Source organism: Staphylococcus simulans (assembly GCF_003043455.1).
Classification (GTDB): domain Bacteria; phylum Bacillota; class Bacilli; order Staphylococcales; family Staphylococcaceae; genus Staphylococcus; species Staphylococcus simulans_A.
The window spans coordinates 1-57,671 of record NZ_PZGG01000006.1 but is presented as its reverse complement, the minus strand read 5'-3'; the positions used below and the strand labels follow the sequence as shown (position 1 = coordinate 57,671).

The window sequence follows — 57,671 nt, the reverse complement described above, 5'->3', positions numbered from 1 at the left end:
TCTGTATCAATACCCATCAACATGACTTCGTATGTTGCGCACACATCTTGTGCTTGGTCATACAGTGTCATGAATGCATGAAGACGTTTCGCATCGTGATCAACAAGTTGAACTGTTACTGTTAAGTCTTCGTCTTTATTGACTTCTTTTTGATACGTTTCATGGTTTTCTAATGTGAAGACTGTGTAATGACGTCGCTCGATTTCAGCTTCGCTTAAACCTAAGTAAGCGAGATACTCATCTGTCGCATTACTGAAGACGCGGTTGTATTCTGCGTCGTTCATATGGTTATTATGATCGAGCCATTCGTCTTTCACTGTCACTTGATACGTAAAGCGTTGTGTCATCAATTTATACCCCCTGTGATTGAGGTTGACGTTTCTTCATACCTGGTGTTTCAGTTGGCCAATATTCTTGCGCAAGTTTTTTCACTTTCACTAAGAATTCGTTACGTTTTTGGTCAAGCTCTGACATTGTGTAACCTTGTGAGCTTGTTTCGCATCCTTCTACCACTGCGTTGTATAAATCAGTTGTCAGTTCTGGCGCAACTAATTTTGTCCAAGGTTTCTTAAGTGCTGGACCGAATTGTTTCAACATGTGGCGCATACCGCCGTTACCACCAGCTAAGTGGAATGTCATGAATGGGCCGTATTGTGCGTAACGTAAGCCTGCTGCGTGAGTGAAGGCTTTATCTACTTCTTCAGTAGTCGCAATGCCTTCGTTTACGATGTGTAATGATTCACGCCATAAAGCTTCCATAAGACGGTCCGCAATGTGTCCTTCGATTTCGTTACGGACATGTAAGACATCCATACCGATACCTTCATAAAGTTCTTCAGCTTTCACAACTGTGTCTTCTGCTGTTTCTTTACCTGGCACAATCTCAACTAACGGTAAGATATAAACAGGGTGGAAAGGATGTGCTACAACTAAACGTTCTGGATGTTTTAAACCATCTTGTAGTTCGGTCGGCATAATACCTGAAGTACTTGAACCGATAATTGCGTCAGGACGAGCGTAAGTGTCGATTTCTTTTAAGACACTTGCTTTGATTGCTTCAACTTCTGGTACATTTTCTTGAATTAAGTCTGCGTCTTTCACAGCTTCATCTAAATGTGGTGTGAAAGTCAGATTATCTAAAGATGCATCTTCTGCTAATCCCATTTCTTCAGCGTATGGCCAATTTTGTTTGATTTGAGCCATCATTGCTTCTTGTGCGCCTTCGCCTGGATCAGTTGCGATCACTTCGTGACCGTGTGCAAGCATGCGAGTGATCCAGCCACTGCCGATAACGCCTGTTCCTACTACTGCAAATTTCATTTTAATTGTCTCCTTTTGGCTGAGTTAAGTTGTATTTTTCACGCGCTTCTTGCGGTGTCATAGGTTCCATATCTATACCTTTTAAGATTTCTACTGCTTTTTCTACTAGTTCTTCGTTTGTCGCTTTAACACCTTTAGATAAATAGATGTTATCTTCTAAGCCGACACGTACGTTGCCGCCACGTTTCGCAGCTTCTTCTACTGTTGGCAACTGCATTTTACCGATACCGAATGCTGACCAATGAGCATTTTCTGGTAAACGTGTTTTGAAGTATTCAATTGTTTCCGCATCGTTATCTGCACCCCATGGAATACCTAGGCAGAATTGATACATAGGTTCGCCTTCGATTAAACCTTCAGAAACTAATTGGTTCGCAAAACGGATATGACCGCTATCGAAACATTCTAATTCAGGTTTGACACCTGCGTCTTTAATTAATTGTGCTTGGCGGCGTAACCAATCTGTCGGGCTGATATAAACCATATCTCCGAAGTTGACACTGCCGCAGTCTAGTGTACAAATTTCTGGTAATAATTCTCCAACTGGCTCGTGACGTTCATCTGGTGTTTGGATATCTGAACCTTCTCCAGCTTGGTAAGGGTTCTGCATATCTGGGATGAAGTCGCCACCGCCGCCTGCAGTAATATTAATCACAATATCTTCATCTGCTTCACGGATTAAACGAACTGCTTCTCTATATAATTCAACATCATGACTCACGCCACCTGTTTCTGGATCTCTTGCGTGAATATGTGCTACTGTTGCGCCTGCACGTGCACATTTAATTGCGGCATCCGCAATCTCTTCAGGTGTTACGGGTACATGTTTATTTTTTTCTGTTGTGTCGCCAGCGCCTGTAATCGCTGCTGTTAACATCACTTTTTTCATGGACTATTTATCCCTCCGAGTTTCAGTAATTTTTTTCAACGGTTGTTAGTGTACCAACTAGACGGTTTTATTTCAACCCCTTTGTTCAAGAAAAATAAAAAAAGAGAGACTCTTTTTTGTAAGAGCCTCTCATGACAAGGGTTGTGCCTATATTTATTTATTGCTTAATTCTTTTAAACGATCCAAGACAGCTTCTCGCATGTCTTCATCGATAGATGTTAAACCGAAAATTTCAGATAGCCATAGGCCATCTACAGCTAAACGATAGATTGTCGCATCTACTGCATCTAAACCATCAGATTCAATATGATTTTGCCAATCTTGATAAGTTTCTTGTAGGGGACCGAGTAAATTACGGTCATTGCCTTGTGCTGCTAGAATGGCAGAAGTCACAGCTTTGTTTTCTTTACGATGCTCACGCGTCGCCTCGATAAAGGCATGGAGCCATTTGCTTTCTGTTTCATCATCAATATAATGATTAACATTTTCTTTATATAATTCATTCGCATGGTCCACTAGACCTTGAATTAAGGCTTGTTTGGTATTGAAGTGATAGAGGAGTCCGCCTTTACTCACTTCTGCACGTTGTGCCACGGCATCAAGTGTTAAGGCACTGACACCTTGTTCATTCACAATATCGGCTGCTGCTCGTAATAACATCTCTCGCTTTTGATTCTTAGCCATTATTTCACCACTTTCTATATAGCTTGGTAGTTTTAACGCTTCACTATTAATTTTAGCGTAAAACTTCTGAGAAACAAGTTTAACCCTGAGTAATTGCTTCAAATAGGGGGTTACACCTATATGGACGCTTATTTTATACCCTGATACCTATATGTATAAATAAAAAAACCAAGCTCTATATTCAGAACTTGGCATCTATCTAAAAGATTAATTGAATGACTGCGATAATAATTAATATACTGATAATCCATTTTTGAACAACACTTGGCAATTTCTTACCAATCATTAAACCAATCGGTGCGAAGATAATACTACCAATGACTAAAGGAATCGCATCTGCAATAGGAATAAAGCCTTGGAAGAGTTTAATCACAAAGGAACCGATAGATGAGATAAATGCGATTACGATACTGTTTGCGACAACAGTATTCATCGGTAATTTAAAGAAAACGAGCAAGACTGGAATAATCATAAATGAGCCGCCTGCACCAACAATGCCGGAAATGGCCCCGATGCCTATTCCGAATAAAATGAGTAACACTCGGTTTAAGTGTGGTTTGTCTTCTTGTGGTTTAACTTTAATGAATAATAAAACCAACGCAAGAATTGCGACCACGATATAAACAATATTTACTGCAGTCGTACTGAACCATTGTGTAAAGAAGGCACCGACTGTACTTCCGATTAGAGTACTGGCACCCATATAGAGTACGAGTTTTAATGAAAATTCTGGATTGCTTTTCGCTTTAATCGAACCGCTGAGTGTACTGAAGAATACTTGGCTGGATGCGAGTCCTGAAGCGAGATAAGGTGTATAAGTGTGAAGGCCTAAAAGACTTGGAATGATAAGAATAGCCGGATAGATAATGATTGCGCCGCCTATACCGACCATTCCTGAAATTAAACCGCCAAATACCCCGATAAGGAGCATCGTAATTAAAGTCACGATATCCATTATTTACTTTTCACAAGCAAGTTGATTGCTTCTTCTATTAAGGCTTGTGAATCTTCGTTATTATCGTCAGCTGCTTTAACACACTCCACTAAATTTTCACTGACAATGACTGCCATTAAACGTTGGATTGCACTTTTAGATGAGCTTAATTGTGTGATGACATCTTTACAGTCTCTATCTTCTTCCATCATTTTAACAACGCCATTTAATTGTCCTTGTAGGCGTTTTATACGATTAACCATTTTTTGATCATAATTCATTCTGTATACCCCCATTACTGTCTTTGAGTAGTTTTATTGTAGTTGGAAAAAGAAATTTTGTCAAATACCCCATAGGGCATTTGACATTTATCCTAAAAGGATTTAAGATACCCCTATAGGTATTTTTGAAAGGGAGGCTACACGGGAGTATATGAAAACACAACACATTAATGAATTCAGTAATAAAGATTTTGAACGTTTAGCAAAAAATGGACAATTGATAGATGTCAGAACACCTGAAGAATATGCAGATGGACATATTAAAGGTGCAGAATTATATCCAGTCGATCAAATAGAACAGTTCGATAAGAAGAAAGATAAAACGTACTATGTTTACTGCAGAAGTGGTAAACGCAGTCTAAAAGCGTCAGAATATCTAGATAAACAAGGTTACGACGTTGTGAATTTAGATGGCGGTTATGTTGCTTATAGTGAAGGCGACGATAATACAGAAGTTAAAGAAAGTACAGAAACGAAAGTAAAAGATAACCGTAAACAATTAAACTATAGCGGCTTACAATGTCCTGGACCCATCATGAATTTAAGTAAAGAAATGAAACAACTGAAACCAGGCGATCAAGTTGAAGCCACAGTTACTGACCCAGGTTTCTACAGTGACATTCAAAGCTGGGTGAAACAAACAGGCAATACCCTAGTACGTATTAATCAAGATGATGAAAAAGTCACAGCAATCATTCAAAAAGAAGAACCAAAAGCAATGGAAGTCTCACATTCCGCAAACGGAACAACAATCGTATTATTCAGCGGCGAGCTTGATAAAGCATTAGCTGCGTTGATTATCGCAAATGGTGCGAAAGCAGCAGGACGTGACGTTTCAATCTTCTTCACATTCTGGGGATTAAATGCGTTGAAGAAAGAAAATCCAGCGAACGTGAAGAAAAAAGGTATCGCAAAAATGTTCGATATGATGTTGCCGAAATCACCAGTGAAAATGCCGCTATCTAAAATGAATATGTTCGGCTTAGGCAACTTAATGATGCGTTATGTCATGAAAAAGAAAAATGTAGATTCACTTCCAACATTGTTAGATAAAGCAATCGAACAAGATATTAAATTGATTGCCTGCACAATGAGTATGGATGTTATGGGCATTGAAAAAGAAGAATTACGTGACGAAGTGTCTTATGGCGGTGTAGGCAGCTATATCGGTGACACACAAAACGCAAGCCATAACTTATTTATCTAAAGAGAGACAAAACACAAATAAGTAAAGGAGTTTTAGAATGTTTTTCAAACAATTTTATGATAATAAATTATCACAAGCCTCTTATTTAATTGGTTGTCAACGTACAGGAGAAGCAATGATTGTTGACCCAGTACGTGACTTATCTAAATATATTGAAGTCGCAGATGATGAAGGTTTCACAATTACGAAAGCAGCTGAAACACACATTCACGCTGACTTCGCATCAGGTATCCGTGACGCAGCTGAACGCTTAAACGCACAAATCTATGTTTCAGCTGAAGGCGGAGAACAATTCGGCTACAAAAATATGCCTGAAAACACAACATTTGTGAAAGGGCATGACCATATTGATGTCGGTAATATTGATATTGAAGTATTATTCACACCAGGTCATACACCAGAAAGTATCAGTTTCTTACTCACTGATAAAGGTGGCGGCTCTTCAGTACCGATGGGTCTCTTTACAGGTGACTTCATCTTCGTAGGCGATATCGGTCGTCCAGACTTATTAGAAAAAGCAGCACAAGTTGAAGGTACAACTGAAAAAGGTGCCAAACAAATGTATGATTCTATTCAATCAGTGAGTGAATTACCAGACTATATCCAAATCTGGCCAGGTCATGGTGCAGGCAGTCCTTGTGGTAAATCACTAGGTGCTGTCCCAACATCTACACTAGGATATGAACGTGTAAATAACTGGGCATTCAATGTGAATGGTAAAGAAGCATTCGTGAAACAACTCACTTCAGAACAACCAGATCCACCACATCATTTCGGTCACATGAAATATATCAACCAAATGGGAACAGACTTATATACACCATATGATGTATATCCAAGTCTAGATTCAAACCGTCTCGCATTCGATGTACGTTCACGCTCAGCGTACCATGGTGGTCATGAATACGGCACAATCAATATTCCATTCGATAAAGGATTCATTAACCAAATCGGTTGGTATCTTGATTACGACAAAGACATCGACTTAATCGGTGACCGTGACTTAGTACAACAAGCAGCTTACCAACTTCAATTAATCGGTTATGACCGTGTCGCAGGCTATCGTTTACCGAAATACGATGTCATGACACCGTCTATCCACAGTGCAGATATGACAGGCAAAGAAGAAAATGTATTAGATGTACGTACCAATGATGAATGGGATGCAGGTCACCTTGACCAAGCAAAACACATCAAACACGGTAAATTACTAGACGCAGATGTACCATTTGATAAAGACGCACCAATCTATGTACATTGCCAATCAGGTGTACGTAGTTCAATCGCAGTCGGCATCCTAGAAAATAAAGGATTCACAAATGTGATAAACGTAAGAGAAGGTTATCAAGCAATTCCAGATTCTCTTAAAAAATAAGTAATCATTAACTAGGTGAAATCCAGTTCAACCGAGCACTCATTTAAGGGTGTTCGGTTTTTTTATATTTTGAGATGTCTAAGTAGTGGTTATGTGTGAATCAAGCAATATAAAAAGAAGAGCTGTCGTTAAGTGATAGCTCTCCTTTTACGTATATTGAAATATATTTTAACCATTATAAGAATCACAAGTAGAGGTTAGAATGTTGGTCCTTTGGTTATTTCGATACGCCAATCATTTCCTGTGCCAATATGATAGAGTTCAGAGAATGAATTTTGGTTGACCGCAACGCCTATATTAACGAGTGAGTTAATGTAAACTAAGGGTTCGCCAATTTTGACGTCCGCAAAAGAACGTACGAATTTCATGATGTTTTGATAAACTTTGTTTTCACGGTTATAAATGGTCACAATCAAGTTATCTCCATGGTGGATATCATTTTCTTTAAAGTAAGAAAGTGGAATGTTGGTCCATAGAGAGCCGAAGCGGATATCTAAGACATCTATATATCCGATTAAGGTATCGCCTTCTTGTCTAGAATCATTGATTGGAAGTTGTTTGATTGAATCTAAATCAATAGACTGACCTAAATCTTCAAATTCAATTTGACCGGCAGCTAAACGGGCACCATTGTAGGCATAAATGTCACGACCATGGAAGGTATGACTTTCTTCAGAATGCGGTAAACGGCTTTTGACTTCATCTATCGCAATCACTGATTCAATGCCTTCATAATGCAGAATATGGGTCAGTGAACCGTTATCTGGTGTAATGATGTAGTGACCTGTTTTCGTTAAACAGGCAATACTTCTGCGATCACTGCCGACACCAGGATCAACGACAGACACAAAGACTGTACCTTTCGGCCAGTATTTAACAGTTTGGTAGAGACGATAGGAAGCCACCCAAATGTCATAAGGTGGAATGTCATGTGTTAAATCACTGATGAAGATATTGTCACTGACCATACGTGCAACACCTTTCATTGCGCTGACTGCACCGTCTTCTATACCAAAATCTGATTGTAAAATTAAGTTGTTACTCATCTTTATTCTCTCCTCTAATGTGTGATTCCTCAGATGATGGACCTATTATTTTAAAAAATCTGAAAACTCTAAACGTATGCCTATATTATGCCCTTTTCATATGAAAGTCAATATCCTTTTAAAATACTAGGAATTCAATACAAAAAGACAACCAAGCCCCTGATGAGACTCGGTTGTGTTTTTAGTATTTATTATTGTATTTGCGATGTAACATAAGCTTTGAAGTTTTCAGCTTCCTGTTGTTTGAAATCAGTTAACTTAAATGTGCCAATTTCAAATGTCAGACTTAATGTATCGTCTGTGAGTTCAATCGCTTTAATTTCATTGTATGCGATGTTGCGATAATAGAACTCTCCAGCCATATCTACGTTTAAAATTAAACGTTCATTTGTGGCGATGTAAGCTGCTTCAAAGATTTTAATTTCACCGTTCATTGGATAACCCATTTTACCTAATACTGAAGCTTGTTGTAACTCGGTTGGAAATAGGTCATTTGGGTTCACTTTATCTAATATCATAAATAAGCTACCTCTTCGTTTATATATTGCCTAGGAAATAATCGGCTTAGTCTTCAGTGTCTAAATCAATACTGTTAATGTCGATACCCATTGCTTTTGCGACACCTTTACCATACTCAGGATCTGCTTTATAGCAATGACGGATATGACGTTCTTTTACTTCTAATGTTACGCCTTCCATTTCATTAGCTGTGTTTTGGAAGATACGTTCTTGTTGTTCAGGTGTTTGTAGTCTGAACAATTTACCTGGTTGTTCGAAGTAGTTATCGTCATCTTCGCGGTAGTCGTATTCATAAGCTGGACCATCTACGACATCCATTGGTGGACGTTTGTAACCTGGTTGGCTTTCCATTGCGCCATTGCTGTTAGGATAGTAATGTGTTTTACCGCCTTGGTTGCCGTCTAAGAAACGACCTTGACCATCACGTGCGAATGGACATAAGTTTTCAACACCTACACCTTTAGGTTGGTTAACTGGGATTTGCCAGTGGTTGACACCTAAACGGTAACGTTGAGCATCTCCATAAGAGAATAAACGACCTTGTAACATTTTGTCTGGTGAGAAGTCGATACCAGGCACAATGTTAGTTGGTGCGAACGCTGCTTGTTCAACATCCATGAAGTAGTTGTCAGGATTGCGGTTTAATTCGAACTCACCGACTTCAATTAATGGATATTCATCTTTAAACCAAACTTTAGTTAGGTCGAATGGATTGTCTTTATGATTACGTGCTTGTTCTTCTGTCATCACTTGGATGTACATTTTCCATTTAGGGAAGTTGCCTTCTTCGATTGCTTCGAATAAGTCACGTTGAGATGATTCACGATCTTTCGCAATCACTTGTTCTGCTTCTTCTGGTGAGAAGTTTTCAATACCTTGTTGTGTACGGAAGTGGAATTTCACCCATACACGTTCGTTATCTTTATTTAATAAAGAATACGTATGTGAACCGAAACCGTGCATGTGTCTATAGCCACGAGGAATACCACGGTCAGACATTAAGATTGTCACTTGATGTAATGCTTCAGGTAATGAAGTCCAGAAGTCCCAGTTATTTTGTGCACTACGCATGTTTGTACGTGGGTCACGTTTAACTGCGTGGTTTAAACTTGGGAATAATTTAGGGTCTCTGAAGAAGAAAACAGGTGTATTGTTACCTACAAGGTCCCAGTTACCTTCATCTGTATAGAATTTTAATGCGAAACCACGGATATCACGTTCAGCATCAGCTGCACCGCGTTCACCAGCTACTGTAGAGAAACGCGCAAACATAGGTGTTTGTTTGCCGACTTCTGCGAAGATACTCGCATCTGTGTATTGTGTAATATCGTTAGTTACTGTAAATGTTCCAAATGCACCTGAACCTTTAGCATGCATACGACGCTCAGGAATAACTTCTCTGTCGAAGTGTGCTAATAATTCTAAGAAATATACATCCTGCATTAGTAATGGGCCACGTGGACCAGCTGTTGCTGAATTCTCACGATCTCCTACGGGGTGGCCGAAAAGCCCCGTTAATTTTGATTTGTCTTTACTCATATTCATCTCTCCTTATTTAGAATAATTCTAATCTATCTAAAATGATTGTAGCATGACGCATAAAAAACTGTTAAAGAATAGCACTCGTTCTTTGAAAAAATTAATAACTGTTCTTGAAGAATTTGTGAACTCTTTATAAAAGTCGTTTCAATGAATTAAAACGGAGTACAATATAACTGTAAGCATTAAATCAAGGAGGGTTTTAAAATGACTTATAATTTTGAAGACCAAGGTAACAAACCAGTAGTAGATAATATCGAAGGTATGACATTAGAAAATGAAAACTACCGTACTACAATTTGGACAGGTTCAAAAATTCAAGTTACATTAATGACAATTCAACCAGGAGATGACATCGGTTTAGAAATCCACCATGGTATTGAACAATTCCTACGTGTTGAACAAGGTAAAGGTTTATGCCAAATGGGTCCTACAGAAGACAATTTGAATTTCGAAAAAGAAGTCAACCCTGACGATGCGATTATCGTTCCTGCAGATACATGGCATAACGTCACAAACAAAGGTGACGAACCATTGAAACTTTACTCAATCTATGGTGGTCCAGACCATAAATTTGGTACTGTACACAAAACACACCAAGATGCAGAAAATGATCCGAACGAACATTAATACAACACATCATCATATATGAGAAAAACGACATTTCTTGAAAGAGGAGTGTCGTTTTTTAATTTGAATTTCGAGAATGAAAGAGAGTTTGATAGTATAAAGATAAATCTATTGTTATGTATTGAGGAGCTGCTGAAATGAAACAGAAAGTATTAAATCTCATGGGCACACGAATTACCTTACAGATTGAACATCCTAAAGCGGAAGTACTATTAAACCACGCTGAAGAGATGTTGATAGACTATGAAAAACGATTTAGCGCAAATGATAATAAATCAGATTTAATGTATGTGAATCAGAGTGCGGGCATCAAATCTGTAGAAGTAGACGAAGATTTATTTGAATTGATTGCGCAAGCACATGCGGTCAGTCTGTCTTCTGATTCTAAGTTCAATCTCACGATTGGACCATTAGTTAAATTATGGAAAATCGGCTTTAAAGATGCACAATTACCCAATGAATCTGACATTCAAGAGCGTTTACAAAAGATTCAACCAGAAAATGTGGTGTTAGACCATGAAGCACATACAGTTTATTTAAAAGTGCCGGGCATGGAAATTGATTTAGGTGCTATTGCGAAAGGTTACTTTGCGGATCGATTAAAAGATTACTTTGTCTCACAAGGTGTCCAAACAGGCATTATTGATTTAGGGGGCAATGTTTTAACTATTGGTCGCCCTATAGACAAAGATAAGTGGACAGTGGGGATTCAACAACCCGATTCTGAACGTGGAGGATTAGTAGGTGTAGTGGAAATCGCAGGTCAATCTGTGGTGACTTCTGGTATCTATGAACGTTACTTCTATAAAGATGACAAACTGTATCATCACATTTTAGATTCAAAAACGGGCTATCCAGTAGAAGGAGACATAGCTAGTATTACAATTGTTTCGGAACAATCTATTGATGGAGAGATTTGGACAACCGTATGTTTTGCGATGTCGATTAATCAAGCGATTGCTGTGTTGAATGAAATTCCTGGTATTGAAGCGGTGATTATCAGTAAAAATGGGGAAGTCTTTACAACACAACGCATGACACATCTTACGTTGATTTGATTTCACGTAGATATTAAATTATACCGAAATGTAAAAGGAAAGTTGAATATAAGTTAATAAACATATAGCAGTGTATTACTCATGTACATTATAATGAACACAAGAAAATAATTGTGAGGTAATTATAAACATGAAATATTGTACAAACTGTGGGAAACCTTTAGCACCAGATGAACACTTTTGCACCAATTGCGGTAAAGAAAACAGAGATTATCATGAATTTTCACGTTCTGAAATTCTACATGAGCGTACATCAGTTTCACCTTGGAAAGTCATTGGTTGGAGTCTGTTAGGGTTGCTTATTTTAGCTTTAATCATAGGCGGTGCGTATCTTGCCTTTTATTTCTATAGTGGAGGTTCAGGAAATAATCAACAAAGTGCAAATAGTACTGAACAAACTTCTCATAGTCGTGTGCCAGAAACAGATAAAGTTTCAGTCAATGTGAATTCAACGGAGTTCAGTCAAAATTTTATGAAATCACCGAATACACATGGCTATAAAGGCTTTGAAATTGGTCAATCTAAATCAGATGTACAAAGCACATTTGGTAAACCAGAAGGTACAAAAGATATTCGCGGAAACAATGTAGAGCTATATGGCGATATGGGTGTCAGCTATGATAATGACAATAAAGTTGATCATGTCTTTGTAGTACCATCTCATATGTCTGAAGCAGAGTTTACAAGTTTCCATAATGCTCCTGATATAGACCATGGAAGTATTTGGTATTACGATACATTAAAAGATAATGGATTCAGTATTAAGGTATATACAAATGACAATATGATCGAAGCTATTGAAAATATTCCGCAAATCTAATGAATCATAATTATTAATTTAACCGGGGGTGGGTGGATTGAGTCATTTAGTACAAAATACCTTATCAGCTTGGGCGCTCATTGAAACATTGCAGCCAGGTGAAGTTGAGGGTATTGATGATTATTTAGATAAGAAACTTTTTGAAGCACAGTATAAACAAAAAGTGATGCATAACTTTGAAGTATTTAAGCCTATATGGAAAGAAGATGAGTATAAATTAAAACAGTACGCTGCTAAACAAGGGCAATTACAATATCAAATGTATCGTCATTGTTTTAAGTTCGCGGAAATTGAGAAAACATTGCGCCAAATGTTTAAAGAGGAAGAGGTTTATAACGAAAGCCAAAAGGATTGTTATGGCTACACTTTCATGGTTGATACACAAGGCAATGTCTTAACAGACACTATTTATGTTCCAATGCTCATGAGCGCAATGAAGGGTATTAAAAAGAATCAAAATGCTGATATAGAATCAGAATATGAACATAATATGGAACGTTTTAGATTAGAATGTGAAGGTATTTTAGGTGATAATTCGTTAACAGAAGCACGTTTGAATAAAATGGATAAATTATATACGAAGTATTTTGAACGCTATGAAACGCAGTACTCTAGATTTTTTAAACATGCAGTCGCAATCAGATATGTTACGCCAGAAGAAGAAATGGATGAATTCAACAGCTTTTTCTTAAGCGATATTGAAGCAGCTAAAGATTCTCCAAACGCAACATTAACACAGTACATAGAAGGCGTTGCTGATACAGAGAAGACTGAAATAGATGAAAATAGAGCGTTGATTGAAGAAATACTACAGCCTAAATATTATCCTGACGGTAGATGGCCTTCTCTAGTAGAACACCGCCTTTCATTGATGCAACAAGTTGCGGTGAATCGTATCACAGGTGGTACTAGTAAAGTGAATTCAGTGAATGGACCACCAGGAACTGGGAAAACAACTTTACTTAAAGATATTTTTGCACATAATATTGTGGAAAGAGCGAAAGAGATGGTAAAGCTTTCAAGTCCCTATAAAGCATTTGATAAGCGAAAGATACATGAAACAGACAGCTTTGTGACGCACTTTCTTAATGAAAATATTGCTCGGTTTAAAATGGTTGTGGCTTCAAGTAACAATGGTGCAGTAGAAAATATTACCAAAGATTTACCGAAAATAGATGAGGTAATTCGTACAGATGGCGATTCTAAATTTCCGGAATATGAACGTACTTATCAAGAAGAAGCTGAGAAACTAGCAGGATTTGCGGATATTGCTGGAAAAATCATCGAGGAACCTGCTTGGGGAATGTTCTCAGTGGCGCTTGGCAAAAAGAAAAATATCGATCTTGCGAATAAGTATGCGGTCGTCAGTAAAGCAGAGAGTTTAACAAGTTATTTGAGTGTACAAAATGAAAGCACTGACTATAAAGATTGGAAAGAAGCTAAAAAAGCATTTAAACAAACACTAGATAAAATTACTGAGCTAAAAAAAGAAATTGAAAAAGGAGTTCAGTTAAATGTGCAATACCAAAATGCTGAATCCAAAGTTCGTCAATTAGAGAAAGAAAGTGTTCAAAACACTAAAATTGTTGAAAAGTTAAATGAAGAACTTAGTCGATTAAAAACTTTAAAAGTGGAAGTTGATAAAGAATTAGAAGAAAGTTCGGATGAAATTAAATTGCTAAATCATACGATGGACCAAGAGAAAAACAAAGGGCTTTTTGGTAAAGTGGCACAATTGTTCAATGGCGACAATCAAACCTCTTCTAACCGTGATTTAAGTGAAAGAGCAGCGAAATTGATGGAGGAGAGAGATCAGCTTAAAGCAAAGCGTAAAGATATTAAAGAAAAAGAAACAGAGTTCGAAAAACATAAACGTGATGCAGAAGGTCGTCTTAAGGAAGATGAGAAAACGATAGAAAAATTAAAAGCTGACTTACAGAAATTGAACGAATTCAAAACACAATATGATAACGTTCAATTTTCGGATGATGCATTCTGGACAAAAGCTAATTATGATGAGAGACAAGAAAAAGTATTGAATACATCAGATGAACTCCAATTTTACAGAGGTCTCTTGTTTATACAAGCAATGGTACTGCATAAAATATTGTTAATCTTGAACTATAAATCTGTACAGTCAGGGCTATGGGACTTTGTGAAACGTCATGAATATATTAAAGATAAGTATGAAAAAGTAGAGAATGCTTGGAATATATTACATTTAGTTTATCCAGTAGTGAGTACAACGTTTGCGAGTTTTAGAAATATGTATCGTGATATGTCTAAAGACTTTATTGATTATTTATATATCGATGAAGCAGGACAAGCTGTGCCACAGGCAGCAGTCGGTGCATTACAGCGTTCTCGAAATGTTGTTGCGGTAGGAGATCCGATACAAATTGAACCTGTGGTTACGCTAGATCCGTATCTTATTAATTCTGTACGTAAAGCTTATAATGTGCCAGAACGACTCGTAAGTGTAGAAGCTTCTGTTCAAAGTCTAGCAGATAACGCGAATGCCTATGGTTATTGGAAAGGTACAGATGCTGATGAAAAAGAATGGATTGGTATTCCTTTATGGGTACACAGAAGATGTTTAAATCCAATGTTTGATATCAGTAATATTATCGCTTATGAAGAAAAGATGGTACTGCCACCTTATATTAAGAAGAAACCAGGACAAGCTGCATGGTTGGATGTTAAAGGTAAGGCGGGTCCAAAACAATATGTTAAAGAACAAGGTGAAGCGGTTGTTAAACATTTACTTGAAGATTGGAAACATGCAAAAGCAAGTGGAGAAGAAACTCCAAGTGTGTTTGTGATTTCGCCCTTTACTAAAGTAAAAAGTGAAATCCAAAAAGCAGTAAGTAACCGTTTGAAAGATAGCTTTGATATGACTTGGAAAGAAGCGAGAAGTTGGGCTAATAAATCTATCGGTACGGTGCATACGTTCCAAGGAAAAGAAGCGGATAAGGTATATTTTGTGACAGGGACGGACGAAACACAAAACGGCGCAATTCAATGGTCATGTCAAAAACCTAATTTAATTAATGTAGCAGTAACACGTGCGAAGAAAGCATTTGTTATTGTAGGCGACAAAGAAAGAATCAGTAAACTCGAAAATTATGATGTTGTCGCAAATAATGTAGATTAAACTTACTTTGTTATTACAGCAAATATGAAAGTAATATAGATTGAATATTTAGTAATGCTCCTCTATTGCTTGATTTAATATGTAGCGATAGAGGAGTGTTGTTATATCAAGAGATAGGAGCGTTATCTATTATTTCTATATACTTATTTTAGTAAGGAATATGCAAATAAATATAGGTGGAAATTTTAAAAATGTGAAAGCTATGTAAAACTTATTTAAATACCTCTTTGTTAACTATTTCACAAAGTTTCTTTCTATGTTATACTTTCAGTGAATCAAAGGTAAATATAAAAAATGAATCACTTGATACGCTTTAACTTCTCATATGCTAGGTATGAGAAAAAATTTTGCGGTATCATGTGAAAATATTCACAAAGGAGAAGAGGGTATGACAAAGTCATTATTTGAAAAGGTTAAATTAGCTTCAGGAGCTGAATTAGATAATAGGATTACAATGGCACCTATGACCATCCAATCAGCTTACTTTGATGGATCAGTAACGGCAGAAATGATTGATTACTATAAACACCGCTCTGGTAAAGTGGGTGCGATTATTGTAGAAAGTTGTTTCGTAATGGACAATGGCCGTGGCTTCCCAGGTGCTATCGGTATAGATACAGATGAAAAGATTCCAGGTTTAAAACGTTTAGCAGATGCGATTCATGAAAATGGATCTAAAGCAATTTTACAGTTATATCATGCAGGGAGAATGGCTGACCCTAAATTAAATGGTGGTGCGACTCCAATTTCAGCAAGTCCGGTTGCGGCGCTTCGTCCTAATGCGGCAGTACCGCGTGAAATGACACCGCTGCAAGTTGAAGATATGATTCACCAATTTGGTGAAGCGACAAGAAGAGCAATTGAAGCGGGCTATGATGGTGTTGAAATTCATGGTGCGAACACTTACCTCTTACAACAATTCTTCTCACCTCACAGTAACCGTAGAACAGATGAGTGGGGCGGAAGCAGACAAAAACGTACGAATTTCCCAATGGCTGTCTTGAAAGAAGTACAAAAAGCAGCAAAAGATAATGGTGCTGAAAACTTCATTATTGGTTATCGTTTCTCACCAGAAGAATTAGAAGAACCAGGTATCCGTTTTGACGATACAATGTATCTTTTAAATACTTTAGCAGAAGCACATCCAGATTACTTCCATATTTCTGCGAATAGTTATAAACGTACATCTATTGTAGATACAGCGGATAAAGAACCATTAATTTCAAAATATTTAAAACTTCAAAGCGATACGTTAGCTGACATTCCAATTATGGGTGTAGGTAGTATTGGTCAACGTGAAGATGCTGAAGAAGCATTAGAACTTGGTTATGACTTAGTCAGCGTAGGTAAAGCTTATTTAGTTGAACCGCATTGGGCTGAAAAGATTGAAAAGAATGAAAAAGTTGAAGATTTCGTAGATATTCATGATCAACGTTTATTACACATTCCATCTCCATTATGGAAAGTGATGGACTTCATGATTGTCGATAAAGAAGAAGAACAACGTAAATATGAACGCTTAAAAGCGTTACAAAATAAAAAGGTTAAATATAACCCAGGTACGTATGAAGTCTTCGCACAAGGACACAATGCGAACTTACCAATGAAAGTTGTGTTCTCTGAAGATGAAATCGTGTCTATTGAAGTAGATGACAGTAATGAATCAGAAGGTATCGCGAACCCAGCGTTTGAACGTTTACCAAATGAAATCATTAATGGTCAAACGTTGAACGTAGATGTGATTTCTGGTGCGACAGTGACGTGTGAAGCGGTTATTGAAGGTGTGGCAGAAGCGATTAAACAAGCAGGCGAAAACCCAGACATCTTACGTGCGCGTCCAAAACCAGTTGTAGAATGGTCAGACGAAACTATCGAAGAAACAACAGATGTTGTAGTCATCGGTACAGGTGGTGCTGGTTTAAGTGCAGCAGCTTCAGTCTTAGAACAAGGCAAAGAAGTGATTATGCTTGAGAAATTCGCAGCTATTGGCGGTAACACAATCCGTACAGGTGGCCAAGTGAACGCACCTGAACCTTCATGGCAAAATACATTCCCATCATTACATGGTGAACAAGAAACTCTAGAAGCGTTAATGAACCATGATGAAAATGATATTGAAGAAGAATACCTTGAAGACTTCCGTACATTGAAACAACAAATTAAAGAATATTTAGAAACACAAAAAGAAGGACAAGATTACTTGTTCGACTCTATTGAATTACATCGTATCCAAACGTACCTTGGCGGACGTCGTGCGGATAGAAACGGTAAAGTCATCACAGGTCAATATGACTTAGTTAAGACATTAACAGACAATGTCTTAGAATCTGTGAAATGGTTAACTGAAAAAGGTGTACACTTCGATAGAACCATTGTAGATATGCCTGTAGGCGCTTTATGGAGACGTGGACATAAACCTATGAAAGCTCAAGGTTTAGAGTTCATCGAATCATTAAGTGACTATGTACGTAAGAACCATGGTCAAATCATGACTGAAACAACAGCGGATCGTCTGATTAAAGAAGACGGTAAAATTGTCGGTGTAGAAGCAACGAAACATAATGGCGCGAAAGTTAGAATCCATACACGTTATGGTGTGGTTATCGCCGCAGGCGGATTCGGTGCGAATACACAAATGATTCAACAATATAACACATATTGGGATAACATTCCTGATGATATTAAAACAACAAACTCACCAGCAATCACAGGTGACGGTATTAAGTTAGGTGTGCAAGTAGGTGCTGACTTAGTCGGTATGGGCTTCTCACAAATGATGCCGATTTCTGACCCTAAAACAGGTGCATTATTCACAGGCTTAATTGTGACACCATCTAACTTCGTCTTCGTCAACAAAGACGGTGACCGTTTCGTCAATGAATTTGAAAGCCGTGATGTCTTATCTAAAGCGGCATTAGACCAAAAAGATGGCTTGTTCTACATCATTGCGGATGAAAATATTAAAGAACTTGCGATGAACACATCTCAAGAAAAAATTGATAAAGAAATTGAAGAGAAAGTACTTTATAAAGCAGATACGCTTGAAGATTTAGCAAGACAATTAAATATGGACCCAGATCACTTTGTGAAAACAATTGAACGTTATAACGACTTCGTGGATAAAGGTCATGATGATGACTTCAGTAAGAACGCATTCGATCTTAAGATTGAACGTGCACCGTTCTACGCTACACCACGTAAACCAGCAGTTCACCATACAATGGGCGGTCTGAAAATCGATACAACTGCACAAGTCATTGATATCGATAACAACCCAATCAAAGGTTTATACGCAGCAGGTGAAGTTGCGGGCGGTATCCACGCAGGTAACCGTTTAGGCGGTAACGCACTTGCGGACATCTTCACTTATGGTCGTATTGCAGGTCAAAGTATTATTAAAAATCACTAAATGAGGAGGAAAAAGTAATGGCACAAAATAAGAAACAACATCAAGCATTTAAACCAGGTACACAGCTCATCGTTGCGATTATCTTATCCATCCTCACGTATTGGTTATTCGCGCAATCCTTCTTGAACATCGCACCGCATGTTCAAAAAGATTACAACATTGATATGACTGTCGTGAATATCGCAGTAAGTTTAACTTCACTGTTCACAGGTATCTTCATTGTTGTAGCAGGTGGCTTAGCGGATAAGCTAGGTCGTGTGAAAATGACGCGTGTCGGAATTATCTTGAGTATTGTCGGATCTATTTCCGTCATTATCTCAAGTATTCCTGCACTGTTGATTATCGGCCGTGTCTTACAAGGTTTATCAGCCGCATGTTTAATGCCGGCAACAATTGCGATTATTAATCAGTTCTACCATGATGAAGAACGTCAAAAAGCGTTAAGTTTCTGGTCATTCGGATCATATGGCGGAACAGGTATCGCGTCATTCTTCGCAGGACTTGTCGCAACATTCTTTGGATGGAAATGGATTTTCGTATTATCAATCATCCTATCATTCGTCGCACTCTACTTATTTAGAGGCGTTCCAGAATCAAAAGAGCTTGGCGCTAAAAATATGAAGTTCGACGTTGTAGGGATTACGATATTCTTAATTATGATGTTAAGTATCAACGTAGTTACAACACAAGGAACAAGATTAGGTTGGTTGAACCCGATTACATTAACACTCGATGCGATTTTCGTAATTTCAGTCTTTGTCTTCTACTTCTATGAAAGACAAAAACATCAACCGTTTATCGACTTCAGTGTATTCTCTAATAAAACATATATCGGTACAGTCTCAGCGAACTTCTTGTTAAACACAGTTATCGGATCACTCGCATTATTTAATATCTATGCACAAGCAGGATTAGGTTTCTCAGGATTAAAAGCAGGTTTCGTTACAATCACTTACTTAATCGGAAGCTTATCTATGATTCGTATTGGTGAACGTTACTTACAACGTAAAGGACCAAGATTCCCAATGCTTGCAGGACCGATTTCTATCGCAGTAGGTATACTGCTTATCTCAACAGTGTTCTTACCAGACGTAGTTTATATCATCGTATCAGTCATCGGATTCTTATTCATCGGACTTGGACTTGGTTTCTTCGCGACACCAGTTCTTGATACAGCTTTAACAAGTGTTCCAGCTGAAAAAGTAGGGGTTGCCTCAGGTATCATCAAAATGTCATCAACACTCGGTGCCGCATTTGGTATCGCAATCCTGACAACAGTCTACTCATCACTCGCACCAAACCATACACCAGAATTCTCAGCAGGTATTGCCTTCGTTGTAGGTGCAGCCGTAATGCTTAGCGCATTCGTCGCATCCTTCGTGACAATACCGAAAGGAAAAATGGAGAAACAATAAAATAATATGACACAAGAACTGCTAATCTATACAGGTTAGCGGTTCTTTTTTAATGCGAATAACATAAAGTATTTTATACAGCTGTCATACTTACTTCAGACAAGCGTGAGACTGCCTTGTGAAATAATCAATAAGTGTTTGATAACACACAAAATCATTCCTTAACAAATTCTTAAAAAAGATTGTTTAATGGACATCTCTTGTCCTCATTATTTGCCATAATGAAATGAATTGAACGAAATTTATTTATATCTTTAATAATGCTGATACACAAAGAAGGGGAGATTTTAATGACAAACAATGAACAAGATAATTTAAGACAATCTATTGAGAGATTAAAAGACTTTTGGAGTAATCATGAAGACTATGATATTAGAGAAAAAGCAAGAAAATATATTGAGTTATATCAGTCTAATGGAAATAGTGATCACTTCAGTTGGGTACACCCGGAAGATGCACCTTATATAAAGGAAAATGGATGTAATGCTGTGCGTTGGGGCATTCCTAATCAAATTATAGGAGATATCGAAAAAGCTAAGTTTGTAATCGGTTTGCTTAATCCTGGTACACAAATTAGTACAAAAGCTGGGAATCAATGTGAAAATATTACGGAATACGTTAAAGCAGAACAAGCAGAAGAAAATAATACAGGAGTAAATAATGTTCACTTTGAATCTAAAGAATATAGTGAAAATCCTAACTTCTATTTAGAGCATGTGATTTCAAATGAAAACATCATGTCACAAGAGTTAAAAAAGTTATACAAAATTTTTAAACAAGACTCTAGTGCGTTCTTTAGTACAAATAATAATGGAGAGATTGTTTACGATAAAAAGATGATAGAGAAAGTTGCATATTATCTTTTTGCTTATTATTCCAAAGCTTTTTCGGAAGAAGGTAAGTATAAAAGTGCTATACAAAACGCTATAGGCTATTATTATAACTTGTTTGAAAAAATGGAAAGATCTAAAGTTATCGTCAATGAAAAGAGTTTGAATTATGATGTTGAACATGCATTTAATCGGGCAGTTGAGAGTATGTTAATTTGTAATGTCGAGGTATTTCCTTATCGTTCAAATGGAAGTGGGGATATAAAAATAAAGGGTGGAGAGAATAAAAAAGATTTAAGTGTTCTTATTAGCAATAGTTATATATCGGATTTGGTGATAGAAAAATTGATGCATGACAAAAGTACAGTAGCAATCTTTAGAAGCTTCTCTACTCTTTGGGAAAGGCCTCTAAAAAATGGTATGGAGAAGAGAAATCTGCTATTAGAAGACTATAAAGATACTTCAATTTTTCGCTTGAAAAATGATCAAAATGCAGGTTTTTCTAAAGGTAATATTATAATATATGGTAGTTCATCTAAGGAATCTCAAAATAAGGTCGATACAGTAGTTGAAGCCCTTTTGAAAGAGTTGAAAATGCAACCATTTGTGGATGAGTTAAATGAGATTATCGAAGGAAATAGCTAGAAGTATTGAGTGAGTTTTATTATCACTGAACTCGACTGACATAAACGGTTGTCGATTGATGTGACCTATATTACATGTATAAGTCAGAATATAATATATTATTTTAGAAGTAATGAAAAGCTGCATGACCTCATTTCAAGGTCATGCAGCTTTAATAGTTGTATAAAATTAATCTCCGTAGCCAGAGTCGATTTCTTCGCCATCTTCATCATATTTGATGACGTATTTGTCTGGTTCAATGATGTAAGATCCAGCAAGGTCTCCGTCTTTATCTGTGTATGAGAATCCCCAGTCGTCTCCATTCTTTTCTGGTTCTTTATATGTGTATGTGTCTGTATCAAGTGTGCTGCCTTCGAATGATTCTACAACGTCGATGACGTTGTCTCGTGTGACTTTTTCGTCTGAGCTTTCATCATCATCGTCGTCTTTGCTCATTTCTTTTTCTAATGCTTTATCGATTTGTTTATCGATGGCATCGTCATCGAAAGAAAGTTTTACTGTTTCTGGACTTTCTGAATCTCCTTCGAATTTCACTACTTGTTTGTCTGATGTGAAGTTCTTACCTTCTACATCAGCTACTGCGTATACTTCAACTTTCTCATCTGGCGGATATGGGCCATACTCTGTTGAAGAGTCGAAGTCATGTGGCTTGTTGTTGATGTAAAGTGTTGTATCTTCTTCGTCAATACTGTAGTTATCTAATTCGACGTTAAATTTGATTTGATCAAAGTTTGAGTGAGCAAGGCTTGAGTGCTGTGAAGCATAGATTTGTAGTTGTCCTTTATAGTCTTTATCATTAACTTTCTTTGTAGCTTTTAACTCATAAAGACCAAGTGGGAATGAGCCAATATGACCATTACTATCTACTTTATGTTTCTTGCCTTCGTATTCGTATGTGATTGTGCCACCATCTGAAATATCATCCATACCAATAGAGTAGTTTGGAATATCGAATTTATAATCATCAAAGAAGAGCCATTTCTTTCCATCTTGGTCGATGTTCATAATTGTTTCGCTATCATATTTAACAGTATCGCTATACTTATGATTACGTTTCATGCTTTCGCCTTTTTCTTTGACTTCATTACCTACGGTTTTATAAAGTTTACCGCCTTCTAAGATATCAAGAAATGCTTGGGCTTCATCTTTGCTTAATTTTTTACCGTCTGACGTAACATACTTTTTAACTTTATTTGGGTCTTTATCTTTAATCGCATCTGCGACTTGATCTGCTTGATGTGTGACACTCGTTTGTTGCTTACCAACAAAAAAGAGTATCAGTAAAATAATAATGATTGCGGCAATAATACCGATAATCACCCATATCTTTTTAGATTGTGGTTGGCGTGGTTCTGAGTGATAGTTTTGATTAGAGCGCTTAGGTGTTTGATTCGTGGGTGTTCCGCATTGTGGGCAAACTTTCTGTCCCTCTTTAAGTTTGTGTCCGCAATTACGACAGAACTTCACTAGAAACCACCTCCAAATCTAAACAGGTCTTCAAGCATACTTCCAAAGATATCTACAAATGTATTTCGAAGCATTTCACCGTAGATTGATAGTACGATAAATTGAACGACAATATAGATGATAATACCGAAGAACACTGGAATACGTAATGTATGGTAACTAGAGTATTTCGTGATGAGATAAACAGCTGATGCATAGAAGCTGACAATTCCTAGTAATAATAAGAATGACCCGATTGAATAAATTTCGCCTCTTAGTAACAGTAATCCTAAAATGAAGAAAATGAATGAGAAAGTATTAATGAATACAAAGTCAGACAGAATCTTTGCAAAACTGATGTTGTCTTTAACTACCAGACGTGTCACCCCAGCAAGTAATCCATAAGAAATAATTAAGAATAACAGAATACCGAAGAATGATTTTGTGACAATACCTGATTTCGTAACACCATAACCAATGTAGTTGACTTCACTTGGAACGAAGATGGCTAAAACAATCAGTGTCAAAATTAAGAATACTGCAGCGAGTATGCCGATAAATTTAAGTGAGAAAGGTTTAGTACCCGCAATCACACTGTCATGTGATTTAAAGAGTTGTGAAAAGAAACTCGTTCCTTCGTGTTTGATTTCATTCGCTTGTTGATTGAATTTTTCTTTGTCGAAACTAGGTTGTTGATTAGAGTGTGTTGGTTCATTTTCATTGTGATTATGTAATGCTTGAGATGATTCTAATTCAGTAGAATTGTGTGAGGAAACAGCTGATACTTTAGTTAAATCGATTCCGCATTCTCCGCAGAAACGATCGCCTTGTTCAACAGGTGCTCCACATTTTGGACATTTCATGTTAATCCCCCTTAACTTTTAATTAAATATAAAAAATAATACACAATATTTTGTGTGATTAATGTCATAGTAGCACACTCATTTTTCAATATCTATAACACAATTAAAGTTATTGAAATAATTTTCAAAAAAGACAAAAAATGTACTATAAATTCAAATAACAAGATGTATAATTGAAGTACATTATCAAGTTGTGAAAACTGTAAAGGTGATAGTTTGTACTCAAAATAACGGCATCTATGTCATCTGAATATAGAAAGGAGTTTAATTTTGAAGTACTGTACAAATTGTGGAAAGAAATTAGAACCTGATGAACTATTCTGTACAAACTGCGGCGCAAAAGTGCCACGAAAAGACAGGCGTGATGCAGCACAATCAAAACCTACAAACGAAACACACAGTATACAGTCATCTAAAAAGAAATTATCAAAAGGTTGGATTATCGTGATTAGTCTTATTATCCTCGTTTTGGTTGCTGCGTTGATTTTCGCCATCTCTCACTTTATGAGTATCCGTGAAGATAACGACAAAAAAGCCGCACAAAACGATACAACACAAGAACAAGCAACAACATCAAAACAAGAAACAAAAACAGTTAAAGTTGAAGTAAACTCAGATGACTTCAGCGCTAATTTTATGAACGCAGATAACTCTTCAGGTTATAAAGGATTCCATATTGGAGATACTAAGAAAACAATTGAAAACAAATATGGAGAGCCGGAAGAAAGTCTAGATATTAACGGTCATGACGCAAACAAATACGGAAATATTGCCGTAAGTTATGACAATGACAACAAAGCAGATCATGTCTTCGTTGTCCCTTCTAACGTCACAACAAGAGAGTTCACCGACTTCCATAACGTACCAAACGAAAAACGTGGCGACACTTGGTACTACGATAAAAACAAAGACAATGACTACACCATCAAAGTCTATACAAATGGACAATACATTAAAGCTATTGAAAACATTGATCAAATATAAATAAAAGGAGTTTAGAGTGCTATTCAAGCAAGGCTAAACTCCTTTCTATATTAAACAAATAGTTCAATATAGTTTAGAGGATTTAAAATAGTGTGAATATGGAGGTAGAAAAAATTGAAAGATAAAGACACTTTATTGAGAAGTTTAAATATTCTTGTGGAATCTTTAGGAAATAAAAAGAAAAATATTCAGGATTTAACTGCTATAAATATACTTTTAATAGGGTTTTTATTGATGCTGTTTTTATTAAGTACTTTTTTAGTGCCTCTCTCTCCTATAATTGACATTTTAGTGCTTTTTGTTATAGCGTTTGGAATAAATTTTGGAAATATTATTCAAGGTAAAAATGAGTTGTTTATCCCTGGAAAACCAATCGAAGTAAAATTTGTATCTTTAATAAATGATGTCCAAAACCTACTGTTATATACTTATGGAAAACTGATATTAGTAGTAATTATTATGACAGTTTTAACGACAATACTTATGCTGATTTTAAAACCGATAACTCAAAAAAGATTTTTTATCACGATATTTAATATTAACTTGTTGGCTTTAATAATTGTTATTGTAGCTGTCTATAAAGTTGTATTGGGCCCTCTTTTATTAGGATTAGTTTTGTTGTCTATTATATTGATTTTTCAGCCAGTTGGGACAGGAAAATATTATAAAATTTTAAAAAGACTATATTATCTGTTGATAACAAATTCAGGATTTAAAGTGAGACCAACACCTTTGAAAATAACGCTGCTAATTTTAGTAATCTTAACGATTGTAACAATCTGTCATATATACTTGCCAATGGTGTCAAAAGTAATACCTATAACACTTTCATTATCAATAATAATATTGGTTGGTAGTGAAAGCCTAAAAAAAGAAGTGCATAAATTAACAGTTAAATTATTATTTTACCTGCTAATTATTCCGGTTATTATCTTTAGTAAATCCACTGAATCAATATCAATTGAAAGTATACTTTTGGCAACAATTGCAATATATTTTAGTATTGAACGTATAATTACAATCGCTAAGAAAATAGAAAATGAATTACGAGAGCATAATGTTCATTTTAATATGAACGAGTATGAAGATGAATACGAAAAAGAAAGGCTTATAAAAGAGTTGGTTCCAGTAGCACATCTTGAACATGTAGCACTAAAAGAAGATGAATTTGTTAGCCAACTTGTAAAATATTTTCATGTAAGAGATGAGGCTGCCGTTAATAAGTTAATAGATATGTACAAAAAAAATAATGTTTATAGTCATTACGATGACTTAATTACATCTTTCTTATTTATTTTAAATTATTCTGATGTTGGCAAGAAAGAGCAATATAAATTTTTGAAAGGTAATTTGAAATTTAAAAATCAAAATCTAGTTCTTATAGACATTATTGAAAAATACTTTTTCTTATGGGATGAATTTGAAATAAATAAAAATTATAAAGAGATGTTTGAAGTGTTAGAAAGTTATTATGCCTTGCTTTCGGAGGAAACTTTAGAAAAGTTAGAAAAAGTAAAAAAAGAAGCTTCAGAAGAAAAGAAATCTAAACTCAATTCAGTTGAATAACAATATCATTGAATAATTCGTACACATCATACTATAAAGTCCTCTAAAATAGGAAGTTTTTATAGTATGATTGAAGTAAATAAAGGATGGATGAGTTTTGGATAGAGTGGAGGGAGACTATGTCATACCAGAGTGAACATGCTTTAGAAGAAGTAATGCAGCAACTTAACAACTTAGGTTATGAACGTGTAAAGATTCATAACACAGAACAGTTAGAAAATAACTTTCGCCAGATTCTGAATGAACGTAATACTGATCGGTTAATGGTGGATATTTCGGATAAGTCTGTGTTTGATAGTGCGATGAAATTACGAGATAAATATGAATTAGTCAGAGACGACAGTACTATCGCTTATTTGGAGTTTTTCAATAAAGAAAAATGGTGTCAAAATAAGTTTCAAGTGACAAACCAAGTTACTGTTAAGGATAAACATAAAAGTCGTTATGATGTGACGATTCTAATTAACGGTTTACCATTGGTTCAAATTGAATTGAAGCGAAGCGGTGTCGCAATTACTGAAGCCTTTAACCAAGTTGAGCGTTATCAACGCTATAACTATACGGGATTATTTAAGTACATACAAATTTTAGTTATCAGTAACAAGCTACAAACACGCTATCTTGCGAATAGTGATAAACAGTTATTGAAGAGTCATATGTTCTATTGGACAGATAAAGAGAATGAACGTATTACACACTTACGAGATTTCATTGATGATTTCTTAGAACCATGTCAAATCGCTAAAATGATTAGTCGTTATATGGTTATCAATCAAACTGAAGGTATCTTGATGGCCTTGCGGCCATACCAAGTTTATGCCGTGGAAGAAATTTTAAACCAAGCAACTGAAACAAATAATAATGGTTATATTTGGCATACAACCGGAAGTGGTAAAACACTGACATCATTTAAAGTCAGTCAGTTACTAGCGGAGAAAGATGATATTAAGAAAGTGATCTTCCTAGTTGACCGTCAAGATTTAGACAGTCAAACCATATCAGAATTTAATAAATTCGATAAAGGTTCTGTAGATACGACAGAAAATACGAGAACCTTATTAAAACAACTCGGCTCAGACGAAAATAAACTCATTGTAACGACAATGCAGAAAATGGCTAAAGCTGTTAACTCTGGTAATAAAATAATGGACCGTTATGAGACAGATAAAGTCATCTTCATTATCGATGAATGTCATCGTTCACAATTTGGAAGTATGCATGGTGATGTGAAGAAACACTTTAAAAATGCACAATACTTCGGCTTTACAGGCACACCACGCTTTGAAGTCAATAAAAGCCAAGATGGCCGCAGTACAGCTGATATCTTTGGTCGTTGCTTACATCATTACTTAATTAAAGATGCTATTAGAGATAATAACGTACTTGGTTTCTCAGTAGACTATGTTAAAGTTGCGCACCTTAAAAAACATATGAATGATGGAGAAGTTAAAGATATTGATAGACCAGAATATTATGGCTATAAAGAGCGTCATGAAATCATAGTAGATGATATTATCGAAAACTATAAAAAGAAAACATACGGCGGTAAATACACATCAATCTTCACAGTAGATAGTATTGAAAGAGCAATGGAATACTTCCGTGTCTTTAAAGAGAAGGAAGAAGCGGGAGAACACAACCTGAAAGTATCATCTATCTTTACAAGTTCTGATCCAAATGAGGACACGAAAGAAAAAGAAAATCATGTTTATGTGCGTGACGAATTAGAATATGTCATGAAAGACTATAACCAAAAGTTCGGTACTAACTTTGATACTTACAACTACGCAGGCTATTTCTCAGATGTTTCTAAACGTATGAAGAAAGTGATTCCAGGCGAAAAGATAGATATCTTAATTGTAGTTAATATCTTCTTAACTGGTTTTGACAGTAAGTTATTAAATACACTATACGTTGATAGAAACTTATATCATCACGGCTTAATTCAAGCATTCTCAAGAACAAACCGTGTTGAAAAAGAAACAAAACCATATGGGAATATCGTATGCTATCGTAACTTAAAAGCGAACACCGACAAAGCAATAGAAATATTCTCTAAAACAGATAATACAGATGTAGTGTTAAGCCCGCCTTACCACGTGTTATTACAACGTTTCCAAAAAGCGTTAGCTGCAGTTTATGATATAGCTCCACTAGCAGAAACGATTCAACAATTAGAACGTGATGAAGACAAAGAAAAATTTGTTAAGGCATTTAGAGACTTAACATTCCTATTAGTCAAAATTAAACCATTCCCAGAATTCGAGTTTACATTAGATGAAATCGGTATTGATCATCAAGAATATGAGGATTACCTCGGTCAATATAAAGAAATCTATCGACAAGTACAACTACGAAAACAACAAAGGGAAGAAAACGCTGGAGAGAAAGCGTCTATTTTAGAAGATATCGATTTCTCAATTGAATTGATGCGTAATGATGTCATAAATGTGGATTACATTTTGGACTTACTTGCACGTATTAATTTGAAAGATAAAAAAGCACAACAAGAAGATACAGATGAAATACGTAAGTTACTCGATAAAGCAGATGATGAACACTTAAGATTAAAATCTGACTTAATTCGTGAATTCTTAGATGATGTCATCCCAACATTAAGCGTAGACGCTGATATCAGAGAAATGTACTATCGTTTTGAAGAACGTAAGAAAAGAGAAGAAATCAAATCGTTCGCAGTTGCTAAAGCGTTCTCCGCTAAACTGTTAGAGCGCTTCATCAATGAATACGAATATAGCGGACAAATCAATAAATCAGAAATAGATAAAGAAACAAAAGGCAGCTTGTTATTACGAAATAAAACGGTGAACCAAATCGCGACATTTATTAAAAACACAGTCAATAAATTTACAAGCATAAGCTAGATATCAAAAGCAGACCTGAAAATAAGAGGTCTGCTTTTTCACGTAATAAAAATATATTAAAAGAGAAAGATAGCAAGAGCCGGATAGATAATAAAAAGATTAAACAAGTTTAAAAAAGTACTCGCATAAAAGTAGTTATTAATTCTATCATCTCTATTAAAACGAACACTTAATACAAGCGAAGCAGCTAACAAAGCTAAAGTATATGTGAGAAATAATGTGATAATATTTGGACCCCATTCAGAAATATGATCAGTAAAAACAGAGATGCTAATCAAACCAATCAAAAGAAGATAATTCAATATATTGATAATCCACAAAATAGCTTTCAAATACACACGACCTTTCATGATGTAATAAAAACAAGTAGAACTTCACACACTCAAATTAGAAAATATTATTAATATAAATATAGCATATAAAAAGAAAATCAGTTAAAACTTAGGTGAATTGTAAAGAACTATGATGATTTTAAAGAATGGACTTTTTAAGGTAAAATGAGAACAAATGTTTGTACTTCAGCTTTACTATATGACTTAAATGAGCTATATTTGATGTAGTAATCAAAAAATACATAACAGTGAGGTGGATGTCATTAATTTTATAGAGGATTATCGAAGTGGTTCATTGTTAAATCGATTAAAGACAGTTGATAAGACAGAAGGTATCTATCACGAAGTTTATGATCAAAGTATGATGAATGAAGACTTAGGTTACTATTTTACAGAACCTCACCAACCTACAACCTTATATTTAAAGGAAGATAATAATGCGACCTATGTCTATGAAAATCAGATTGTAGTGAATATGGTGAATGCTGAATGTGTGTTAATCAGTCACAAGCATTCAGGTGCGTTACTACCTTATAACTATACGCAGATAGAGATAGATAGAAATAAGATTTATCCAGCGTATTTTGTTTATTGGTTTAATGAATCACCGGAATCATTAAAACAATTGAATCTATTTAGACAAGGCGGCAGTTTAGTTAAGAAAATTACTGCCAAACAACTTCAACAGATGAAAATCACTTTACCACCTTACAATAAACAAAAAGTAATAGGTGACATCGCAGAAAAAAGAAGACGACTTAAATATTTAAAACAAAAACGTGAAAAGCTTATGGATTGTTATTTAAAAGAAACATTACTCAGGGGGAATCATTAATGTCAACGACTGAAAAACAACGTCAACAAACAGCGGAATTACAAAAGAAACTATGGGATATTGCGAATGACTTACGCGGTAATATGGATGCGAGTGAATTCAGAAACTATATCCTTGGTTTAATTTTCTATCGTTTCTTGTCTGAGAAGACTGAAGAACAAGTAGATATTTTGCTTAGAGAAGATGAAATTACATACGAAGAGGCATGGGAAAACGATGAATATCGTGAAGTACTTATAGACGCTCTAACAGATCGTATCGGTTTCTTTGTGAAACCTGAATTCTTATTCAGTAAGTTTGTGAAAGATGCGCGCAACAATCAATTTGAATTAGATAAACTAGCTGAAGCGATTCAAGAAGTTGAAAAATCTACTCAAGGTGAAGATAGTCATGATGATTTTATTAACTTATTCGATGACATGGATTTAAGATCTTCAAGACTAGGTAGAACATTTAAAGAAAAATCAGATTTAATCGCAAAAGTAGTAAAAAATATTGCGGAATTACCATTTATGCATGATGACATTGAAATTGACATGTTAGGTGATGCATACGAGTATTTAATTGGACAATTTGCGGCGACTGCGGGTAAGAAAGCAGGAGAATTCTATACGCCACAACAAGTGTCTAAAATTTTAGCTAAGGTTGTGACAACAGGTAAGACTGACTTACGTAGTGTATATGATCCAACATGTGGATCAGGTTCATTATTATTACGTGTTGGACGTGAAGCTAATGTGCGTAATTATTATGGGCAAGAGTTCAATAGTACGACGTTTAACTTAGCACGAATGAATATGTTACTACATGATGTGAACTATACACGTTTCCAAATTGAAAATGGAGATACATTAGAAAATCCAGCTGCTAATGAAGAGAAGTTTGAAGCGGTTGTGGCAAATCCACCATATAGTGCTAAATGGAGTGCGGATAAAAAGTTCTTAGATGATGAACGTTTCAGTAGCTATGGTAAATTAGCACCTAAATCTAAAGCAGACTTTGCGTTTATTCAACATATGATTTATCACTTAGATGATAAAGGTACAATGGCTGTTGTCTTACCGCATGGTGTGTTATTCCGTGGTGCAGCTGAAGGTACAATTCGTCGTTACTTAATTGAAGAGAAAAATTATTTAGATGCGGTGATTGGTCTGCCAGCTAACTTATTCTTCGGTACAAGTATTCCAACAGCGATTTTAGTATTCAAGAAATGTTGTAAATCAGATGATGATGTATTATTTATCGACGCTTCTCAATCATTTGAAAAAGGCAAAAACCAAAACCATCTTTCAGACGAAGACGTAGAAAAAATCGTCGACACATACAGAAACAGAGAAGAAATAGACAAATTTAGTCACAAGGCCACACTAGAAGAAATTGAAGAAAATGACTATAACCTAAACATTCCACGTTACGTCGACACATTCGAAGAAGAAGAACCTGTAGATTTAGATCAAGTCCAAAAAGACATCGCAGACATCGATAAAGAAATAGCCCTACTCGAAGAAGAAATCAACGGCTACTTACAAGAATTGGGAGTGTATAAACATGAGTAAGAAAAACGAACACAAACCAAACGTTCCTGAATTACGCTTTCCAGAGTTTAGTGGGGAGTGGGAAGAAAAACGCTTAGGTGACTATGCATATATAAAAGGAAGATTAGGATGGAAAGGTTTGAAGCAAGAGGAATATGTTGAAAACGGATATGCTCATTTAATAGCAAGTAAACATATAAAAAATGGGTATATAATGTGGTCGTCAACGGACCAAATTAATGAGTTTCGTTATAAAGAATCTTTAGAAATTGGACTTGAAGAAAATGATATTATATTTTCCAAAGACGGTTCCTTAGGTAACCCTGCAATAATTAAAGAGATGCCTAAACCTGCAACAATTAATTCTACAATGATGTTAGTTAGACTGGATAAAGAATTAGTTAGTCCATATTTCTTTTATCAAATATTACTCAGTAATCAGTTTCAGAGATTAATACATCTTAAAGTTTCAGGAAGTTCAATTCCACACCTTTTCCAAGCAGATATGAAACAATTCCAATTTTTTTCTCCTTCCTTGAGAGAGCAGAAAAAGATTGGAGAGTTTTTCAGTAAGATAGATCGACAAATTGAACTAGAAGAAAAGAAATTAGCATTGTTAGAAGAACAGAAGAAGGGTTATATGCAAAAGATTTTCTCTCAAGAATTACGATTTAAAGATGAAAATGGAAATGAATATCCTAAGTGGAAAGAATACGAAATTGATAGAAAGTTTAACTTTTTTGATAAATATAGGAGACCTATAGAAGCATCCAAAAGAATAAAAGGAATATATCCATATTATGGGGCAACGGGTATAATTGATTTTGTTGATGACTATATATTTGATGGAGAATATATTTTAATCGGGGAGGATGGCGCTAATATAATATCAAGAAATTCCCCCTTAGTTTACATTACTCGAGGTAAAATTTGGGTAAACAATCATGCACATATACTTCAGCCGAAAAACGGTAATACTTATTACTACTATACTTTATTAGATAATGTTGACTATTCAAAATATAATACTGGTACAGCACAACCAAAATTGAATATACAAACTATAAAAAAGATAAAGTGCAAATTTTCAGAAAATCAAAAAGAACAAAATAAAATTGGTCATTTCTTCGAAAAAATGGACTTTCTTATCAAACAGAGTTATCAAAAAATAGAAAGATTAGCCAGTAGAAAGAAAGTATTACTACAAAGAATATATATATAAATAGTGGGGGTTAGTTTTATGAAGACATTACAAGAAGCTTTCATGGAATTTCATGAAAATATTAAATTAGACGTGGAAGATAACAGACTATTGAAAAAGCATAAAGATGAAGCTATTGAAGGATTAAAGGACAACTTAGAAGTGGTCGAAAAATTCGATGCTTTTTTACAAGGAAGCTACTCTGTTTTTACAGGGATAAAAAGTTGTGATGAAGATTTGGATTTTGATATTGATCTTGGAATTGCATTTTATATAGATAAAGATAATTATAGTAATCCATATGAACCTAAAGAATGGGTGGAAAAAGCTATGAAGAAACAATTTCCGCAAGCGATAATTACTGTAAAAAATCCGTGTGTTACAGCTACTTTCAAAGGAGAAAAAGAAGAAGAAAATATCCACATCGATGTAGCAGTATATGCAAAAGAAGAAGAAAATTATCACTTAGCAAGAGGAAAAAATTTAGCAGTTTAGAAAATAAATGTTGGGAAAAATCTGATCCTATTAAACTAAAGGATTTAATTAATAATCATATAAAAGATGAAGAAGACAGATATCAATTTAAAAGATGTATAAGATATTTGAAAAGATGGAAAGATATTAACTTTAAGCAGGAAAATAGGCCTACAGGTATAGGGATAACAATTAATGCATATAATTGGTTCAGTCCTCAAAAGGAAACTGATTTGATAACGGAGAAAGTGATTACAAAAGATATTTCAGCACTGAAAGTATTAGTTAATAATATGAGAATGAATTTTGACCAAGAATTTGATGCTGATACTAATATCTATAGAGAAAGATTGAAAGCTTTTAACATAGTAGAGCCATATACCGATACTTATAACAAGATGTCTTTTACTCAAATGGAAGATTTTAAAAATAAATTAAATAAATTATACGAAGACTTGGCATTTGCTTCATGTACTATTAACTTAAATGAAGCAACAGAAAGGTTAAATAAACAATTTGGTGATAGTTTTCCAATCATCTCAAAAGAAGAAATTGCTGAAACTCATGAAAAGAATTCAATAATTACAGATTATCCAAGTGCTAATGGAGAAATACATGGAACATATTAAAGTACTAAATAAAATTTTAGTAAATACAAAGATGATAAGTGAGACAAAATATGAAGGTGATTATTTTTTAACAAACACTAAGAAAGTAACATTTGTAGTTTGTATTCCAGAATATTTTCCAGTTTATTTACCAGATATTTATATCAAAAATTTTAAAAATGAAAATTGGTTTTTACCTCATATTGAACAAAGCGGATTAATCTGCTATTCTTCTACATCAAATATAGTAGTAAACGAAGAGCAACCTATGTATGTATTGTCACAATGTATCAAAAAAGCTATAGATACTGTTAAAAAAGGTTTAGAAAAAAATAATTATCTTGAATTTAGAAAAGAATTTAATGCTTTTTGGGATAGTCAGCCACAAATACAAAAAGTGTATTATTTATGTGAAAGTCATAGATATATAAAAAGAGTGGATGTAAATTTTAAAGATAACTTAATTATTATAAAAGATTCAAAAAACAAACAGTTAAAAACAGCTAATAGAATTTTTGGTGATGAAGGAACTAAAAGTAACATCGATGCATATGTAATACCACTGAGAGAAAATACAATAGTACCACCGAACCCTCAAAAAGGTTGGAATAATAAAGAGTTCTTAAAACAAATAAGAGAAAATATAACAAGCACTAACAAAAGGGAATTTGATAAAATTATAAAGAAAAAAAGGACAGGAGGTCTTATTTTATTATTAAATATGCCAATACATGAGTTTTCAAACAACATATTAATTGGTAACTTTTATAATTTAAAAAGATGCTCAATTAAACAGTATTCTAGAGAGATTATTCCAATTAATGTATCACGTTTCGATAACGATTATTTAATAGATAGAACTAGTGGAGAAAAAGAGTTTTTAGATTTTAATGTTGCAATAATAGGTGTAGGATCGGTTGGTAGCAAGTTAGCTAATGAACTTGGTTCCATAGGGATTGGAAAAATGACTTTAATAGATAAAGATATTTTTGAAATAGATAATCTATATAGGCATTCACTCGGTGCAGAAAGTATAAAAAAAAATAAAGGAAAAAAATCATGTAATAAGGTTGATTTATTAAAAGAACAGTTAGAGGAGCGTTTTCCTTATATGCAAGTAGAGGTCGAAGCTACTGATGTTTTGTATTTTGTAAATAATAACCCTGAATTTTTTAAGGGATTTGATTATATTTTTGTTTGTATTGGTGAAACAATGCCAAGTATTCAACTGAATAAGTTGTTATTTACATTAAGAAAAAGAGTGTTTTATTCTTGGTTAGAACCTATGGGAATAGGGGGACATGTTTTATATATTAATTCTAAAGACAATAAGAAAGGCTGCTTTAATTGTTTATATACAAGTTATGATACACATATAACTTCAAATAGAGCATCATTTGTAGAAGAAGGACAATATTTCGAGAAATCATTAGCTAGTTGTCGTTCTAAGTTTGTACCATATAACTCTATTACTTCTTCAGAGGCAGCATTAAAAACAATGAAAATATTTTATGAAGTAGTAGTTAATAAAATGATGAAGAACACGCTGTATTCATGGGTTGGAGAAACAACTAACTTTATTGAAAAAGGCTATAAATTTAGTGAGAGATTTAATGATGAGGAAATACGTACTAGTAAATTCAACTTGAGTAATTGTCGAGTTTGTGGTGATAAAGATGATAAAATTTAAAGTTGGCTCGATATTAGTAGAAATCAATGATGAAGTAGAACAAGAAATGTATAAATACAGACAAGTTAATAAAGAAATGAATGAAGCTGGTGGTATTTTGCAAGGACTAAGGCTAAAGAATGGTAATTTAGTAGTAACAAATTTAACAACTCCACAGCCAGGTGACATTCAAACAAGGAATTTTTATAAAAAAAACAAAGAATATCATCAACAAATATCGGATGATATTTGGAATAATACGAATAGAACTACTGTATGTATTGGTGAATGGCATACGCATCCTGAAAAAACTCCTATAGTATCCACATTAGATTTAGATAGTTGGAAAAATAATGTGTTAATACAAAAAAGCGAGAATATATTTATATTTGTGATAGTTGGAATAACGAATATTAAAGTATGGGGTAAAACTATAAACAAAAAAATTATAGAAGGTGAACTACTTGAAAAATAAAATGTTCTTTATACAATCTGTTTTGATTCCAATTTTTCTGCCATTTTTCATAAGTATTATTCCTTTATGTTATTTTTCATTTATAGATACAGAAAAAGGGATGAAAGCAGTAGAAGCGATTGTAGGCAGTGAAAAGAGCAACCTAGTTATATTATTAGCAAACAAGATCAATTTAAAATTAAACTACGCATTATGTATTATACTTATATTTTATATATTTGGTTTTATTAGAAAATCAAATGAAGGGAAGGTGTTTAATAAAAAAAGTGACTTATATTATGACTATTGTTATTTTACGTTTTGGTGCGCATCTAAAATTTTAGGATATAAAAAAGTTCAACTGGTGGGAGTCCCTTTACATATGCAATTTAAATTAGTTATTAGAGGTACATTTGATGAAATTATAGCTGATACTTTTGAAGAACACTATATACCCGTTGAAGAAAGCGAGGATAAATTGAAAATAAAAATTAAAAATAAAGAATTAAGTAAAAAAGAAATCAATTTATTTATTGAAGATACTTACCCTATATCAAATGAAGAACTGCCAGACTGCAAAAGAAACTTGCCTAAAATATGTATAAAAAGCAGGGGCACTCCAGGAGTTAGAAAGAAAGATGATAAACTAATAAGTGATGTAAAAAGAGCAATGTATAATATACAAAAATACAAATATCAAGTAATTAATGTTTATTCAACTGCTAATCCTGTCAATAATTTAAATATTATTAATTCGAGTTTTAGGTTTTTTGGGAGAACGGAAAATATTCAAGTGTTTGTTATGCAAAAATCAAACGGAAGTTCAGGTATATATAATAAACAATATAAAATACCAGTATAGTAACTTTGAAAAGAAAGGGATGTGTTATTAACATCCTTTTTTGCTATGCAATTTTTCGGATTCTTCCATGCAATAGATTGCACATCTACATAGTTAAGAAATCGCTTACAATAGAGATATAGGGAGGCTATTAACTTGTTGAGTAATAGACAAATGAATATGTTGCATCTTCTGATTGAGGAAGATGAGTATAAAACGATTTTGGAGCTAGCTGAACGGTTTGATGTTTCTCAACGTACTATCCAATATGATTTGGAAGGTATTGAAGATCATGCAAATCGTTTTAATTATTGTGTGTATCGTAATAAATCAGCAGGTGTAAAGGTTGAAGCATTAGATGATTATTTATTGGATGATGCTTCTCATACATTACGCGTGCATTATACGAAAGAAGAACGTGTTTTAAATATTACGTTGAAATTATTTGAGTCTGAGACTCCGATTTCTTCTAATACATTGGCTGAAATGGTTAATGTTTCTAGAAGGACAATCGTTGACGATTTAAAAGCCGTACAAGAATGGTTAAATGCTTACCACTTGGAGTTAAACTACGTTAAGAATAAAGGTTTTAACATCCAAGGACATGAAGAAGATTACCGTAAAGCGTATGCACATCAGATTCGTGCTTATTTCCGTAATGCTGTTCCTTTTGCACGTTCTGGATTGTTTTCTGAAGAAGAACTCATGAGAGTGAGACAAACGGTAGTAGATACTTTGAAGAATGAACATTATCACTTAGTTCAATCAGCGACCGATGGTCTGATTTATCATGTGTTAATTGCCTTACAACGTTTAAAAGAAGACTTCTCTTTTGATATTCCGGAAGATGAAGTTAAACGATTGTCTCAAACACCTCAATATGAAATTGCTTCAAAGATGAAAGAAAACTTAGAAAAAGAATTCAAAATCGAGTTTCCAAAATCAGAAGCTATTTTTATTACATTACATTTATTAGGTTCAAAAGTTTCAGATGATGATAACCCAGGAAATAATTCTGAATTACAAACGTGGGTCACAGAGTTAATTAAACAAGTCAGCATCATATTATGTATCGATTTAACAAACGATCATAAACTATTAAACAACTTAATGATTCATATGAAGCCAGCAATACATCGATTGAAGTTTGATATGACTCAAAAGAATCCATTAAAAGACGAAATATATCAACGCTATCCAAATATTGTAGAAGCGATTGAAAGTCATATCGATATCTTGGAAGAACCGCTTCACATCACCTTCTCCCAAGACGAACTCGCCTTCATCGCGATTCACTTCGCATCTAGCATTGAACGCGTCTCAACACACGACAACAACAAAATTAAAGTTGTTCTACTATGCGGTTCAGGTATCGGCACCTCCCAGCTACTCAAAAGTAAACTCGCCAATACTTATCCAGAACTAGACATCGCAGATGCGTACTCAGTTTATCAAATTAACGAACAACAATTATTAAATGAAAAAGTAGATTACATTATCTCTACCGTTTCTTTTAATATTGACAGCATTCCAGTCATCCATGTTGATCCATTCCTAAACAAAAGTTCACGAGACAAACTGAATCACATGATTAATCAAGCAAGAGAACAACGCATTGCGATGATGAATGAGATGGGTGATGACTTACGTGCTTTACTACCAAAGCATCGTATTTTAATAAATAATGAAACCTTAAACAAATCACAAGCGATTGATGTCTCAGTTCAATCACTTGTTGAAGCTAACATTGTAAAACCAGCATATGCGGAAGAAATTAAAATGCAGTTTGAAAAATTCGGTTCATACATGGTGATTAGTCCACATATCGCATTGATACATGCGAGTACAGAACAAGTGATACAAGGTGCAGGATTTGCGCTGACATACTTTGAACAAGGTATTACATTCGGTCATCCAAATCATGACCCAGTGCATGTAGTTATCACCTTAGCGACGAAATCACCTAAGATTCACTTGAAAGCATTAGGACAACTTAGTGAATTACTGATGAACAAAGATTCTCAAGCATCATTTCTAAAAGGAAACGTAAGTGAAATAAATGAATATATTAACCAAGTGAGTATGAAAGGGGAGTAACACGTGGCACTCGACATTTTAACTAAAGATAAAATCAAAGTGCAAGATCAAGTCCCAGACTGGTCTCAAGCGATTACTGAAGCAGCACAACCTTTGTTAGAACAAGATTACATCGAGACAGGCTATATAGATGCGATGATTGATAGCGTTAAAGAATTTGGACCTTACATTGTGATTGCACCAGAGATTGCGATTGCGCATGCAAGACCAGAAGACAATGTGAATAAAGTAGGATTAAGCCTACTGAAGTTAAATGAATCTATCAACTTTGCTGAAGATAGCCATTACGCCTCATTAATCTTTGTATTAAGTGCAACAGATAATACATCACACTTAAATGTCTTACAAAGCTTAGCAGGTCTCTTAGGTAATAAAGAAGTTGTAAATCAATTACTAGAATCAAAAAATAGCGACGAAATTATCGAAATTATAAAGGAGAATGATTAAGATGAAAATTTTAGTAGTATGCGGACACGGATTAGGTAGTAGTTTCATGGTAGAAATGAACGCACAAGAGGCGTTAAGAAATATTAATGCACCATCAGATATTGAAGTTGAACACAGTGATATTATGACAGCTAGCCCTGATATGGCTGACTTATTTATCTGCGGCCGTGACTTAGAAGAAAACGCAGAACGTTTAGGTAATGTATTAGTACTCGATAACATTCTTGATAAAGATGAATTACAAGAAAAATTAGAAGCTAAATTAAAAGAAGATAACCTTATCTAATTGAAGGGGAGGGATAAGCCATGCAAGCGATCTTAGATTTTATTGTCGATATACTCAGTCAACCTGCAATTCTTGTTGCGCTTATTGCACTAGTAGGTTTAATTGTTCAAAAGAAATCCGCTTCACAAATTACTACAGGTACGATTAAGACAATTTTAGGTTTCTTAATCTTAAGTGCTGGTGCAGATGTTGTAGTAAAATCATTAGAACCATTCGGTAAGATTTTCCAACATGCTTTTGGTGTACAAGGGGTCGTACCAAATAACGAAGCGATTATTTCATTAGCATTAAAAGACTATGGTACAACAGCTGCATTAATCATGGTATGTGGTATGTTAGTGAACATCTTAATCGCACGTTTCACTAACTTGAAATACATTTTCTTAACAGGTCACCATACGTTCTATATGGCAGCATTCTTAGCAATCTTACTTACAGTAGGCCATATTAAAGGTTCATTAACTGTAATCATTGGAGCTATCATTTTAGGTTTAATTATGGCAGTCTTCCCAGCATTGCTTCAACCGACAATGCGCAAGATTACAGGTAATGATCAAGTCGCATTAGGACACTTTGGTTCTATTAGTTACTGGGCAGCAGGTGCTGTAGGTAAATTATTTAGTGGTAAATCTAAATCAACTGAAGATATTAAATTCCCTAAGGGTTTAAGTTTCTTACGTGAAAGTACTATCAGTATTTCATTAACAATGATTGCATTGTACATTATTGCATGTCTGTTTGCGGGACCTGGTTATGTACATAGTGAAATCAGTGATGGTCAAAGCTTTATTGTATTCTCATTAATCCAAGGTGTAACATTCGCAGCAGGTGTATTCATCATCTTAACGGGTGTACGTTTGATCTTGGCTGAAATTGTTCCAGCATTCAAAGGGATTTCAGAGAAATTGGTACCAAATTCTAAACCAGCTTTAGACTGTCCGATTGTCTTCCCGTATGCACAAAACGCAGTATTAATTGGGTTCTTCGTAAGTTTCATCACTGGTGTATTAGGCATGTTCATCATGTTCCTAATCGGTGGTGTAGTTATCTTACCAGGTGTAGTTCCTCACTTCTTCTTAGGTGCAACAGCAGGTGTATTCGGTAACGCACGAGGTGGCATTAAAGGTGCAGTTGCAGGGGCAGTGATTAATGGTTTGTTAATCACATTCTTGCCATTACTATTCTTACCATTCCTAGGAGATTTAGGCGTAGCTGCAACAACATTCTCAGATACAGACTTCTTAGTTGTAGGTATCGTCTTTGGTAATATTGTTAAATTCTTAGGACTAATTGGCGCTATCATTGCGATTGTAGTCATTGGTGCTGCAGCATTTATCTTACAAGGCAGAGCGAATAAAAAAGCAGAAAGTAAATAACATAATTTTAAGAACCAGCTATTCAGTGTAGAGTAGCTGGTTCTTTATATTTAATAATAAAAAGAGCGTCGTTAGAAAACAGCACGAGAAAGAACAAAAAAATGACAGTTAAGATATATTAACTTTATTATAAAATGATGTGATATTTTGATAATAATTACATAATAAAGTTTTGCAAATATTGCCAACTGAGGAAGATGTTTATGTTGAGGTTCTTATTATCGTTGGTTGTAGTAAGTTTGATCTATGTTGTTGTTAAGTACCTGTATATAGTTGTTTCCAAATTTTTGAAATATTATTCGTATACTAAGGATAACTATATTGTTAAAAATATCCTTCTTGCTTCTGGCACAAAGTATAGCTTTATCGATTTCATTATTATTATGACTTTAGTTTATCTGGCTTTTTATAGTGACTTTTTTCAAAATTACATAGATTTAATTTAACTGTCTTTAGTATATTAAAGTGGTTGTTATAACTAAATCAAATAGGGACGGTGCAGCATGAGAGAACAAGCAAGTTTTGGTCAGTGTTTTGGGTTATTTTGGAAAAACTATTTTAATTTTAAAGGATGTACATCGAGGCAAGAATATTGGTTCACGATCGCATGGGTAGCTATCTTAACTACACCAATTACAATAGGTGGCTTTTTCAGTTTTCTAGGGTATGTCTCTGGAATGATGTATTTTGCGGGCATGGCAGGTATGTTTATTCTGACAATGTTTACATTTATTCTTTCTTTTGTCTTATTTATCCCTTTGCTTTCTTTATTAGTAAGACGATTTCATGATAATGGAAAATCAATGTTCATCCCAATTCTGTTTATGGTTATGTCAATGGCTATCCCATATCTACCAGATTTAACGTTTAATCAGTTTGGTACAGGTCATCCAAACTTTATTACAGTAATTATGCTTATTATTCATATTTCATTTATACCGGTTACACTTGGGTTAGGTATCTATTGCTTTGTAATTACATTGTTACCAAGCAAAGTGGTGAATAATAAATATCGTAAAGATAAGGTTGAACATATTATAAAAACTGAAGAGAAACAAGAAGTTAAGTCATTTTCAAAGACATTATAATACAAGGAATCCTCCTTTATAGCTGTTAAGCAGTTATAAGGAAGGATTTTGTTTACTATACCTTTTACTTTTCAAATGCGATAGTATGAATATTCTCTTGTTTTAGGAATTGTTCAATCTTTGCTTGTTCTTTGCCATTAACTGATTTGGCAGATTGTCGCAAAGCTTTGAGTTCTTTTTTAGGTAATTTGCCGTTTTTAATTTTGTCAGATGAGTTTTCAATACTTTTATCAAGGTTCATCATAACTTGATTATTGGATTGCGTGAATTTGCTTATACGGTCTACATTAGTTTGATAGCCGTTAGGTAACTCATTGTTTTGTATATAATTCGAGAAGTTTTGATCATTCTCCTTCTTTAAATGACTGGCTTTCTTTATTTTATCGATGTCTTTTTGAGTTAATTCTTTTTCTGGATTAGAGAGTACTTCATAGTAATTACCTGCTTTGGTTAATTTTTTATCACTGTCTAAATACAGTTGAATGTCTTTTTTCATTTGCGACTTTGAAATGGTAAATTGAGTAGTTTTCTTATCAAAATATTGTGTAGGGATGCTAGTTGTTTTAACTGTCTTCTCTTTTTCTTCGCTTTCTGTTTTATTCGTGCTGCATCCAATAACAAATAAAATGACAGTGAGTACTAAAATAATGTTTGATAGTTTTTTCATGAAAATTCTCCTCTTTGTTGATTTCTTTGTTTTTTGTTCATCAGTTTCAAATTACTAACATGCTTTAATTCAAGATAAAGCTACCGATCTTTTTCAGTTTTAAATACAAGGAACATAATTAAGGTGACCACTAAAGGAAGTAGGAAGGCATCAGCTAAGTCTATCTTTTTGTCGAAGATAAACATCATCGAGTTGTAGATAATCAAGGCTAGTATATAGAATAATATGAATCTTGCAATCCAATTCATAGAATCACCTCTCAAAAAGTTCTTGTTATTTAATAATTATAACAAACAATAATAATTTGTTTTAGTGATTATTTTAAAGATGTATAAAATCATCGGATAACTCACTACTTTTACATGACTTATAGTAAAATAAAAAAGAAACCTATCAAGATATACATAAGGGTGAGACATGAAATGGCTGATATTAAATTATTTGATGTGAATGGTGAAGATGTAAGGGAATTAATAGGGCAATCGGTGACAATAGAGAAGAAACTTCAAACGATGATTGAGAATCATTTGGAGACTTTTTTAGGCGTTAAATTTCTCGAAAGTGAGTATACAACAGGAAGAAGACATGGCGGACGTATAGATACATTAGGGATTGATGAAAATAATGTGCCTGTGATTATTGAATATAAACGTACGACTAATGAGAATGTGATTAACCAAGGTTTGTTTTATTTAGATTGGTTACTTGACCATAAAGGTGAGTTTCAAATGAAGGTAATGCAACAATTAGGTAGAACAGTTTCTGAAGAGATTGATTGGTCGAATCCACGTTTAGTTTGTATCGCAGGTAACTTTACTAAGTATGATGAACATGCGGTGCAATTGATTGATCGCAATATTGAGTTATATCGATACAGCTATTATGATAATCGCTACTTATTATTAGAACTTGTAAATGTGAATACACCGCAAGTGAAACCAGCTGTACAATCGACAAGTCATCATAAAGCGAGTCATAAAAGTTTATTTTTAATAAATGTTGAGTTAGCTTCAGATGAACTAACACAGTTATACGATGATTTATATAACTATGTTATGAGCTTAGGGGATGACGTGCAGTTTAAAGCACAAAAGTTCTATGGTGCTTTCAAACGTATTAAGAATTTTGTGTGTGTTGAAATGTTGCCTAAGAAAGGTATTATTCTTATGTATGTCAGAATAGACATGACAGATATAGAATGGGAACCAGGATTTAGTAAAGATATGACACATATTGGTCATTATGGAACTGGTAATGTCGCCTTAACATTGAGAAACAAAAAGGATTTAGAAAAGGCTAAGTCATTTATTGAAGCGAGTTATGAGAATAACTAATGAATGGTACGTATATAATGATGTACATGTGTTAAAATGATAGGCAATTGATAGTAGGGTGGAACTGTTGATGACTCAGCAGTTCTCTTTTTTAATAGGGCAAGAAAAATTGAAATTTTTTCAAAAAAGTAATGACAGCCCTTACAAACTCAATTATAATAAAAGTGGTTATAACCAGAGGTGATAAAAATGAATAACTCTAAAGCTCCGTTATATTTCCAAGTGTATGAAGATATAAAGACTCGGATTGTAAACGGTGAATATGAGGAAGGAACAAAATTACCATCTGAAAGAAAATTATGTGATTTGTATGATGTGAGTCGTATTACGATTCGTGAGTCACTGGATCGTTTGGAACAGGAACAAATGATCAGACGTGAACATGGAAAGGGCTCGATTGTACTGGGTAATCATTATACACAAGTATTAAACAGTCTCTATAGTTTCAAAGATGAAATTGAGAAGAATGGGAAGCAGGCAAGTACGAAAGTAATCAGTATGGAGCGTATTGATGTGACACCGTTCTTACAAGAGAAAATGGGCTTGAAATCTTTTCACTCAGTATACCGTTTAATACGTTTAAGACTCGCAAACGAGCAGCCGATGATTTATGAAATTACATATTTACCAGTAAGATTATGTGAAGGATTGGATAAATTTGATTTTAACCATCACTCACTCTATGAAACATTAGATCAGTATTATGATATTCAGATTGATAATGCATATGAAAGTTTAAGTGCGATTAAATTGAATAAGAGTATTGCGGATTTATTGAATGAAAGTGTTAACGCGAGCTGTATGTTCATTGAACGTGTTAGTTATGTTAATGGCGAAATCATTGAGTATACGCAATCTTATGCAGGTGGTAATAATTACAAATACACAGTGCAGCTGCTTTAAGCTCTGTGTATTCATAATAAAACTGGTTATGACAACATAACAACATAGTAGGAGGTAGAATTATTTTGAAGACAACAGATACTTACAGAGAAATACACCAACAGCCTTCTGTGTGGAAGAAAACGTTCGATATTGTGAAAGATGTTTCAGCGGATTTCAAACGATTCATTGAAGCTATTGAAGATAATGAGTCGACTGACAAGTTTAAAGTTATTTTCACGGGCGCAGGTTCAAGTGCGTATGTCGGTGATATTGCACGTATGGCCGTGGATAATAATAAATTCCCGAAATGGAACTTTGAATCTGTACCGACAACACACTTTGTGACAAACCCGGGCACATATATCGACGATGCAACAACATACTTAGTGGTTTCCTTCGCAAGATCAGGCAACAGCCCTGAAACGCAAGGCACAGTAGAATTATTTAACCAATTGTCACAACATGTTTATCACGTTTTCATCACAAACAATAAAGATGGTTTCTTAGGTCGTTACACAGACATTGAGAATGCATTCAAAGTTATCTTGCCAGATGAAACGAATGATAAATCTCTCGCAATGACATCAAGTTTTTCAACTATGTTATTGGCAGCATGCTTATTATTCAGTTCAGAAGCGATTGACGAAGCTTACTTTAAACGTGTCGAACAGAACTTCAGTTGGATTGATGCACATGCAAGAGAAGTTGCGGCGCAACCGTTCAAGAAAATCTTCTATGCTGGCACAGGCATGCAAGGCGAGTTGACGAAAGAAGTCAGCTTGAAATTAAACGAGTTGACTGCTGGTGCGATTGAAATTGCGAAAGAAACTACACTTGGATTCAGACACGGTCCTAAAGCAGGCTTGAATGACAATGCATTATTCATCATGTTGAGAGGCGCAAATGACTATCAACGTCGTTATGAAGCAGATGTGATTCATGAGATCGATATTCCAAAACGTAACTATCAAATCTTAGTGTTAGACGGTAAAGCAAGTGATGATGCATTCACATTTACTTTCCCTAATGCTGAACACGACAGTGATTTAGAGTTGACGCTTGAATATTTGATTTTCGGACAGTTATTAGCGTTTTATAAATCTATTCAATTAGGATTGAATCCAGATAATCCAAGTCCAAATGGATTTATCAACCGTGTCGTTAAAGGTGTCACAATTTATCCATTTGAAGCTTAAGACACAATATTCAAGGAGGCGAGCTTGTTGAGTAAATTCACAGTGGAAGAAGAATTTATGTTAGATGGAAAGCCTTTGAAGATTTTGTCAGGTGCGATTCATTATTTCAGAGTGTTGCCTGAGGACTGGGAACATTCTTTGTACAACTTGAAAGCCTTAGGCTTTAATGCCGTTGAAACCTATGTACCGTGGAATTTCCACGAAACGGTTGAAGGTAAGTTCGACTTTACTGCAACGAAAGATCTCAAACGCTTCATTCATACAGCTGAAGCTATTGGTCTTTATGTCATTGTCAGACCTTCTCCATACATTTGTGCAGAATGGGAATTCGGTGGTTTGCCAGCGTGGTTGTTAACGAAACCAAACTTACGTGTACGTTCGCGTGATCCGCAATTCTTAGAGTATGTGGAGCGTTATTATGACCGCTTGTTTGAAATCTTGACACCGCTTCAAATCGACCATCAAGGCCCCATCCTCATGATGCAAGTCGAAAATGAATACGGCTCTTACGGTGAAGACAAGACCTACCTCAGTGCACTCGCCCGCATGATGCGAGACCGCGGTGTGACAGTACCATTATTCACATCAGACGGCTCCTGGCAACAATGTCTAGAGGCCGGCAGTCTTGCTGAAGCAGACATTATACCGACAGGCAACTTCGGTTCGAAATCACAAAAGCGTTTAGACAACCTGCACAAGTTCCATCAACAATTCGGCAAGACGTGGCCATTAATGAGTATGGAATTTTGGGATGGTTGGTTCAACCGCTGGGGCGACCGTATCATTACACGTCAAAGCGATGAATTGATTGATGAAATCGGTGAAGTATTAAAACAGGGTTCCATTAATCTCTACATGTTTCATGGCGGTACGAACTTCGGCTTTTGGAATGGTTGTTCTGCACGAGGACGTATCGACTTACCGCAAGTCACATCTTATGATTACGATGCGCCATTAGATGAAGCAGGCAACCCAACCGTGAAGTACTACAAGATTCAACAGTTGGTACACAAGCTTCATCCAGAGATTCAACAAACAACACCGAAAGTGAAACCATTGATGGCTAAAGATGATATCACGCTCACTGATAAAGTCAGCTTGTTTAATATCTTAGACGACATCAGCCATCACAGTGAAAGCTTTTATCCAGAATCCATGGAGACTGCTGGAACAGGCTATGGGTACATGGTTTATCGTACACAGTTGAAACGAGCGACTAGACAAGAGTATTTAAGAATTGTGGATGCGAGAGACCGTGTTCAACTGTTCTTAGACAACGAAAAAGTCTATACCGCATATCAAGAAGAAATCGGTGACAAGTTTGAAGTAGCATTAAAACAACCTGTCGTTCAAGCAGATGTGTTAGTCGAACATATGGGACGTGTCAATTATGGTTATAAGCTCGTCGCGCCGACACAACGTAAGGGTCTCGGTCAAGGTTTGATGCAAGATTTGCATTTTGTACAACAATGGGAACAATTCGATATTGATTTTGACTTGTTAGAAGACAAGCACTTTGAACAAGCATGGGAAGCAGACCAACCAAGTTTCTATAGATATCAATTTGATATAGAAACACCTGAAAGTGCTTACTTAGATGTAAGCGGTTTCGGTAAAGGCGTTGTCTTAGTGAACGGCTTTAATATCGGTCGTTACTGGAACAAAGGACCGACACTTTCTTTATATATTCCTGGTGCATTATTGAAACAAGGTCAAAATGAAATCATTATTTTCGAAACAGAAGGACAGTACTCAGAGGAAATCCGCTTATTACAAGCACCTCAATATATAGCCTCAAAACGTAAGGAGAGAACATCATGATTATAGCAAACAGAATTGATGGCCGTTTAATTCACGGCCAAGTCGCAAACTTATGGGCAACGAAACTGAATATCACACGTTTTATGGTAATTGATGATGAAGTCGCTCAAAGCACAATTGACAAGCAAGGCTTGAAATTAGCAACACCTGCAGGTGTGCGTTTAAGTGTTTTGCCTGTAGCGAAAGCAGCTGAAAATATTTTAGCAGGCAGATATGATTCACAACGCTTAATGGTCATTGCGAAGAAACCGGATCGTTTCTTAGAACTGATCAATCAAGGTGTCGACCTTGATGTATTAAACGTAGGTAATATGTCTCAAACAGATGAAACAAAGTCTATTACCCGTTCAATCAATGTAACGGATAAAGATATTAACGACTTTAAAGCAATTCAACAAAAAGGCGTTAAGATAACTGCTCAAATGGTTCCAAACGATAAAGCAGAAGATTTTATGACATTAATTAAGGGATAGTCAGGAGTGAAGACAACATGGAAATACTTTGGTGGCAGATTTTATTATTAACCTTGTATGCAGGGTATCAAATCCTAGATGAAATCCAAATTTATTCATCTTTAAGCCAACCTGTATTTGCGGGATTAATCGCCGGTTTGATTATGGGCGATGTAACAACAGGGTTGATTATCGGCGGTAGTATGCAATTAACGATTTTAGGTGTAGGGACATTCGGGGGTGCATCAAGAATTGATGCCAACTCTGGTACCTTACTTGCGGTCGCATTCTCAGTAGCACTTGGAATGAACCCGCAACAAGCTTTAGCGACATTGGCCGTGCCAGTTGCGAGCTTAATGATTCAAACAGATATCTTAGCACGTTTCGCAAACACATTCTTTGCGCATAGAATCGATGCGAAAATCGAATCATTTGATTACAAAGCAATTGAAAGAAACTATTTATACGGTATGATTCCTTGGTCATTATCAAGAATGATTCCAGTATTCTTAGCATTAGCTTTCGGTGGCGGCGTAGTTAAAGCAGTTGTAAATTATTTGAACTCAGATTTGAAATGGTTAGGTGATGGTTTAACTGTTGCCGGTGCCGTTTTACCAGCCGTAGGTTTCGCAATCCTTTTACGTTATCTACCTATTAAGAAACACTTCCCATACTTCATTTTAGGTTTCGTATTAACAGCGTTATTCGTAACTCTATTTGATGGTATGACTGGACTTGGTACAGCAGTAGCTGGCTTAGATAAACACTTTGGTATTAAATTCACTGGTTTATCAATGTTAGGTATCGCATTGATCGGTTTCGCGTTTGCGGCTATTGAATACAAACGTACATCAGAAAACCGTCCAGTACCGCAGTATGGTGGCGCAGCTCAGAATAATAACAGCGAAGGAGAGATTGAGGATGACGAACTCTAATAATCAAAACGGCACATCTTATCAATTAACCAAAAAAGATTTTAATCAAATCAATCGCCGTAGCTTATTTGCCTATCAATTAGGGTGGAACTATGAACGTATGCAAGCCTCTGGTTATTTGTATACTATCCTTCCGCAATTAAGAAAGATTTATGGCGACGGCACACCAGAACTTAAAGAAATGATGAAAACTCATACACAATTCTTTAACACAAGTAACTTCTTCAATACCATCATCATGGGTATTGATATCGCAATGGAAGAGAAAGAAAAAGTAAAAGCTAAAGACTCAGTACAAGGTTTGAAAGTTGGTTTAATGGGACCATTCGCCGCTATCGGTGACTCAATCTTTGCCTCATTAATCCCGACAATCTTCGGTGCCTTAGCTGCCAACATGGCAATCAACGGTAACCCGATCGGCGCATTTATCTGGTTAGCAGCTCAAATCGCCGTTATGGTATTCAGATGGAAACAATTAGAATTCGCGTATAAAGAAGGGGTATCCCTTGTTACGACAATGCAACACAGACTTGAGAACTTAACGAATGCAGCTACATTGCTCGGGGTCTTCATGGTCGGAGCCCTCGTCGCCACGATGATTAAAGTGAAGTTCGCTTGGATGCCGCACATTGGTAAATTGACAATTGATGTTCAAAACAATATCGATATGATCTTACCTAAATTATTACCACTTGGTATTGTATTAGCGATTTACTGGTTACTTGGACGCAATAAAATGAGTTCAACTAAAGCCATCTTTATCGTATTAGTGGTATCAATTATCTTATCTGCATTAGGCATTATCGGTAAAGCTTAATTCAAAGGTGGAAACAAAGAGATGAAAAAATTAATTTTAATCAGTCATGGCGCATTTTGTGAAGGTTTAAAAGAAAGTGCAGAAATGATTTTAGGTGAACAACCTGATATCGTCCCTGTACCGTTATTACCAGAAGAAAGTGCAGAAGACTTCCAAGCAAAATTACTTGCGGAAATGGCCAAAGAAGACGGCTTTACAGTCTTTGCGGATTTAATGGGCGGTACACCTGCCAATGTTGCGGCTAAATTATTAATGCAAGGTCAGCAGTTTGATTTATACGCTGGCATGAACTTGCCGATGATTGTCGCATATGTAAATGGTGAACTCTTAGGAGAAGCACAAGACATCGTTGGAAAAACGAAAGAGTACATTGTGAAAGTAAACGATTTATTATTATAAATCACGAATAAGAAGGTAGAAACATGTCAGAATATGTAATTAGCAACGCTAAGATTTATAGTGAAGATCAAGTTATTGAATCAGGATATGTCCATATTAAAGACGGTAAAATTGAAGCAGTCGACAGTGGTATGTATACAGGACCGCTTACTCAACATGATGCGGAAGGTAAAATCTTACTTCCAGGATTTATAGATATTCATATCCACGGTGGATATGGTAATGATGCGATGGATGCATCTGTTGAAGGGTTACAACACTTAGCTGAGAATTTACTAAGCGAAGGGACCACTTCTTTCTTAGCGACAACAATGACACAATCTGAAGAAAATATTAATAAAGCATTAGAATCAATCGTTGCATATAAAGCAACACAAAATAGCTATAATGCTGCGGAAATTGTCGGTATCCATTTAGAAGGACCGTTTATTTCAGAACATAAAGTCGGTGCACAAAATCCAGCCTACGTGCAACAACCAAGTGTAGAGAAACTGAAACATTTCCAAGAAACAGCAGATCATAATATCAAAATCCTTACTTACGCTCCCGAAGTGGAAGGTGCTGATGTTATGTTAGAAGCATTTAAAGATGAGATTATCTTCTCTATCGGCCATACGACAGCAGACTTTGACCAAGTCAATGCCGCTGTAGCCAAAGGCGCAAAACACATTACTCATCTATACAATGCAGGTACACCATTCTTACACCGTGCCCCTGGTGATTTCGGTGCTGCCTGGACAAACGATGATTTAAGTACAGAATTAATTGTAGACGGTGTACACTCTCATCCGGCATCTATTAAAATTGCCTATAAAATGAAAGGTAATGAACACTTTTATGTGATTACAGATGCGATGCGCGCGAAAGGTATGTCAGAAGGTGAATACGACCTTGGCGGCCAAACTGTCGTAGTGAAAGGAAAAGAAGCAAGATTAAAAACAGGTTCTCTTGCGGGTAGTATATTAAGAATGAATCAAGGACTTAAAAACTTACTTGATTTTACAGGTGACACTTTAGAAAACGCATGGAGAACAACGAGTTTGAACCAAGCGAAAGCACTCAAAATAGATGATCGAAAAGGCAGTATCAAACCAGGCAAAGATGCAGACCTCATTTTAGTAGATGAAGACATCAACGTTCTGACTGCCATCAAAAAAGGAAAAATCCATTCCTTCAGTTAAAAATTAATCCAATAAAACCCCAACCCCCTAGTGAATATAAGATGATTCATCAACAATCATCGCAGCATCCGGTTCCTAAGTAGTCATAGGAGCCGGGTTATTTTCTTTTTGTGAATGTAAGCCTTTACATTTATGCTTAGATACATTAGAATAAGAATCAGTTTTAACTTAAACGTTTAAGGAAGTAATCAATATGAACAATAATCCAACACTTCACGACGTCGCAAAAGCAGCAGGAGTTTCAGTAGCGACTGTTTCAAATGTGATGAATGGTAAAAAAGGACAAGTCAGTGAGAAGACGAAAGCAAAAGTAGAATCAGCTGTTGAGTCACTGGGCTATCAACCTAATACGTATGCCCGTCAGTTAAAAAGCGGTCAAAGTAACTTAGTTGCCTTTATTGTCCCTGACCAAAACCCATTCTTTACGGATATTTTAAACGGTTTAACTACAGTGTGTTTAGCACACAACTTGCAAGTGATTGTGATTTCGTCAGAAGAAAGTGAACAACGACAAAATGAACTGATAGATTTATTTGTGAAACAACGTGTCAATGCGATTGTGTTAGCGCCCGTTTCGTCACATCTGACATTAAAAGATGAATGGAAAAAGACGCCGATTGTGACCGTAGACAGAACGATAGAAGCGAGTGATGTGCCAAGTGTCACAGTGAATAACCAAGCAGCAGGCTATCAAGCAACACAACACTTGTTGGAGTTAGGTCACACGTCTATTGCGATTTTACTGGCAAATCCTAAGATCAGTACAACTACCCATAGACAAGCGGGTTATGAACAAGCGTTAACGGATAACCAGTTAGCGATTGATACGCGTTTAATGAGTTTCAGTGATGATAAATTGGGGACTGAGGCTCAGATAAGAAGCGGGTATCTTGCGACTAAACAATGGCTGACTTCAAAAGATGCGCCAAGTGCGTTAATCGCAACGAACTATTTATTGGTGATCGGTGCGTTACAAGCCTTTAAGGAACTGGATATTCAAATCGGTAAAGATATTTCATTTATCGGCTTTGATAATAGTCATTGGAATGAAATTTATTCACCGGCAATTACGGTTGTTGAACAACCCGCAAGCAAACTCGGTGAATGTGCAGCACAATTAATCATTGATATGAACAACGATGAACCTGCAACTTCTGTAGACTTATCGACACATTTAGCCATACGAGCATCGTGCGCTAAGAAAAATGAACGCTAGTTCGTTCTTTTTTCTTAACGTCAAACTTAAACGTTTAAGTTAGTTATAAATGAGGGGGAAATCTATAATGACGATAGAGAAAAATAGAAAGTTATGGATGGGAATACCGACAGTCGTATTCCTAGGTATTATCGCAATCTTTATTTTTATGACAGGTGACGGTATTGAACAAGCCTTCTTGTCTAAGTACATCGTAGATATTGGATTCAGCAAAAGCCAAGCTTCATTAGTCTTTGCGGTGTATGGTGTGATGGTGGTTGTAGGTTCATGGTTAGCGGCAGTTTTATCTGACGTATATGGGCCAAGAAAAGTAATGACAAGCGGCGTTGTATTATGGATTGTCTTCCATGTACTCTTCTTGACGTTTGGTTTACAACTTGAAAATTACAATATGATGTTATTGATGTACGGTATCAGAGGTGTTGCATATCCGTTATTCTTATATGGTTTCTTAGTGTGGGTGACATACATTACAAATAAAGCACGCCTTGCGACTGCGATTGGTTGGTTCTGGGCAATGTTCTCAGTAGGTATGGGTGTCGTAGGTTCATACTTACCAAGCTTCACACTTCCATATATAGGCTTCATGGGAACACTATGGTTATCTATTGTATGGATTATTATTGGTGGCATTATTGCTTATATCGCAGTAGGTAAAGACAACGTAAAACCGAATGCGGATTTAGCAGTCAACGACCGTTATAAGAAAGTATTTAAAGATATTGGTGTAGTTTATAAGAACCCTGAAATTCTTAAAGTATTTGTTGTAAGAATCATTAATCAACTGTCACTCTTTGGATTAGTGATTATCTTCCCAGTATTATTTACAGATGAAATTGGTTTTACAATGCAGCAATGGTTATGGATCTGGGGCACAATGCATGTAACTTGTATCGTCGGTGATGTGTTCTGGGGTATTATCGCAGATAAAATCGGTTGGAAACGCCAAGTCATGTGGTTCGGTTGTGTCGGTTGCGGTATCACAACACTGACATTCTATTACTTACCAATGATCAGCGGAGACGTATTCTTAATCGGCGTATTATGTGCAGTGTTATTCGGCATCACACAATCAGCATTCGTTCCGATTTTCGCGATTTTCACAGCGTTAGAACCTAATCATATTGGTGCGACGTTATCTTCACATAACTTAGCAGCAGGTTTAAGTAACTTCTTACCACCACTGATTGCGACAGTATTATTACCATTCTTCAATGAAGTGGGTGTTGTTTGGGCATTCGCATTACTTTACTTCTTTGGTGCGGTAATGACGTACTTTATCAAAGTACATCAACCAGGATTAAAACAAAAACCACGTAAAGTGATTCAACCTAAACCAGATAATGTAAATATTTAAAAAGGCAGATGAAACATATTGAAACCACTTGTTTTAGGTATAGATTTAGGAACAAGCTCAGTTAAAGTGATTGCGGTTGACCAACAAGGTTCGATTGTGACATCAAGTAGTGAACCTATTAGTATTTCACAACCGCAAAATGGTTATAGTGAACAAAACCCAGATGAATGGGTACAAGCAACAAAACAAGCGATTCAAACACTGACAGTTGAGTTAGATGCCAGTCAGTATCAAATAGAAGGTATGTCTTTCTCAGGTCAAATGCATGGCTTAGTATTGTTAGATAAAGACAATCATCCTATTCGTCCAGCAATCTTATGGAACGATACTAGAAATACTGAACAATGTGATGAAATTAAAGTGCAGTTTGGAGACAAGTTACTCGGCAATCCTATTCTAGAAGGGTTTACGTTGCCAAAACTATTATGGGTGAAAGCACATGAACCACAACATTTTGAGAAAGCTGAAACATTTATTCTTCCAAAGGATTATGTCAGATACGCATTAACTGGCAAGGTTCAAATGGAGAAATCTGATGCATCCGGCACACTGCTTTACAACAGTGAAAGTGAAGCGTGGGATAAAGAAACAAGCGCATATTATGAACTGTCACACTTACTTCCAGAACTGGTTAATTCAACAGATATAGTGGGTGAAGTCACTGAAACAGTGGCACAGGAATTAAACTTACCAAGCTCAACAAAAGTCATTGCGGGCGGCGCTGACAATGCCTGTGGTGCACTTGGTGCTGGTATTATCGGCGAAGGAGATGCGATGTGCAGTATCGGGACGTCTGGAGTAGTGCTTGTCTGTCAGAAAGACTATAGTGATTACCAAAATAACATTCACTACTTTAAACATGTCACACGGGATATCTCTTATGCGATGGGGGTTACTCTTGCCGCAGGCTTCAGTTTAGATTGGTATAAACGTAATTTCTATGCAGACCAAAGTTTTGAAGATATTACGAAAGATGCGGAAAACTCTTCGCCAGGTGCCAATGGTTTAGTATTCACGCCTTATTTAATGGGCGAACGTACACCACATGGTGATGCGAAAATTCGAGGCAGCTTTATTGGTATCAGCGGTAAACAAACACGTGCAGATTTCTCACGAGCAGTAATTGAAGGGATTACGTATTCACTTTTTGAATCATTAGACTATATCAGACAATTTTATCCAGCGATTCATACCATCACATCTATTGGCGGTGGCGCTAAAAGTGATTTCTGGCTGCAACTTCAAGCAGATATCTTCAATTTAGAAGTGAAGAAATTAAAACACGAAGAAGGACCAAGTATGGGCGCAGCAATTCTAGCCGCATATGGTGTCGGCTGGTTCGATTCATTAAAAGATTGTGTTGAAACCTTTATTCAATACGACACGACATTCGAACCAAACACACAAAAACATGAAACTTATGAACGTTACTTCAAAGTGTATCAAGACGTTTATCGAAATACGAAACAGATGACAGCGGATCTGTTATCAATTCAACAAAATCACGGGGGTTATACAGATGACAAATAATATTCCTGAAACAATGCAGATAGCTTTATTAAATAAACCATTCGATATTGAAATCAAAGAAGTCGATGTACCTAAATTAGGACCGAAGGAAGTCTTAGTTAAAATGATGGCAGTGGGTGTTTGCGGTTCTGACGTACATTACTACGAACATGGTAAAATCGGTGATTTCATTGTCAAAGAACCATTAATCTTAGGACACGAATGTGCAGGTATGGTTGCGGCAGTTGGCGATGATGTGACGAAGTTCTCAGTAGGTGACAGAGTCGCAGTAGAGCCAGGTGTACCTTGTGGTAAATGCGAACAATGTCAAAAAGGACAATACAACTTATGCCAAGATGTTGAGTTCCTAGCAACACCACCGATTGACGGGGCATTCGCACAATATATTGCACATCCCGAAGACTTCTTATTCCCGATTCCAGATTCATTATCTTATGAACAAGCATCATTAAACGAACCATTCTCAGTAGGTATTCAAGCTTGTAAACGTGCAGGTGTTCAACCAGGTTCAACAGTGGTGATTACAGGTATGGGTCCAGTCGGTTTAATGGCAGTTGTGGCAGCTAAAGCATTTGGTGCTACACGTATTATCGTAACTGACTTAGCGGATATTCGTTTAGAAGAAGCGTTGAAACTTGGTGCGACTGAAACAATCAATATCTCTAAAGAGGATCCAGTAGAACGTATCCAAGAACTTACAAACGGTAAAGGTGCAGACTATGCCTTCGAAACAGCAGGTCATCCAGCTGCACTACAATCCGCAGTACAATCTCTAGCAGTAGGCGGCAGCTTATCTATCGTTGGTTTACCGCAACAAGAAGAAATTGCGTTAAACATTCCATTCATTGGTAACCGTGAATTAAATATCTATGGTGTCTTCCGTTACGCAAACACTTATCCAATGGGTATTGAAATGTTAAACAATACAGACGCAGATCTTGATTCAATGTTCACAGATTCATATGAACTTAAAGATACAAAAGCGGCACTAGAAAGAGCACTTAACAACAAACAAGGCTCATTAAAAGTAATGGTTTATCCTAATGGTTTCTTAAACTAATATAAAGAACAAATAGCCTCGTCCGAAAAAGCGGACGAGGCTATTTTTATAACTATCTATCTTCATCATTAACCTTCACAAA

Annotated in this window: 50 protein-coding genes (1 of these 50 running past the window's edge); 38 read left to right on the top strand and 12 right to left on the bottom strand. The window is 35.6% G+C overall.

Annotated features, from left to right (window positions below; genetic code table 11):
• The 6 genes from BU038_RS02130 to cstR all read right to left on the bottom strand — a co-directional run.
• On the bottom strand, window positions 1–347 hold the 5' portion of the coding sequence (locus BU038_RS02130; RefSeq protein WP_107604596.1) for a thioesterase family protein. The gene continues 133 nt to the left of window position 1, outside the view; the window shows 347 of its 480 coding nt (coding positions 1–347); it begins with the start codon at window positions 345–347; its stop codon lies off the left edge, out of view.
• Between the two features lie 4 nt (window positions 348–351).
• Entirely contained in the window at window positions 352–1,320 is a 969-nt protein-coding gene (locus BU038_RS02125) for a 3-hydroxyacyl-CoA dehydrogenase NAD-binding domain-containing protein (protein ID WP_107604595.1), read from the bottom strand.
• Window position 1,321: 1 nt separating this feature from the next.
• Window positions 1,322–2,209 (bottom strand): 3-keto-5-aminohexanoate cleavage protein, encoded by an 888-nt coding sequence (locus tag BU038_RS02120; RefSeq protein ID WP_107604594.1) that lies wholly within the window; start codon window positions 2,207–2,209, stop codon window positions 1,322–1,324.
• 153 nt (window positions 2,210–2,362) lie between these two features.
• On the bottom strand, window positions 2,363–2,893 hold the full coding sequence (locus tag BU038_RS02115; RefSeq protein ID WP_107604593.1) for a TetR/AcrR family transcriptional regulator: 531 nt from the start codon (window positions 2,891–2,893) through the stop codon (window positions 2,363–2,365).
• Between the two features lie 199 nt (window positions 2,894–3,092).
• On the bottom strand, window positions 3,093–3,848 hold the full coding sequence (locus tag BU038_RS02110) for a sulfite exporter TauE/SafE family protein (RefSeq protein ID WP_107604592.1): 756 nt from the start codon (window positions 3,846–3,848) through the stop codon (window positions 3,093–3,095).
• Window positions 3,848–4,108, bottom strand: a complete 261-nt coding sequence (gene cstR, locus BU038_RS02105; protein WP_057510655.1) for a persulfide-sensing transcriptional repressor CstR — start codon at window positions 4,106–4,108, stop codon at window positions 3,848–3,850. The genes BU038_RS02110 and cstR overlap by 1 nt, the downstream gene beginning before the upstream one ends.
• Window positions 4,109–4,259: 151 nt before the next feature.
• On the opposite strand from cstR, the gene BU038_RS02100 reads away from it, so the two are divergent.
• Window positions 4,260–5,315: a DsrE/DsrF/DrsH-like family protein gene (locus tag BU038_RS02100; RefSeq protein ID WP_107604591.1), complete on the top strand. Its 1,056-nt coding sequence runs from the start codon at window positions 4,260–4,262 to the stop codon at window positions 5,313–5,315.
• A gap of 37 nt (window positions 5,316–5,352) precedes the next feature.
• Window positions 5,353–6,690: a persulfide dioxygenase-sulfurtransferase CstB gene (cstB, locus tag BU038_RS02095; RefSeq protein WP_107604590.1), complete on the top strand. Its 1,338-nt coding sequence runs from the start codon at window positions 5,353–5,355 to the stop codon at window positions 6,688–6,690.
• A 197-nt stretch (window positions 6,691–6,887) separates the two neighbouring features.
• Here cstB and BU038_RS02090 read toward each other — a convergent pair whose 3' ends face one another.
• The 3 genes from BU038_RS02090 to BU038_RS02080 all read right to left on the bottom strand — a co-directional run bounded on the left by BU038_RS02090 (window position 6,888) and on the right by BU038_RS02080 (window position 9,794).
• Window positions 6,888–7,736 carry an SAM hydrolase/SAM-dependent halogenase family protein gene (locus BU038_RS02090; protein ID WP_107604589.1) on the bottom strand — a complete coding sequence of 283 codons (849 nt, stop codon included), beginning with the start codon at window positions 7,734–7,736 and terminating at the stop codon, window positions 6,888–6,890.
• 191 nt (window positions 7,737–7,927) lie between these two features.
• Entirely contained in the window at window positions 7,928–8,254 is a 327-nt protein-coding gene (locus BU038_RS02085; protein WP_107604588.1) for a hypothetical protein, read from the bottom strand.
• Between the two features lie 46 nt (window positions 8,255–8,300).
• On the bottom strand, window positions 8,301–9,794 hold the full coding sequence (locus BU038_RS02080; RefSeq protein WP_107604587.1) for a catalase: 1,494 nt from the start codon (window positions 9,792–9,794) through the stop codon (window positions 8,301–8,303).
• Window positions 9,795–10,001: 207 nt separating this feature from the next.
• Between BU038_RS02080 and BU038_RS02075 the strand changes: the two genes are divergently transcribed.
• The 7 genes from BU038_RS02075 (at window position 10,002) to BU038_RS02045 (ending at window position 21,755) form a co-directional block, all read left to right on the top strand.
• Window positions 10,002–10,424, top strand: a complete 423-nt coding sequence (locus BU038_RS02075) for a cupin domain-containing protein (RefSeq protein WP_107604586.1) — start codon at window positions 10,002–10,004, stop codon at window positions 10,422–10,424.
• 137 nt (window positions 10,425–10,561) lie between these two features.
• Entirely contained in the window at window positions 10,562–11,482 is a 921-nt protein-coding gene (locus tag BU038_RS02070) for an FAD:protein FMN transferase (RefSeq protein ID WP_107604585.1), read from the top strand.
• A gap of 130 nt (window positions 11,483–11,612) precedes the next feature.
• Complete coding sequence (locus tag BU038_RS02065; protein WP_107604584.1) at window positions 11,613–12,302, top strand: zinc ribbon domain-containing protein; 690 nt, start codon at window positions 11,613–11,615, stop codon at window positions 12,300–12,302.
• Window positions 12,303–12,339: 37 nt separating this feature from the next.
• Window positions 12,340–15,456: a DEAD/DEAH box helicase gene (locus BU038_RS02060; protein ID WP_107604583.1), complete on the top strand. Its 3,117-nt coding sequence runs from the start codon at window positions 12,340–12,342 to the stop codon at window positions 15,454–15,456.
• 388 nt (window positions 15,457–15,844) lie between these two features.
• On the top strand, window positions 15,845–18,865 hold the full coding sequence (locus tag BU038_RS02055) for an NADH-dependent flavin oxidoreductase (RefSeq protein ID WP_107604582.1): 3,021 nt from the start codon (window positions 15,845–15,847) through the stop codon (window positions 18,863–18,865).
• A gap of 17 nt (window positions 18,866–18,882) precedes the next feature.
• Entirely contained in the window at window positions 18,883–20,280 is a 1,398-nt protein-coding gene (locus BU038_RS02050) for an MFS transporter (RefSeq protein WP_107604581.1), read from the top strand.
• Between the two features lie 290 nt (window positions 20,281–20,570).
• Complete coding sequence (locus BU038_RS02045) at window positions 20,571–21,755, top strand: hypothetical protein (protein ID WP_107604580.1); 1,185 nt, start codon at window positions 20,571–20,573, stop codon at window positions 21,753–21,755.
• A 168-nt stretch (window positions 21,756–21,923) separates the two neighbouring features.
• Here the strand turns inward: BU038_RS02045 and BU038_RS02040 are convergent, their stop codons facing one another.
• Together BU038_RS02040 and BU038_RS02035 are read right to left on the bottom strand one after the other, a co-directional pair.
• Window positions 21,924–23,222: a TcaA second domain-containing protein gene (locus tag BU038_RS02040; protein ID WP_107604579.1), complete on the bottom strand. Its 1,299-nt coding sequence runs from the start codon at window positions 23,220–23,222 to the stop codon at window positions 21,924–21,926.
• A complete protein-coding gene (locus BU038_RS02035; protein WP_105966706.1) occupies window positions 23,222–24,064 on the bottom strand; it encodes a zinc ribbon domain-containing protein in 843 nt (280 codons plus the stop codon). The genes BU038_RS02040 and BU038_RS02035 overlap by 1 nt, the downstream gene beginning before the upstream one ends.
• 270 nt (window positions 24,065–24,334) lie before the next feature.
• On the opposite strand from BU038_RS02035, the gene BU038_RS02030 reads away from it, so the two are divergent.
• From BU038_RS02030 to BU038_RS01960, 16 genes are all read left to right on the top strand, one after another.
• Entirely contained in the window at window positions 24,335–25,048 is a 714-nt protein-coding gene (locus BU038_RS02030) for a zinc ribbon domain-containing protein (protein WP_107604578.1), read from the top strand.
• Between the two features lie 114 nt (window positions 25,049–25,162).
• Window positions 25,163–26,614: a hypothetical protein gene (locus tag BU038_RS02025; protein ID WP_107604577.1), complete on the top strand. Its 1,452-nt coding sequence runs from the start codon at window positions 25,163–25,165 to the stop codon at window positions 26,612–26,614.
• 119 nt (window positions 26,615–26,733) lie between these two features.
• Window positions 26,734–29,496 (top strand): type I restriction endonuclease subunit R, encoded by a 2,763-nt coding sequence (locus tag BU038_RS02020; RefSeq protein ID WP_107604576.1) that lies wholly within the window; start codon window positions 26,734–26,736, stop codon window positions 29,494–29,496.
• Window positions 29,497–30,123: 627 nt separating this feature from the next.
• Window positions 30,124–30,663, top strand: coding sequence for a restriction endonuclease subunit S (locus BU038_RS02015; protein ID WP_241963134.1), 540 nt, complete (start codon window positions 30,124–30,126; stop codon window positions 30,661–30,663).
• A complete protein-coding gene (locus BU038_RS02010) occupies window positions 30,663–32,219 on the top strand; it encodes a type I restriction-modification system subunit M (RefSeq protein ID WP_107604574.1) in 1,557 nt (518 codons plus the stop codon). The genes BU038_RS02015 and BU038_RS02010 overlap by 1 nt, the downstream gene beginning before the upstream one ends.
• Window positions 32,212–33,420: a restriction endonuclease subunit S gene (locus BU038_RS02005; RefSeq protein WP_107604573.1), complete on the top strand. Its 1,209-nt coding sequence runs from the start codon at window positions 32,212–32,214 to the stop codon at window positions 33,418–33,420. The genes BU038_RS02010 and BU038_RS02005 overlap by 8 nt, the downstream gene beginning before the upstream one ends.
• Window positions 33,421–33,438: 18 nt before the next feature.
• The gene (locus tag BU038_RS12455; RefSeq protein WP_199219677.1) at window positions 33,439–33,894 is read left to right on the top strand and encodes a cyclic GMP-AMP synthase DncV-like nucleotidyltransferase; all 456 of its coding nucleotides are present in this window, start codon (window positions 33,439–33,441) and stop codon (window positions 33,892–33,894) included.
• A 107-nt stretch (window positions 33,895–34,001) separates the two neighbouring features.
• The gene (locus BU038_RS12450) at window positions 34,002–34,502 is read left to right on the top strand and encodes a hypothetical protein (RefSeq protein WP_199219676.1); all 501 of its coding nucleotides are present in this window, start codon (window positions 34,002–34,004) and stop codon (window positions 34,500–34,502) included.
• Window positions 34,489–36,171, top strand: coding sequence for a ThiF family adenylyltransferase (locus BU038_RS01995; protein ID WP_158262776.1), 1,683 nt, complete (start codon window positions 34,489–34,491; stop codon window positions 36,169–36,171). The genes BU038_RS12450 and BU038_RS01995 overlap by 14 nt, the downstream gene beginning before the upstream one ends.
• On the top strand, window positions 36,158–36,625 hold the full coding sequence (locus tag BU038_RS01990) for a Mov34/MPN/PAD-1 family protein (protein ID WP_107604571.1): 468 nt from the start codon (window positions 36,158–36,160) through the stop codon (window positions 36,623–36,625). The genes BU038_RS01995 and BU038_RS01990 overlap by 14 nt, the downstream gene beginning before the upstream one ends.
• Window positions 36,615–37,466, top strand: coding sequence for a hypothetical protein (locus BU038_RS01985; RefSeq protein WP_107604570.1), 852 nt, complete (start codon window positions 36,615–36,617; stop codon window positions 37,464–37,466). Before BU038_RS01990 ends, BU038_RS01985 begins: the two co-directional genes overlap by 11 nt.
• 135 nt (window positions 37,467–37,601) lie before the next feature.
• The gene (locus BU038_RS01980) at window positions 37,602–39,542 is read left to right on the top strand and encodes a BglG family transcription antiterminator (RefSeq protein ID WP_107604569.1); all 1,941 of its coding nucleotides are present in this window, start codon (window positions 37,602–37,604) and stop codon (window positions 39,540–39,542) included.
• A gap of 3 nt (window positions 39,543–39,545) precedes the next feature.
• Window positions 39,546–39,989, top strand: a complete 444-nt coding sequence (locus tag BU038_RS01975) for a PTS sugar transporter subunit IIA (protein WP_107579076.1) — start codon at window positions 39,546–39,548, stop codon at window positions 39,987–39,989.
• A 1-nt stretch (window position 39,990) separates the two neighbouring features.
• On the top strand, window positions 39,991–40,275 hold the full coding sequence (locus BU038_RS01970; RefSeq protein WP_002480169.1) for a PTS sugar transporter subunit IIB: 285 nt from the start codon (window positions 39,991–39,993) through the stop codon (window positions 40,273–40,275).
• 20 nt (window positions 40,276–40,295) lie between these two features.
• Complete coding sequence (locus BU038_RS01965; protein WP_002480168.1) at window positions 40,296–41,651, top strand: PTS ascorbate transporter subunit IIC; 1,356 nt, start codon at window positions 40,296–40,298, stop codon at window positions 41,649–41,651.
• Between the two features lie 503 nt (window positions 41,652–42,154).
• Entirely contained in the window at window positions 42,155–42,739 is a 585-nt protein-coding gene (locus BU038_RS01960) for a DUF805 domain-containing protein (RefSeq protein WP_107604568.1), read from the top strand.
• Between the two features lie 64 nt (window positions 42,740–42,803).
• Here BU038_RS01960 and BU038_RS01955 read toward each other — a convergent pair whose 3' ends face one another.
• A complete protein-coding gene (locus BU038_RS01955; protein WP_107604567.1) occupies window positions 42,804–43,406 on the bottom strand; it encodes an NDxxF motif lipoprotein in 603 nt (200 codons plus the stop codon).
• 422 nt (window positions 43,407–43,828) lie between these two features.
• Here BU038_RS01955 and BU038_RS01950 point away from each other — a divergent pair, with 422 nt between their 5' ends.
• The 13 genes from BU038_RS01950 to BU038_RS01890 all read left to right on the top strand — a co-directional run bounded on the left by BU038_RS01950 (window position 43,829) and on the right by BU038_RS01890 (window position 57,589).
• Entirely contained in the window at window positions 43,829–44,740 is a 912-nt protein-coding gene (locus BU038_RS01950; RefSeq protein ID WP_107604566.1) for a DUF5655 domain-containing protein, read from the top strand.
• Window positions 44,741–44,929: 189 nt separating this feature from the next.
• Window positions 44,930–45,643, top strand: a complete 714-nt coding sequence (locus tag BU038_RS01945; RefSeq protein WP_107604565.1) for a GntR family transcriptional regulator — start codon at window positions 44,930–44,932, stop codon at window positions 45,641–45,643.
• 62 nt (window positions 45,644–45,705) lie between these two features.
• Window positions 45,706–46,821, top strand: a complete 1,116-nt coding sequence (locus BU038_RS01940) for an SIS domain-containing protein (RefSeq protein ID WP_107604564.1) — start codon at window positions 45,706–45,708, stop codon at window positions 46,819–46,821.
• A gap of 27 nt (window positions 46,822–46,848) precedes the next feature.
• Window positions 46,849–48,642 carry a glycoside hydrolase family 35 protein gene (locus BU038_RS01935; protein WP_107604563.1) on the top strand — a complete coding sequence of 598 codons (1,794 nt, stop codon included), beginning with the start codon at window positions 46,849–46,851 and terminating at the stop codon, window positions 48,640–48,642.
• Window positions 48,636–49,115, top strand: a complete 480-nt coding sequence (locus tag BU038_RS01930) for a PTS system mannose/fructose/N-acetylgalactosamine-transporter subunit IIB (RefSeq protein ID WP_031262332.1) — start codon at window positions 48,636–48,638, stop codon at window positions 49,113–49,115. Before BU038_RS01935 ends, BU038_RS01930 begins: the two co-directional genes overlap by 7 nt.
• A gap of 17 nt (window positions 49,116–49,132) precedes the next feature.
• A complete protein-coding gene (locus tag BU038_RS01925; RefSeq protein WP_107604562.1) occupies window positions 49,133–50,029 on the top strand; it encodes a PTS mannose/fructose/sorbose/N-acetylgalactosamine transporter subunit IIC in 897 nt (298 codons plus the stop codon).
• Complete coding sequence (locus BU038_RS01920) at window positions 50,016–50,846, top strand: PTS system mannose/fructose/sorbose family transporter subunit IID (protein WP_107604561.1); 831 nt, start codon at window positions 50,016–50,018, stop codon at window positions 50,844–50,846. The genes BU038_RS01925 and BU038_RS01920 overlap by 14 nt, the downstream gene beginning before the upstream one ends.
• Window positions 50,847–50,867: 21 nt before the next feature.
• Window positions 50,868–51,245, top strand: coding sequence for a PTS sugar transporter subunit IIA (locus BU038_RS01915; RefSeq protein ID WP_002480156.1), 378 nt, complete (start codon window positions 50,868–50,870; stop codon window positions 51,243–51,245).
• A 23-nt stretch (window positions 51,246–51,268) separates the two neighbouring features.
• Window positions 51,269–52,426, top strand: coding sequence for an N-acetylglucosamine-6-phosphate deacetylase (nagA, locus tag BU038_RS01910; RefSeq protein ID WP_107604560.1), 1,158 nt, complete (start codon window positions 51,269–51,271; stop codon window positions 52,424–52,426).
• Window positions 52,427–52,619: 193 nt separating this feature from the next.
• Window positions 52,620–53,642 carry a LacI family DNA-binding transcriptional regulator gene (locus tag BU038_RS01905; protein ID WP_107604559.1) on the top strand — a complete coding sequence of 341 codons (1,023 nt, stop codon included), beginning with the start codon at window positions 52,620–52,622 and terminating at the stop codon, window positions 53,640–53,642.
• A gap of 67 nt (window positions 53,643–53,709) precedes the next feature.
• Window positions 53,710–54,999: an MFS transporter gene (locus tag BU038_RS01900; protein WP_107604558.1), complete on the top strand. Its 1,290-nt coding sequence runs from the start codon at window positions 53,710–53,712 to the stop codon at window positions 54,997–54,999.
• A 15-nt stretch (window positions 55,000–55,014) separates the two neighbouring features.
• Window positions 55,015–56,529 (top strand): xylulokinase, encoded by a 1,515-nt coding sequence (gene xylB, locus BU038_RS01895; RefSeq protein WP_199219678.1) that lies wholly within the window; start codon window positions 55,015–55,017, stop codon window positions 56,527–56,529.
• Entirely contained in the window at window positions 56,519–57,589 is a 1,071-nt protein-coding gene (locus BU038_RS01890; RefSeq protein ID WP_107604556.1) for an NAD(P)-dependent alcohol dehydrogenase, read from the top strand. Before xylB ends, BU038_RS01890 begins: the two co-directional genes overlap by 11 nt.
• The last annotated feature ends 82 nt before the right edge of the window (window positions 57,590–57,671 follow it).

Excerpts from the sequence above, each read along its gene's own strand:
- BU038_RS02125 (WP_107604595.1), bottom strand. The coding sequence starts at position 1,320 with ATGAAATTTGCAGTAGTAGGAACAGGCGTTATCGGCAGTGGCTGGATC.
- BU038_RS02120 (WP_107604594.1), bottom strand. The coding sequence starts at position 2,209 with ATGAAAAAAGTGATGTTAACAGCAGCGATTACAGGCGCTGGCGACACA.
- BU038_RS02115 (WP_107604593.1), bottom strand. The coding sequence starts at position 2,893 with ATGGCTAAGAATCAAAAGCGAGAGATGTTATTACGAGCAGCAGCCGAT.
- BU038_RS02110 (WP_107604592.1), bottom strand. The coding sequence starts at position 3,848 with ATGGATATCGTGACTTTAATTACGATGCTCCTTATCGGGGTATTTGGC.
- cstR (WP_057510655.1), bottom strand. The coding sequence starts at position 4,108 with ATGAATTATGATCAAAAAATGGTTAATCGTATAAAACGCCTACAAGGA.
- BU038_RS02100 (WP_107604591.1), top strand. The coding sequence starts at position 4,260 with ATGAAAACACAACACATTAATGAATTCAGTAATAAAGATTTTGAACGT.
- cstB (WP_107604590.1), top strand. The coding sequence starts at position 5,353 with ATGTTTTTCAAACAATTTTATGATAATAAATTATCACAAGCCTCTTAT.
- BU038_RS02090 (WP_107604589.1), bottom strand. The coding sequence starts at position 7,736 with ATGAGTAACAACTTAATTTTACAATCAGATTTTGGTATAGAAGACGGT.
- BU038_RS02085 (WP_107604588.1), bottom strand. The coding sequence starts at position 8,254 with ATGATATTAGATAAAGTGAACCCAAATGACCTATTTCCAACCGAGTTA.
- BU038_RS02080 (WP_107604587.1), bottom strand. The coding sequence starts at position 9,794 with ATGAGTAAAGACAAATCAAAATTAACGGGGCTTTTCGGCCACCCCGTA.
- BU038_RS02075 (WP_107604586.1), top strand. The coding sequence starts at position 10,002 with ATGACTTATAATTTTGAAGACCAAGGTAACAAACCAGTAGTAGATAAT.
- BU038_RS02070 (WP_107604585.1), top strand. The coding sequence starts at position 10,562 with ATGAAACAGAAAGTATTAAATCTCATGGGCACACGAATTACCTTACAG.
- BU038_RS02065 (WP_107604584.1), top strand. The coding sequence starts at position 11,613 with ATGAAATATTGTACAAACTGTGGGAAACCTTTAGCACCAGATGAACAC.
- BU038_RS02055 (WP_107604582.1), top strand. The coding sequence starts at position 15,845 with ATGACAAAGTCATTATTTGAAAAGGTTAAATTAGCTTCAGGAGCTGAA.
- BU038_RS02050 (WP_107604581.1), top strand. The coding sequence starts at position 18,883 with ATGGCACAAAATAAGAAACAACATCAAGCATTTAAACCAGGTACACAG.
- BU038_RS02045 (WP_107604580.1), top strand. The coding sequence starts at position 20,571 with ATGACAAACAATGAACAAGATAATTTAAGACAATCTATTGAGAGATTA.
- BU038_RS02035 (WP_105966706.1), bottom strand. The coding sequence starts at position 24,064 with ATGAAATGTCCAAAATGTGGAGCACCTGTTGAACAAGGCGATCGTTTC.
- BU038_RS02020 (WP_107604576.1), top strand. The coding sequence starts at position 26,734 with ATGTCATACCAGAGTGAACATGCTTTAGAAGAAGTAATGCAGCAACTT.
- BU038_RS02010 (WP_107604574.1), top strand. The coding sequence starts at position 30,663 with ATGTCAACGACTGAAAAACAACGTCAACAAACAGCGGAATTACAAAAG.
- BU038_RS02005 (WP_107604573.1), top strand. The coding sequence starts at position 32,212 with ATGAGTAAGAAAAACGAACACAAACCAAACGTTCCTGAATTACGCTTT.
- BU038_RS12455 (WP_199219677.1), top strand. The coding sequence starts at position 33,439 with ATGAAGACATTACAAGAAGCTTTCATGGAATTTCATGAAAATATTAAA.
- BU038_RS01995 (WP_158262776.1), top strand. The coding sequence starts at position 34,489 with ATGGAACATATTAAAGTACTAAATAAAATTTTAGTAAATACAAAGATG.
- BU038_RS01990 (WP_107604571.1), top strand. The coding sequence starts at position 36,158 with ATGATAAAATTTAAAGTTGGCTCGATATTAGTAGAAATCAATGATGAA.
- BU038_RS01970 (WP_002480169.1), top strand. The coding sequence starts at position 39,991 with ATGAAAATTTTAGTAGTATGCGGACACGGATTAGGTAGTAGTTTCATG.
- BU038_RS01965 (WP_002480168.1), top strand. The coding sequence starts at position 40,296 with ATGCAAGCGATCTTAGATTTTATTGTCGATATACTCAGTCAACCTGCA.
- BU038_RS01960 (WP_107604568.1), top strand. The coding sequence starts at position 42,155 with ATGAGAGAACAAGCAAGTTTTGGTCAGTGTTTTGGGTTATTTTGGAAA.
- BU038_RS01955 (WP_107604567.1), bottom strand. The coding sequence starts at position 43,406 with ATGAAAAAACTATCAAACATTATTTTAGTACTCACTGTCATTTTATTT.
- BU038_RS01950 (WP_107604566.1), top strand. The coding sequence starts at position 43,829 with ATGGCTGATATTAAATTATTTGATGTGAATGGTGAAGATGTAAGGGAA.
- BU038_RS01945 (WP_107604565.1), top strand. The coding sequence starts at position 44,930 with ATGAATAACTCTAAAGCTCCGTTATATTTCCAAGTGTATGAAGATATA.
- BU038_RS01925 (WP_107604562.1), top strand. The coding sequence starts at position 49,133 with ATGGAAATACTTTGGTGGCAGATTTTATTATTAACCTTGTATGCAGGG.
- BU038_RS01920 (WP_107604561.1), top strand. The coding sequence starts at position 50,016 with ATGACGAACTCTAATAATCAAAACGGCACATCTTATCAATTAACCAAA.
- BU038_RS01915 (WP_002480156.1), top strand. The coding sequence starts at position 50,868 with ATGAAAAAATTAATTTTAATCAGTCATGGCGCATTTTGTGAAGGTTTA.
- nagA (WP_107604560.1), top strand. The coding sequence starts at position 51,269 with ATGTCAGAATATGTAATTAGCAACGCTAAGATTTATAGTGAAGATCAA.
- BU038_RS01905 (WP_107604559.1), top strand. The coding sequence starts at position 52,620 with ATGAACAATAATCCAACACTTCACGACGTCGCAAAAGCAGCAGGAGTT.
- BU038_RS01900 (WP_107604558.1), top strand. The coding sequence starts at position 53,710 with ATGACGATAGAGAAAAATAGAAAGTTATGGATGGGAATACCGACAGTC.
- BU038_RS01890 (WP_107604556.1), top strand. The coding sequence starts at position 56,519 with ATGACAAATAATATTCCTGAAACAATGCAGATAGCTTTATTAAATAAA.